The sequence below is a fragment of the Streptomyces sp. NPDC003036 genome, from assembly GCF_040611175.1.
GTDB lineage: Bacteria > Actinomycetota > Actinomycetes > Streptomycetales > Streptomycetaceae > Streptomyces.
In genome coordinates this window covers 1-55,450 of sequence record NZ_JBEXNO010000005.1, presented here as the reverse complement: position 1 = coordinate 55,450, position 55,450 = coordinate 1, and the positions used below count along the sequence as shown (strand labels likewise).

52 protein-coding genes, 1 tRNA gene and 7 pseudogenes are annotated in these 55,450 nt (G+C 72.7%); 28 read left to right on the top strand and 32 right to left on the bottom strand.

What is annotated here, in order from left to right; genetic code table 11:
- Positions 1-267: 267 nt before the first annotated feature.
- The 4 genes and pseudogenes from ABZX67_RS05420 to ABZX67_RS05405 all read right to left on the bottom strand — a co-directional run.
- Positions 268-825, bottom strand: coding sequence for a hypothetical protein (locus ABZX67_RS05420; RefSeq protein WP_355354898.1), 558 nt, complete (start codon positions 823-825; stop codon positions 268-270).
- A gap of 3 nt (positions 826-828) precedes the next feature.
- Entirely contained in the window at positions 829-1,200 is a 372-nt protein-coding gene (locus ABZX67_RS05415) for a hypothetical protein (RefSeq protein WP_355354895.1), read from the bottom strand.
- 236 nt (positions 1,201-1,436) lie between these two features.
- Positions 1,437-2,420, bottom strand: coding sequence for a transcriptional regulator (locus tag ABZX67_RS05410; protein WP_355354893.1), 984 nt, complete (start codon positions 2,418-2,420; stop codon positions 1,437-1,439).
- Positions 2,421-2,618: 198 nt separating this feature from the next.
- Positions 2,619-2,726, bottom strand: a pseudogene (locus ABZX67_RS05405) (XRE family transcriptional regulator); the annotation flags it as partial.
- Positions 2,727-2,810: 84 nt separating this feature from the next.
- Here ABZX67_RS05405 and ABZX67_RS05400 point away from each other — a divergent pair.
- The 4 genes and pseudogenes from ABZX67_RS05400 to ABZX67_RS05385 form a co-directional block, all read left to right on the top strand.
- Positions 2,811-3,023 (top strand): annotated as a pseudogene (locus tag ABZX67_RS05400) (ABC transporter); the annotation flags it as partial.
- A pseudogene (locus ABZX67_RS05395) lies at positions 3,016-3,760 on the top strand (ABC transporter permease). The pseudogenes ABZX67_RS05400 and ABZX67_RS05395, both read left to right, overlap by 8 nt.
- 186 nt (positions 3,761-3,946) lie before the next feature.
- Entirely contained in the window at positions 3,947-4,672 is a 726-nt protein-coding gene (locus ABZX67_RS05390) for a dienelactone hydrolase family protein (protein ID WP_355354890.1), read from the top strand.
- A gap of 70 nt (positions 4,673-4,742) precedes the next feature.
- Positions 4,743-5,108, top strand: a complete 366-nt coding sequence (locus tag ABZX67_RS05385) for a DUF488 family protein (protein WP_355354887.1) — start codon at positions 4,743-4,745, stop codon at positions 5,106-5,108.
- On the opposite strand, the gene ABZX67_RS05380 is transcribed toward ABZX67_RS05385, so the two are convergent.
- Positions 5,098-5,937 carry a hypothetical protein gene (locus tag ABZX67_RS05380; RefSeq protein WP_355354884.1) on the bottom strand — a complete coding sequence of 280 codons (840 nt, stop codon included), beginning with the start codon at positions 5,935-5,937 and terminating at the stop codon, positions 5,098-5,100. The genes ABZX67_RS05385 and ABZX67_RS05380 overlap by 11 nt on opposite strands.
- Positions 5,934-6,695 (bottom strand): phosphatase PAP2 family protein, encoded by a 762-nt coding sequence (locus ABZX67_RS05375; RefSeq protein ID WP_355354881.1) that lies wholly within the window; start codon positions 6,693-6,695, stop codon positions 5,934-5,936. The genes ABZX67_RS05380 and ABZX67_RS05375 overlap by 4 nt, the downstream gene beginning before the upstream one ends.
- Before the next feature lie 156 nt (positions 6,696-6,851).
- On the opposite strand from ABZX67_RS05375, the gene ABZX67_RS05370 reads away from it, so the two are divergent.
- Positions 6,852-7,460, top strand: a complete 609-nt coding sequence (locus tag ABZX67_RS05370) for a TetR/AcrR family transcriptional regulator (RefSeq protein ID WP_355354878.1) — start codon at positions 6,852-6,854, stop codon at positions 7,458-7,460.
- Positions 7,461-7,477: 17 nt separating this feature from the next.
- Here the strand turns inward: ABZX67_RS05370 and ABZX67_RS05365 are convergent, their stop codons facing one another.
- Positions 7,478-7,978 (bottom strand): DUF309 domain-containing protein, encoded by a 501-nt coding sequence (locus ABZX67_RS05365; RefSeq protein ID WP_355354875.1) that lies wholly within the window; start codon positions 7,976-7,978, stop codon positions 7,478-7,480.
- A 123-nt stretch (positions 7,979-8,101) separates the two neighbouring features.
- Between ABZX67_RS05365 and ABZX67_RS05360 the strand changes: the two genes are divergently transcribed.
- Entirely contained in the window at positions 8,102-10,765 is a 2,664-nt protein-coding gene (locus ABZX67_RS05360) for an AAA family ATPase (protein ID WP_355354872.1), read from the top strand.
- Between the two features lie 54 nt (positions 10,766-10,819).
- Positions 10,820-10,893, top strand: a tRNA-Pro gene (locus ABZX67_RS05355).
- Positions 10,894-10,991: 98 nt separating this feature from the next.
- Here the strand turns inward: ABZX67_RS05355 and ABZX67_RS05350 are convergent.
- The 4 genes and pseudogenes from ABZX67_RS05350 to ABZX67_RS05335 all read right to left on the bottom strand — a co-directional run.
- Positions 10,992-11,237 (bottom strand): annotated as a pseudogene (locus ABZX67_RS05350) (site-specific integrase); the annotation flags it as partial.
- A 19-nt stretch (positions 11,238-11,256) separates the two neighbouring features.
- The gene (locus tag ABZX67_RS05345) at positions 11,257-11,397 is read right to left on the bottom strand and encodes a hypothetical protein (RefSeq protein WP_355354869.1); all 141 of its coding nucleotides are present in this window, start codon (positions 11,395-11,397) and stop codon (positions 11,257-11,259) included.
- Positions 11,398-11,411: 14 nt separating this feature from the next.
- Positions 11,412-11,879, bottom strand: coding sequence for a DUF6003 family protein (locus tag ABZX67_RS05340; RefSeq protein ID WP_355354866.1), 468 nt, complete (start codon positions 11,877-11,879; stop codon positions 11,412-11,414).
- Between the two features lie 79 nt (positions 11,880-11,958).
- A pseudogene (locus tag ABZX67_RS05335) lies at positions 11,959-12,235 on the bottom strand (DUF393 domain-containing protein).
- A gap of 190 nt (positions 12,236-12,425) precedes the next feature.
- On the opposite strand from ABZX67_RS05335, the gene ABZX67_RS05330 reads away from it, so the two are divergent.
- The gene (locus tag ABZX67_RS05330) at positions 12,426-13,931 is read left to right on the top strand and encodes a serine/threonine-protein kinase (protein WP_355354863.1); all 1,506 of its coding nucleotides are present in this window, start codon (positions 12,426-12,428) and stop codon (positions 13,929-13,931) included.
- 120 nt (positions 13,932-14,051) lie between these two features.
- Complete coding sequence (locus tag ABZX67_RS05325; RefSeq protein WP_355354860.1) at positions 14,052-14,951, top strand: YihY/virulence factor BrkB family protein; 900 nt, start codon at positions 14,052-14,054, stop codon at positions 14,949-14,951.
- Positions 14,952-15,099: 148 nt separating this feature from the next.
- Here the strand turns inward: ABZX67_RS05325 and ABZX67_RS05320 are convergent.
- From ABZX67_RS05320 to ABZX67_RS05300, 5 genes and pseudogenes are all read right to left on the bottom strand, one after another.
- Positions 15,100-15,274, bottom strand: a pseudogene (locus ABZX67_RS05320) (dTDP-glucose 4,6-dehydratase); the annotation flags it as partial.
- Positions 15,275-15,433: 159 nt separating this feature from the next.
- Positions 15,434-16,315 (bottom strand): geranyl diphosphate 2-C-methyltransferase, encoded by an 882-nt coding sequence (locus ABZX67_RS05315; protein ID WP_355354857.1) that lies wholly within the window; start codon positions 16,313-16,315, stop codon positions 15,434-15,436.
- Between the two features lie 15 nt (positions 16,316-16,330).
- Positions 16,331-17,682: pseudogene (locus ABZX67_RS05310) on the bottom strand (family 2 encapsulin nanocompartment cargo protein terpene cyclase).
- Between the two features lie 103 nt (positions 17,683-17,785).
- Positions 17,786-19,204, bottom strand: coding sequence for a family 2B encapsulin nanocompartment shell protein (locus tag ABZX67_RS05305; protein ID WP_355354854.1), 1,419 nt, complete (start codon positions 19,202-19,204; stop codon positions 17,786-17,788).
- A 405-nt stretch (positions 19,205-19,609) separates the two neighbouring features.
- Positions 19,610-20,167: an XRE family transcriptional regulator gene (locus ABZX67_RS05300; protein WP_355354851.1), complete on the bottom strand. Its 558-nt coding sequence runs from the start codon at positions 20,165-20,167 to the stop codon at positions 19,610-19,612.
- 191 nt (positions 20,168-20,358) lie between these two features.
- On the opposite strand from ABZX67_RS05300, the gene ABZX67_RS05295 reads away from it, so the two are divergent.
- Positions 20,359-21,483, top strand: coding sequence for an aryl-sulfate sulfotransferase (locus ABZX67_RS05295; protein ID WP_355354848.1), 1,125 nt, complete (start codon positions 20,359-20,361; stop codon positions 21,481-21,483).
- An 83-nt stretch (positions 21,484-21,566) separates the two neighbouring features.
- Here ABZX67_RS05295 and ABZX67_RS05290 read toward each other — a convergent pair whose 3' ends face one another.
- Positions 21,567-22,298: a hypothetical protein gene (locus ABZX67_RS05290; RefSeq protein WP_355354845.1), complete on the bottom strand. Its 732-nt coding sequence runs from the start codon at positions 22,296-22,298 to the stop codon at positions 21,567-21,569.
- A gap of 150 nt (positions 22,299-22,448) precedes the next feature.
- On the opposite strand from ABZX67_RS05290, the gene ABZX67_RS05285 reads away from it, so the two are divergent.
- The gene (locus ABZX67_RS05285; protein WP_355354842.1) at positions 22,449-22,976 is read left to right on the top strand and encodes a DinB family protein; all 528 of its coding nucleotides are present in this window, start codon (positions 22,449-22,451) and stop codon (positions 22,974-22,976) included.
- A gap of 43 nt (positions 22,977-23,019) precedes the next feature.
- On the opposite strand, the gene ABZX67_RS05280 is transcribed toward ABZX67_RS05285, so the two are convergent.
- Positions 23,020-23,541 (bottom strand): ATP-binding protein, encoded by a 522-nt coding sequence (locus ABZX67_RS05280; protein WP_355354839.1) that lies wholly within the window; start codon positions 23,539-23,541, stop codon positions 23,020-23,022.
- 132 nt (positions 23,542-23,673) lie between these two features.
- On the opposite strand from ABZX67_RS05280, the gene ABZX67_RS05275 reads away from it, so the two are divergent.
- From ABZX67_RS05275 to ABZX67_RS05265, 3 genes are read left to right on the top strand one after another with little or no spacing between them, the layout of a single operon-like run.
- Entirely contained in the window at positions 23,674-24,036 is a 363-nt protein-coding gene (locus ABZX67_RS05275; RefSeq protein WP_355354836.1) for a hypothetical protein, read from the top strand.
- A 30-nt stretch (positions 24,037-24,066) separates the two neighbouring features.
- Positions 24,067-24,930 (top strand): hypothetical protein, encoded by an 864-nt coding sequence (locus ABZX67_RS05270; RefSeq protein WP_355354833.1) that lies wholly within the window; start codon positions 24,067-24,069, stop codon positions 24,928-24,930.
- Positions 24,927-25,544 carry a class F sortase gene (locus ABZX67_RS05265; protein ID WP_355354830.1) on the top strand — a complete coding sequence of 206 codons (618 nt, stop codon included), beginning with the start codon at positions 24,927-24,929 and terminating at the stop codon, positions 25,542-25,544. Before ABZX67_RS05270 ends, ABZX67_RS05265 begins: the two co-directional genes overlap by 4 nt.
- Before the next feature lie 74 nt (positions 25,545-25,618).
- On the opposite strand, the gene ABZX67_RS05260 is transcribed toward ABZX67_RS05265, so the two are convergent.
- The 3 genes from ABZX67_RS05260 to ABZX67_RS05250 all read right to left on the bottom strand — a co-directional run bounded on the left by ABZX67_RS05260 (position 25,619) and on the right by ABZX67_RS05250 (position 30,529).
- Positions 25,619-27,394, bottom strand: a complete 1,776-nt coding sequence (locus tag ABZX67_RS05260) for a transglycosylase domain-containing protein (RefSeq protein WP_355354827.1) — start codon at positions 27,392-27,394, stop codon at positions 25,619-25,621.
- Positions 27,395-27,459: 65 nt separating this feature from the next.
- Entirely contained in the window at positions 27,460-29,109 is a 1,650-nt protein-coding gene (locus tag ABZX67_RS05255; protein ID WP_355354824.1) for an amidohydrolase, read from the bottom strand.
- Positions 29,110-29,131: 22 nt separating this feature from the next.
- Entirely contained in the window at positions 29,132-30,529 is a 1,398-nt protein-coding gene (locus ABZX67_RS05250) for a cytosine permease (RefSeq protein WP_355354821.1), read from the bottom strand.
- A gap of 159 nt (positions 30,530-30,688) precedes the next feature.
- On the opposite strand from ABZX67_RS05250, the gene ABZX67_RS05245 reads away from it, so the two are divergent.
- The gene (locus tag ABZX67_RS05245; RefSeq protein WP_355354818.1) at positions 30,689-31,318 is read left to right on the top strand and encodes a TetR/AcrR family transcriptional regulator; all 630 of its coding nucleotides are present in this window, start codon (positions 30,689-30,691) and stop codon (positions 31,316-31,318) included.
- Between the two features lie 3 nt (positions 31,319-31,321).
- On the opposite strand, the gene ABZX67_RS05240 is transcribed toward ABZX67_RS05245, so the two are convergent.
- The gene (locus ABZX67_RS05240) at positions 31,322-31,774 is read right to left on the bottom strand and encodes a 4'-phosphopantetheinyl transferase superfamily protein (RefSeq protein WP_355354815.1); all 453 of its coding nucleotides are present in this window, start codon (positions 31,772-31,774) and stop codon (positions 31,322-31,324) included.
- Positions 31,775-32,404: 630 nt separating this feature from the next.
- Here ABZX67_RS05240 and ABZX67_RS05235 point away from each other — a divergent pair.
- Positions 32,405-32,950, top strand: a complete 546-nt coding sequence (locus ABZX67_RS05235) for a CAP domain-containing protein (protein WP_355354811.1) — start codon at positions 32,405-32,407, stop codon at positions 32,948-32,950.
- 37 nt (positions 32,951-32,987) lie between these two features.
- Here ABZX67_RS05235 and ABZX67_RS05230 read toward each other — a convergent pair whose 3' ends face one another.
- Entirely contained in the window at positions 32,988-33,761 is a 774-nt protein-coding gene (locus ABZX67_RS05230) for a peptidoglycan recognition protein (protein ID WP_355354808.1), read from the bottom strand.
- A 236-nt stretch (positions 33,762-33,997) separates the two neighbouring features.
- On the opposite strand from ABZX67_RS05230, the gene ABZX67_RS05225 reads away from it, so the two are divergent.
- Entirely contained in the window at positions 33,998-35,431 is a 1,434-nt protein-coding gene (locus tag ABZX67_RS05225; RefSeq protein WP_355354805.1) for a WGR domain-containing protein, read from the top strand.
- On the top strand, positions 35,428-35,907 hold the full coding sequence (locus ABZX67_RS05220; protein ID WP_355354802.1) for a hypothetical protein: 480 nt from the start codon (positions 35,428-35,430) through the stop codon (positions 35,905-35,907). Before ABZX67_RS05225 ends, ABZX67_RS05220 begins: the two co-directional genes overlap by 4 nt.
- A gap of 24 nt (positions 35,908-35,931) precedes the next feature.
- On the opposite strand, the gene ABZX67_RS05215 is transcribed toward ABZX67_RS05220, so the two are convergent.
- Positions 35,932-36,354, bottom strand: coding sequence for a DUF350 domain-containing protein (locus ABZX67_RS05215; RefSeq protein WP_355354799.1), 423 nt, complete (start codon positions 36,352-36,354; stop codon positions 35,932-35,934).
- 189 nt (positions 36,355-36,543) lie between these two features.
- Between ABZX67_RS05215 and ABZX67_RS05210 the strand changes: the two genes are divergently transcribed.
- On the top strand, positions 36,544-37,113 hold the full coding sequence (locus ABZX67_RS05210) for a DoxX family membrane protein (protein WP_355354796.1): 570 nt from the start codon (positions 36,544-36,546) through the stop codon (positions 37,111-37,113).
- An 11-nt stretch (positions 37,114-37,124) separates the two neighbouring features.
- Here ABZX67_RS05210 and ABZX67_RS05205 read toward each other — a convergent pair whose 3' ends face one another.
- Positions 37,125-38,009: a DUF5995 family protein gene (locus ABZX67_RS05205; protein WP_355354793.1), complete on the bottom strand. Its 885-nt coding sequence runs from the start codon at positions 38,007-38,009 to the stop codon at positions 37,125-37,127.
- A 549-nt stretch (positions 38,010-38,558) separates the two neighbouring features.
- Between ABZX67_RS05205 and ABZX67_RS05200 the strand changes: the two genes are divergently transcribed.
- Positions 38,559-39,140 carry a GNAT family N-acetyltransferase gene (locus ABZX67_RS05200; protein ID WP_355354790.1) on the top strand — a complete coding sequence of 194 codons (582 nt, stop codon included), beginning with the start codon at positions 38,559-38,561 and terminating at the stop codon, positions 39,138-39,140.
- A 68-nt stretch (positions 39,141-39,208) separates the two neighbouring features.
- On the opposite strand, the gene ABZX67_RS05195 is transcribed toward ABZX67_RS05200, so the two are convergent.
- Together ABZX67_RS05195 and ABZX67_RS05190 are read right to left on the bottom strand one after the other, a co-directional pair.
- Positions 39,209-39,481, bottom strand: a complete 273-nt coding sequence (locus ABZX67_RS05195) for a GlsB/YeaQ/YmgE family stress response membrane protein (protein ID WP_355354787.1) — start codon at positions 39,479-39,481, stop codon at positions 39,209-39,211.
- 113 nt (positions 39,482-39,594) lie between these two features.
- Entirely contained in the window at positions 39,595-39,822 is a 228-nt protein-coding gene (locus ABZX67_RS05190; RefSeq protein WP_355354784.1) for a DUF5133 domain-containing protein, read from the bottom strand.
- 202 nt (positions 39,823-40,024) lie between these two features.
- On the opposite strand from ABZX67_RS05190, the gene ABZX67_RS05185 reads away from it, so the two are divergent.
- Positions 40,025-41,194 (top strand): polysaccharide pyruvyl transferase family protein, encoded by a 1,170-nt coding sequence (locus ABZX67_RS05185; protein WP_355354781.1) that lies wholly within the window; start codon positions 40,025-40,027, stop codon positions 41,192-41,194.
- A 46-nt stretch (positions 41,195-41,240) separates the two neighbouring features.
- A complete protein-coding gene (locus ABZX67_RS05180; RefSeq protein ID WP_355355228.1) occupies positions 41,241-42,638 on the top strand; it encodes an FAD-dependent oxidoreductase in 1,398 nt (465 codons plus the stop codon).
- An 11-nt stretch (positions 42,639-42,649) separates the two neighbouring features.
- On the opposite strand, the gene ABZX67_RS05175 is transcribed toward ABZX67_RS05180, so the two are convergent.
- The 5 genes from ABZX67_RS05175 to ABZX67_RS05155 all read right to left on the bottom strand — a co-directional run bounded on the left by ABZX67_RS05175 (position 42,650) and on the right by ABZX67_RS05155 (position 50,565).
- Positions 42,650-43,075, bottom strand: coding sequence for a hypothetical protein (locus ABZX67_RS05175; RefSeq protein WP_355354778.1), 426 nt, complete (start codon positions 43,073-43,075; stop codon positions 42,650-42,652).
- A 36-nt stretch (positions 43,076-43,111) separates the two neighbouring features.
- Positions 43,112-47,185, bottom strand: coding sequence for a hypothetical protein (locus ABZX67_RS05170; RefSeq protein WP_355354775.1), 4,074 nt, complete (start codon positions 47,183-47,185; stop codon positions 43,112-43,114).
- A gap of 184 nt (positions 47,186-47,369) precedes the next feature.
- Positions 47,370-48,953 (bottom strand): AbfB domain-containing protein, encoded by a 1,584-nt coding sequence (locus ABZX67_RS05165; RefSeq protein ID WP_355354772.1) that lies wholly within the window; start codon positions 48,951-48,953, stop codon positions 47,370-47,372.
- Between the two features lie 75 nt (positions 48,954-49,028).
- A complete protein-coding gene (locus ABZX67_RS05160; protein ID WP_355354769.1) occupies positions 49,029-49,559 on the bottom strand; it encodes an RICIN domain-containing protein in 531 nt (176 codons plus the stop codon).
- 484 nt (positions 49,560-50,043) lie between these two features.
- Complete coding sequence (locus ABZX67_RS05155; protein ID WP_355354766.1) at positions 50,044-50,565, bottom strand: ATP-binding cassette domain-containing protein; 522 nt, start codon at positions 50,563-50,565, stop codon at positions 50,044-50,046.
- Positions 50,566-50,731: 166 nt separating this feature from the next.
- On the opposite strand from ABZX67_RS05155, the gene ABZX67_RS05150 reads away from it, so the two are divergent.
- From ABZX67_RS05150 to ABZX67_RS05125, 6 genes are all read left to right on the top strand, one after another.
- Positions 50,732-51,106, top strand: a complete 375-nt coding sequence (locus tag ABZX67_RS05150) for a hypothetical protein (RefSeq protein ID WP_355354763.1) — start codon at positions 50,732-50,734, stop codon at positions 51,104-51,106.
- Positions 51,107-51,117: 11 nt separating this feature from the next.
- Complete coding sequence (locus ABZX67_RS05145) at positions 51,118-52,701, top strand: peptidoglycan-binding protein (protein WP_355354760.1); 1,584 nt, start codon at positions 51,118-51,120, stop codon at positions 52,699-52,701.
- On the top strand, positions 52,682-53,188 hold the full coding sequence (locus ABZX67_RS05140) for a protease inhibitor I42 family protein (RefSeq protein ID WP_355354757.1): 507 nt from the start codon (positions 52,682-52,684) through the stop codon (positions 53,186-53,188). The genes ABZX67_RS05145 and ABZX67_RS05140 overlap by 20 nt, the downstream gene beginning before the upstream one ends.
- Before the next feature lie 23 nt (positions 53,189-53,211).
- A complete protein-coding gene (locus ABZX67_RS05135) occupies positions 53,212-53,622 on the top strand; it encodes a hypothetical protein (protein ID WP_355354754.1) in 411 nt (136 codons plus the stop codon).
- Positions 53,623-53,688: 66 nt separating this feature from the next.
- The gene (locus ABZX67_RS05130) at positions 53,689-55,080 is read left to right on the top strand and encodes a DEAD/DEAH box helicase (RefSeq protein ID WP_355354751.1); all 1,392 of its coding nucleotides are present in this window, start codon (positions 53,689-53,691) and stop codon (positions 55,078-55,080) included.
- A 65-nt stretch (positions 55,081-55,145) separates the two neighbouring features.
- Positions 55,146-55,388 carry a DUF5302 domain-containing protein gene (locus ABZX67_RS05125; protein ID WP_355354748.1) on the top strand — a complete coding sequence of 81 codons (243 nt, stop codon included), beginning with the start codon at positions 55,146-55,148 and terminating at the stop codon, positions 55,386-55,388.
- Positions 55,389-55,450 lie beyond the last annotated feature (62 nt).

The following is a 55,450-nucleotide window of genomic DNA, read 5'->3' as shown; positions in this document are numbered from 1 at the left end:
AGGCGGGCTCATCGGCAGCGTGGTGCGATCGCGAGAGCAACACCCGGGGCCGGGGCCAAGCGGCCGAGGCGGGTCGCCGGAATCCGTCGACTCGTGCTGGTGGTAACCGCGGTCGCCCAGCACGACGCCCGGGTCAGAAGCACGTCCGCGCCGAAAGCGGAATGCCAGAGCGCCATCGCGCTGTGATACTGCTTCGATGATCAAGATCCCTACCGCTGCGCTGGACTCGTTGTACGGGGTTGCCTTCGGTGACGCCTTCGGTGACCGTCAGAAGCGAAGTGGCACCTCGGCCGGCAGCGTGGGATAGACCTTCGCCCATTCTCCTGTCACGCAGTCGACGACTTTCGCCTCCTCCTTGGCCGCATCGGCGAAATCGGCGAGGTTCCGTTCCCTGGTCGTCAGCGTCACGCCCCGCCGTTGCAGGCAGTCACTGATTGCCGCCGTCAGCGGTTCGTCCATAACCTGGGAATTCGCCTCGACGAATGTGGGCTCGACAATGGACAGGTGGGCAAGATTGCAGGTCTGTACGGCCGCGTTGTAAACGTCCGGCTTGCCGCTGGGAGTGATGGTGTAGATCAACGTGAGGTTGTCCGCCGGGCTGAGCACGGGATCGCTGACGGGGTACCCGGCGTCCTCGACGCAGGCGACGAATCGACCCATCGCCGTACGGTATTCGGCGGCTGTGACCATTCCGTCCTTCAGAGCCCATTCCTGTCCGGGCAGAGGTATGTCGCCGGGGTTGTCCTGGCCACCGCTCGAGCCTGCCGGAGCGCAGCCCGAAACGGCGGCCAGAATCACCGCGACGATGATCGTCGCCCTACGCATGTGTCAGGAGTAGGTGACGTTGCAGGAGTCGCAGCCCCAGTGCAAGCCGTTCCTCGCGGAGCTGGTGGAGGTGTTGGTGGCGTACGCGGAGCTGCTGGAGCCGTACTTGCGCGTCGTCCAGTACCCGTCGCTCCGCACCAGGGCCGCACTGAGCCGGCCGGCGCAGTCCCCCGACGACTTCGTGGTCTGCGCCCAGCTGTAGCTTCCCGTGAAGCCGCTGGACACATAGTTGGTGCCGCAGCTGCGCGAGACCGAACGGTTGTTGCCCAGCGCCTGAGCGTCGGTCGCGGCGAGCACGGGCGCGATCGCCACCATCGCCGTCATGCCGGCCGCCACCGCGCTCTTCCGCAGGGACCACGCGAATGCCAATGTCATATCTCTCATTCTTCCTTCCGGTGTCGGAAATCCTCTTGAATCGATCCCGAACTAGCGCCGGCCGTCTGCCGGGAGGCGACTGCTGCCGACGCGAGCTTCAGACGCCCGCTGCCCTTCTCCGTATCCGGGGCCGGGGCGTCCTGGGAGAGACGCTACGTATTCCGGGCACGGGGCCGAACCCTTTACGCTCGGCTGCAAAAGGCTTGCGCCGCGCCGGCCGCCGGTTTCTCTCGTGGTCAGCCGCCGTGCACCAGCGCCGTCCCCAGGGCCGTACGCGTATGCACGACGGAGGAGCCCAGACGCTCGGTGGCCACCAGACCCGCTCGGCGTAGCACGGCGGCGTGACGACTGGCCGTGGCGATGGACGTACACAGGCTGGCCGCGAGTGTGGTGGTGCTGTGGCCGGTGTCGAGGAAACGCAGCGCGGCGGCGCGGGTCGAGCCGATCAGATCGTCAAGTCCTTGGCCGTTCGGTTCGCCATTCGCCGCCCGTGGAATCCAGAGCGGACTACGGGCGACGGGGTAGACGAGGACGGGTGGCAGTCCGGGATCCGCGAACGCGATCGGATGGTTGTGGCAGAAGAAGCTGGGAACCAACAGCAGACCACGCCCGTCGAGCTCGAGAGTCTGGTCCACCGGATAGACCACTTCCAGGACCGGCGGCCGCCAGCGCAAACCGGGCCCTAAGCCGCTCAACAGGGCTTCGCCGCCCTGCTCGAGGGTCCTCTGCGCATGGCGGGTCGCCTCGCGACCGGCGCGCTCCGCTCCTTCGGGGGCGTACGGGGCCAGGACGGTGGCGTGATAGCGGCGCAAGGCGCTACCGAGCCGGCGCAGGGCACGAGGGCGTCCGGCGCCGATGTCGTCAAGCCATGCCGGCGGACGCGAGTGCGAGCCCGCGAGTCTGTCGATCTCGGGGCGCAGGCGCCCCCTGCCGGTGGACAGCACCTCATCGACGGCGCCGTCAAAGTCGGTGCTGTGTCCCGGTGGCGTCAGGAAGTCGGGGAAGTAGGAGCTGATGGGGGCGAGCGTCGTCAGGAGGTGCACGTCCCGGCCCGCTCCCGTGTCCACCAGCGCCTTGCGGGCGAGACGGTTCCAGGGCGCGAAGAAGGGGTCCGGTAAGACGAGTTGGTGAAGACTCAGAACGGTCTCCCACATCACGTCCGGTTGCGCAGCCAGCCGAAGCCGTCCGAGATCGGCACCGCTGAAATGAATCCGGAGCACAGTCCCCCCTTGCCTGTGGTCACGTGCTGGTCGCCGACAGCGTGTGGGTCCACTCGATCAGACACGAGTGCCGTAAACATGTCCTTGACGTCTCGTTGGCGCCGCCCTCAGCCGGGCTTCAGGCGGCATGCTCGACAGGGGTGCGCCAGGGTGGGCGGGGCGTGCGCGGCGGCTTGAGGGTGACCGGGGCACGGGCTGCTACAACCCGGACTCCAGGTGCTCGATCTCCGTGAACCGGACCTCCTCCAGGGAGCCGGCGCGGCGGCCGCCGTCCTGGAAGTACACGTTTCGTGCGTCGTCGGCCGCGTACCGGGAGGCCGGCTCCCGCCTCGGGGTGGTGGCGGTGGCGACGCCAGAGGCACTGGTCTTGCTCGGCCGCGTCGGCGGCGTCTGCGCCTGGCGCCCCGAGCGGTGTACGGCGAGCCCGAGACCCGCACCCTGGGCTACGCCACCGACGGCGGCGCGCCCCAGGTGCGGGCGCTGCTCGACGCGTTGGACCCCGACGGCACGGCCATCGAACGGTTCTCGCTGCACACGGCCACCCTCGACGACGTCTTCCTGACCCTCACCAAGTCCGCGCACCAGGAGCCCCGCCATGTCTGACGCACTCATCATGGCCGGCCGCTCCATCCGGCTCAGCCGCCGCAACGTCGACGCCCTGACGATGGCGATGGCGCTGCCGGTGATGCTGCTCCTGATCTTCGTGTACTTCCTCGGTGGCGCCATCAACACCGTTACCGAGTACGTCACTTACGTCGTTCCTGGCGTGCTGCTGCTGTGCGCCGGCTTCGGCTCCGCCGGCCCCGTCGTGGCCGTCCCCGAGGACCTCAAGGGCGGCATCATCGACCGCTTCCGGTCCCTCGACATCCGGCGGCACCCCCGTCCTCGCGGGCCACGTCCTCGCCCCCACGGCCCGGAACCTGATCGCCACCGCCCTGGTCTTCGCCCTCGCCTTCGCGATCGGCTTCCGCCCCGCGGCCGGCCCCGGCGGCTGGCTCGGCGAGATCGGCCTCCTGGTCGCCTACATCGCGGCACTCTCGTGGCTGTCCGCCGCAGTGGGCCTGCTCGTCAAGTCCCCGGAGGCAGCCGGGGGTTTCACTTTCTTCGTGAGCTTCCTGCCCTACCCGAGCAGCGCCTTCGTGCCGACCGACACCATGCCGTCGTGGCTCCAGGGCTTCGCCGCCCACCAGCCCGTCACCCATGTCATCGAGGCGGTACGCGGACTGCTGCTCGGGCGGCCGGTGGGCTCGACCGGGTGGGTGGCGCTCGCGTGGTGCGCGGGCATCCTCGCCGCCTCGGTGGCCGCCTCGGGAGCGCTGTTCAAGCGGCGTACGGCGTAGGGCCATTCCCGACCAGCCGTCTCTCGCCTTGCCGCATCCCGGTGGGCTAGGCTCGCGGCCATGCATACCGGGACGGCCCTGCGCCACACACGGATTGGTGACCCGGTGCTCAGCTGAGCGCCGCACGGGCTCCGCCTCCGTCGTGTTGATCACAAGCTCGACACATCAACCACGACAGGAGACGTCATGCCCACCAAGACACTGCTGATCCCCACCACGGACGGCCAAGCCGACGCCTTCGCCGCCTTCCCCGACCACGGCGAGCGGCACCCGGCGGTACTGATGTACGCGGACGGCTTCGGCATCCGGCCCGTGCTGCGGGAGATGGCCCGCGAACTGGCCGGGCACGGGTACTACGTGCTCGTCCCCAACTCCTTCTACCGGCACGGCCCGGCACCGCTGATCGACCTTCCCGAGCACATCGGAGAAGAGGCCCGGCCCGCGCTCGTGGCCCGGCTGATGCCCTTGATCGAGGCGCACACCGCCGAACGCGTACTGAGCGACGCCGACGCCTACTTGAGGTTTCTCACCATCCAGCCCGAGGTCGCCGCCGGGCCGGTCGCGGTGACCGGCTACTGCATCGGCGGCCTCCTGGCGACACGCACCGCCGCGGCCCACCCCGGCCGGGTGGCCGCCCTCGCCGCCTTCCACGCCCCCGTGGGCGCCGCCGGGCCCGACACCCTCGCCAAGATCGCCGCCCGGCTCCACTTCGGCCACGCCGAAAGCGACCTGACCCCCGAGGCCCTGGGCGAACTCAACCGGTGCCTGGACGCCGCGAAGGTCGACTACACCTCCGAGATCTACCCCGGCACCGTCCACGGGTTCACCATGTCCGACACCGACGCCTTCGACCCCGCCGGACTGCGACGCCACTGGGACCGCCTCCTCCCCCTCCTCCGCCGCGCCCTGTGACCACTCGCCGGACCGCCGCATCGGAGTAACCAACCAACCGACCGGCAGGCGGCGAACCTAGCCTGGAAGCATGACCAAAGCCGCCCACCACCCCAAGCTCCGCCGGGTCTACGACACCCCGGAGCCCGGCGACGGTACGCGGGTCCTCGTCGACCGGCTGTGGCCGCGCGGCCTGGCCAAGGCGGACGCCCACGTCGACGAGTGGCCCAAGTCCGTCACCCCGTCGACCGAGCTGCGCCGCTGGTACCACGCCGGGGAGGGCACGTACGAGGAGTTCCGCGAGCGGTACGAGGCGGAGCTGGCCGCGCCGGAGGCCGCCGAGGCCCTCGGCCGGTTGCGGGAGCTCGCCCGGAAGGGGCCGCTCACCCTGCTGACCGCCTCCAAGGAGCCCGCGCGGAGCCACGCGGCCGTGCTCGCGGAGCTCCTCAGGCGGTGACCGGAGCGGCCACGCGCCCACCGGAGGTCAGCAGCAGTACGCCGCGCCCCGCGAGCGCCGCGGAGCCCGCGGCGACCAGCCACCCCACCGGCCCCGCGCGGAAGCCCTCCCCGAGCAGGGCGACACCGATGACGGCGGCCGCCGCCGGGTTCGACAGGTTCACCACCGCGAGCGGCGCGGCCAGCCCGCCCCGGTACGCGGCCTGCGACAGCAGCAGCCCGCCCGTGGCGAACACCGCCACCAGCACGGCGAGCAGCGCCGTCTGCCAGGCCGCCAAGGGGCCGCCCGGCAGCTCGCGCGCGAGTGAGGCGGTCACCGTCTGCGTCAGCGCGGACCCGACCGCTGACGCGACCCCCGACGCGGTGGCGAACCCGAGCCCGTACCCGTGGGCGGTCCGGCGGACCAGCGCGGCGATCAGCAGCGCCGTCACCGCGGCGACCGCCAGCCCCTCCGGCAGGGACAGCGCGTCGCCCGGCGCCGCCGGGCCCACCACCGCGACCAGTCCGACCAGACCGCCCAGCGTCCACAGCGCCCCGCGCCACTCCACCGCGCTCACCCGCCGCCGCTCGTAGCACGCCCCGACCGGCAGCGCGGCCACCAGCGTCAGCGCGCCGAGCGGCTGGACCAGGGTGAGCGGCCCGTAGTGCAGCGCCGCGACATGCGTGAGCGCGCCCGCCGCGTTGAGCCCGATCGCCCACCACCACAGCGGCCGGGCGGCCAGGGCCCGCAGGCCCCCCGCCGGGGCGAGCCGCGCCTGGACGACCGCGGCCAGCGCGTACCCGGCGGCCGACGCGAGCGACAGCACCACCGCGAACAGCGTCGCCCTCATCGCGCCGCCGCCCCGACGAGCACGGCCCCGCGCCCGCGCCGCACGGCTCCCGGCGCCCGTACGACGGCGAGGACACCGCCCAGCAGTGCGGCGGCCACCAGGGCGTCCAGCCAGTAGTGGTTGGCGGTGCCGACCACGACCAGCAGCGTCAGCAGCGGATGGAGCAGCCACAGCGGCCGCCAGCGGCCACGGGTGGCGGCCATCATCCCGATCGCGACCATCAGCGCCCAGCCGACGTGCAGCGACGGCATCGCCGCGAACTGGTTCGCCATCGTGTCCGTCTCGGGCGTCGCGCCGTACACGGACGGGCCGTACAGCCGTGCCGTGTCCACCAGGCCCGCCTCGGCGAGCATCCGCGGCGGCGCGAGCGGCACCAGCAGGTGGAGCGCGAGCGCGGCGCCGGTCAGCAGCGCCAGCGCCCGCCGGGACCACAGGTAGTGCGCCGGCCGGCGCCAGTACAGCCAGCCGAGGAAGGCCACGGTCGCCGGGAAGTGGACGACGGCGTAGTACGTGTTCGCCAGATGGACGGCCGTCCCGTCGTGCAGGAGCAGCCGCTGCACCCACCCCTCGCCCGGCAGGTGGGCGGCCCGCTCCAGCTCCCAGACCTGGGCGGCGTTCCCGAAGGCGCGGCCCTCGTGTCCGTTCGCGAGCAGCCGGCCCAGCTTGTAGACGAGGAACAGCGCTGTCACCAGCGCCAGCTCGCGTACCAGGGGCGGCCGCCGGGCGGCGGTCGTCTCCGGTGGTATCCCGGCAGCCATGGTCCGGCCCCTCTGATGGTTCGCTAAGGCAACAAAACGGGGCAAGCTTAGATCCCTCGCTATCGAGACGCAAACGTCTCGATACGTTTGCGTCTCGATAAAGCCCCGCCTACGCTCGTAGTCGCACCCAGGCATCCGTCAGCGGGGGAGAAAGCGATGTCCACGCAGGCCGCCACCACCGCCGCGCGCCGCAGCAAGATCACTCCCGAGCGGGAGCAGGAGCTGTACGCGGCCGTGCTGGACCTGCTGCGGGAGGGCGGCTACGACGCCGTCACGATGGAGGGCGTCGCCGCCCGCACGAAGTGCGGCAAGGCCACCCTCTACCGGCAGTGGAAGACCAAGCGGCAGCTCGTCACCGCCGCGCTCGCCAAGAGCCGCCGCTCCCTCTTCACCGACATCGACACCGGCTCCCTCGCGGGCGACCTGCGCGCCGCCGCCACGGCCGCCGCGACCCGCCGCGGCCACGACACCGAACTGATGGAGGCCGTCGGCCAGGCCTACCTGCTCCACTCCGACCTGCGCCACTCACTGCGGGAGACGGTCATCGACCCGGAGGTCGCCGCCCTCGACGCGATGCTCCAGCGCGGCATCGCGCGCGGCGAGCTCGACCCCGCCAACCCGGCGATCGCCTTCGTCGCCCCCTGCTTCCTCGGCGTCCTCCGCGTGGAGCGCCTCTTCGAAGACCGCTTCACGGACGAGGACGCCCTCCCCGCCCTCCTGGAGGCGGTGCTGCTCCCGGCGCTGGGCCTCGCGCCACCGGAGTAAGGCGCGGACCGCCCGCCCTACCCACGCAGCCGCGGCGCCTCCGCCGCCGGGTCCACCGCATCCTCCGGTCGGCCCCCCAGCCGCCCCGCCAGCCCCCGCGCCCACTCCACCAGTCCGCCGACATCGATCCCGTACACGGGTGAGAAGGCGCGGATCCGCTCCGCGCCGCGGACCAGCAACCGCGCCCCGCCCGCCGTGTTCCCGCGCGCCGCGTGCGTGAGGCCCACCGCCAGCTGCGCCAGCCCCCGCCACAGCTCGCGCTCCCCCTCCCGCTCCCCGGCGCACGACTTCCACGCGTCCTCGAACACCTCGTGCGCGTGGAACGGCAGCCCCGCGTCCAGCAGCCGCTGGGCCTCGCGGAGGGTCTCCCCGGGCGTACGCACCACCCCCTCCGGCTGGCGCTCCACGCCCGGCGCGCCGTACGGCAGCGGCCGCCCCAGCCCGTCGCGGGGGCGTGCGTTGCGTGCGCGCCCCTCGGGGTCACGGTCCCTGTCACGGTCCCTTCGCGTCCTGTTCACGCCTTGATTGTCACCCTTCCGGCGGGAGCGTTCCCAACCGTGTCCTTCGCCACCGGGGCGCGGCTACCCTCGGGTCCGGACACGCACACACATGCCCGGGCACTTCGTGGGGGAGGGAAGGCGATGCGGCCGTCCCAGCCGGAACACCGGCTTTCCGTACCGCTGTTGGAGCGCGAGCCCGAGCTCGCCGCGGCCGCCCGCGCCGTGGACGCGCTGTGCGGCAGCGGCGCCTCCGGCGGACTGCTGGTCTATCGGGGTGAGTCCGGCATCGGCAAGACGGCGTTACTCGACGCCGTGCGCCGGCTCGCCGCCGACCGCTGCACCGTCCACGCCGCACGCGGCGGCGAGACCGTCACGTCCGTCCCCTTCCACGTCGTACGGCAACTGCTGCAGCCCGCCCTCGCCGCGTACGACGGCGACGAGCTGCGGCGGCTGTTCGCCGACCGGTACGACATCACCGCCCCCGCCCTCGGCGTCACCGCCCCCAGCGCCCCGCTCGCCGACCCGCAGGGCGTACGGGACGGGCTGGACCGGCTCGTCGCGCGGCTCGCCGAACGCCACCGGCACCAGCTCCACCAACCCCTCGTGCTGCTCGTCGACGACGCGCACTGGGTGGACGCCGAATCACTGGGCTGGCTCGCGTCCTTCGCCGTCGGCCTGCCCGCCCTGCCGGTGCTGGTCGTCCTCGCCCACCGCCCGAGAGCCGGTACCGACCCGGCCACCGCTCTGCTGGACCGGCTCGGCGAGGCGGCGAGGCTCCGCGTCACCCTGCGCGCCCTCACCGCGGACGCCACCGCCGACATGGTCCGGGACGCCCTCGGCGACGAGACGGACGACGCGTTCTGCCGGGAGGTGTGGTCGCTCACCGGGGGAAACCCGTACGAGACGGTCGAGCTCCTCGCCAAGGCCCAGGACCGCATGCTCGCCCCGGTCGAGGCGTCGGCGGCGCTCCTGCGCGACCTGGCCGCCACCTCGCGCGGCAGCGGGCTCGTGGCCCGGCTCGAACGGCTCGGCACCGGCCCGACCCGGTTCGCGTGGGCGGCCGCCGTGCTCGGCACCGACATCTCGCAGTCCCTCGCCGCCGGCCTCGCCGGGATGACCGCGGCCGAGGCGGAGAGCTGCGCGCAGCGGCTGCGCGAGGCCCGCATCGTCACCGGGTCCGACCCCCTGGAATTCGTCCACCCGCTCATCGCCACCGCGATATACCGCTCCATCCCGCCCGCCCTCCGCACCGCCATGCACGGCCGGGCGGCCTGGGCCGTCACACGCGCGGGCCTCGGTGCCGCGGCCGCCTCCCGCCACCTGCTCGAAATCCACCCGGACGACGACGAGGAGGTCGTCGCCCAGCTGCGCGAGGCCGCCCGCGAGTACCTCGCACTCGGCGCCCCGGCGGCGGCCCGCCGCTGCCTGGAACGCGCCCTCCAGGAACCGCCGCCCCCGGAGGCGTACGCGCTGGTCCTGTACGAACTGGGCTGCGCCGCCCTGTTCACCTCGCCGTCCGCCGCCGTGCGCTACCTGCGCTCCGCCCTCGCCCTCCCGGGCCTCACCGGGCCGCGGCGCACCGACGCCACCTGCCGCCTCGCGCAGGCCCTCGCCCACGGCGACCAGCCGCGCGAGGCGGCCCGCTCCGTCGCCGCGGAGGCCGCCCGGACGCCCCCGGGCCCGGCCCGGACGCGGCTGGAGGCGGCGCGGTTCATGTACGAGGGGTTCCAGGCCGACGAGGAGGACGGCCCCGGCCGCTCCCGCCGCCTCGCGGACCTCGCCGACCACCTCCCGGGGGCCGGCAACGCCGAACGCGCCCTGCTGTCGCTGCGCGCCTTCGACGCGATGCTCCGCGGCGAGAACGCGGGCCACGTCCTCGACCTGTGCGCGCGCTCCCTGGCCGACGGCCGCCCAGCGCGCGGCCTGAGCTGGACGGACACCGAGTGGGGCTGCGAGACACCGGCCGTCGTCGGCGTCGCGTACGCCTTCACCGACCGGCCCGACCACGCCAGGGCCCTGTTCGAGGAGGCGGTGCGCGCCTTCGAGATCTCCGGCTGGAGCGGCGCCCACCTCGCCTTCGCCCACACCCTCCTCGGCCTGGCCCACCGCCGCCGCGGCGCCCTCGCGGAGGCCGAGAGCTTCCTGCGCGAGGCGCTCCGCCTCGCCGACCGCCTCGGCACCGGGCTTCCGCTCCAGTGGGACGCGGTCTGCCTGCTCATCGACACGCTGCTGGCCCGGGGCCGCACCGCGGAGGCCCGCGCCACCGCCGACCACTACCGCTTCGGACCGCCCTGGCCCGGCGCGATGGTCGTACCCGACGGACCCTGCGTCCACGGCAGGCTCCTGCTCGCCGAAGGCCGCACCGAGGAGGCCGTCACGGAACTGGAGTCGGCCGGCCGCGCCCTGGAGCGCCGCGGCCGCCTCAACCCCGTCTGGGCCCCCTGGGCCTGCGACCTCGCCCGCGCCCTCGCCCCCACCGACCCGCCCCGCGCCGCCCGCTACGCCGAGCAGGCCCGCGTCCACGCCGAGCGCTTCGGCACGGCCACCGCCCTCGGAGAAGCCCTGCGCTGCGCGGCCCTGTTCGCCCGCCCCGGCGAGGCCGTCCACCTCCTGGACCGGGCGGTCCGGCACCTGGAAGCCTCCCCCTCCGCGTACGAACACGCCCTGGCCCGGTACGACCTCGGCCTCGCCACCGGCTCCCCGGCGGAACTCACCCGCGCCGCCACCCTGGCCACCACCTGCGGCGCCGACACCCTCGCGACCCGCGCACTCCAGGCCCGGGATACGAACCCACCCCGGGAGTGAGGTAATCTTCTTCCTGCGCGCTCACCACGGCGACAAGCCGGGGGACACGCGCATCGGGACGTGGCGCAGCTTGGTAGCGCACTTGACTGGGGGTCAAGGGGTCGCAGGTTCAAATCCTGTCGTCCCGACTTTGCGAAGTCGCAGGTCAAGGGGCCGTTTCGGAGAAATCCGAAACGGCCCCTCGATCGTTTTTGGGGACCGGTTGGGGCCAGCGTGCTTGACCGTGTCAGCGCGCGATGACGATCGGGTTCGGCAGGGACCGAGGAGCGCGCAGCACGGTGAGGTGGGCAGTGAGCGCGGCGCCGGCGGCGGCGATCCGGCGGAGGACGTGCACGGGGACGCCGGCGTCTGCGAACCAGGTCAGCCCGGTGTGGCGGAGGTCGTGGCGTCGCAGGTGCTCGTAGCCGAGCTGGGTGAGGACTTCGTCCCCATGGGTGGCGTCGCGGAGAACCGCGTTGGAGATACGGCCGCCACTCCTCCGAGCCCGGCCCTCACGCCCCCTCGTCCTCGTCGTCCGCCGGGGTGGGCCGGGGGAGGGGGATGCGGGTCTGGCCCTCGATCGGCGCCGGGGTGCGCTCGCCGAGCCGGTCCTCCAACAGTCGAAGCCTGGTACGCGTCTCCTCGGTCGTCATGTTTCCCCTCCTCGTCACCGCTGTCGCGGACCGGGATCCGACGGACGGCCCTGCCCCTGCGCCGCGGCCGCCGATGCCACGGTCCGGGGGTCCTCGCCGGTGAGTTCGACGATGCGGTGCGGCGGAACCCCGGCGGCCGTGGCCCGCGCCAGCAGGGCGTCCCGCTCGCCCGCGCAGTCGCGGTAGGCCAGCAGCTCTTCCTCCACGCGGGCGAGGGCGCCCGGCGCCAGCGCGTGGCGCAGCCGGTTCAACTCCTCGTCGCTCAACGGAACGGGCAGCTTCTCCGTCCCGTCGGGGATGGCGCCCGTCTCCTCCGGCGGCAGCAGCCGGACTCCCGCGGAGGCGGTGGTCACACCGTGCGCGTCGAGCCATCCTCGAACGGCGGGCGTCTCCAGGCACGCCAGGTCTCCGACAGCGGTGACGGATGCGCCCAGCGGAGTCGCCGGGTCGTCCACGAGGAACAGGTAGGCGTCGTCGGTCATGCTCGTCTCCTTCGCAGACGCGATGGTCGTGTGCTGTTCTCACCTACCCCCTCCGACGGGAGCCACCGCCCGGCTCCGGTCACCTTCGCCCACGTGGCGCCGGTGCCGCGCACGCCGCCGTCCCGCCCGGCACCCGGTGCCGGTTGTCGGCCACTGGCCGCCGTGCACCCGGCCCGTCGGGGTCACGCGGAGCACGTCGTGGGCGGCCCGGTCCGGCCTCACGCCCAGCGCGGCCAGATCCGCGGACTGCCAGGGGACGGTCTCGCAGCCGGGCGGAGGCGGCGTTCGACGAACGACACGCACGACGTACAGAAGCCGCGGTCGCCGTCGAAGACGAGGACCGGTCGAGTCCGCATGACTCCATCATGCCGAGACGATGCCGAACCCTCCGTCCACGAGGTCGGGTGGCCGACGGGGGATGTCCGGCGGCTGAGGGGGCACACGTGCACACGGTGCTCGCACCCACGCGGCCGGGCATGCCATCGGCAGCACACACGTGGGCGGGCGGACGACGGTAGGTGACAACAGGACGCAGGGAGCGCAGTGATGAAAGTCCGCTCGTGGCCGATCCGACCGGACCACAGGCTCACCGCCCGCGTGGTGGCCGGACGCTACCGGCTCGACGACCTGCTGGGCCGCGGTGGCGCGGCCGACGTGTACGAGGGCGTGGACCTGCGCCTGCGGCGGCCGGTCGCGGTGAAGGTCTTCCGCCCGGACGGTGCCACCGACACGGAGGAGCAGTTCGACAGCGAGGGCCGGCTGCTGGCCCGGTTGCAGCACTCCGGCCTGATCACCGTGTACGACTGCGGCCGGGACGACGGAACACCCTATCTGGTGATGGAGCTGGTCAGGGGCACGACGCTGCGCCGGCGGATTGCCGCGGCCCCGCTGGCGCCCGCCGAGGCGTGCCGGATCGGGGCCGCGCTGGCCTCGGCACTGGCCCATGTGCACGAGGCCGGAGTCGTCCACCGCGACGTCAAGCCTGCGAACATCCTGCTGGACGAGGCGGGCGGCCCCCACCTGACGGACTTCGGCATCTCCAGGCTGCTCGGCACCACGGCCCAGACCGTCCCGGGCGCCTTGGTGGGGACCGCCGCCTACATGGCCCCGGAGCAGGTGCTGGGCCGGGGCGCCGGGCCGGCAGCGGACATCTACAGCCTGGGACTGGTGCTCATCGAGTCCATCAAAGGTGAACTGGAGTACGACGGGGCGCCGCTGGAGGCTGCGATCGCCCGCCTGCACCGGCCCCCCGTCATTCCGCCGGACATACCGGCGGCGCTCGTCGAACTGCTGGAAGCCATGACCGACGCGGACGAGAGCCGCCGGCCGGACGCCCGGGCCTGTGGGCGCGCCCTGGCCGCCTTGGCATCGGAGGACCTCGCGGCAGCGGCCGACGCGCCCGCGGGATCCTCCGTGCTCGGGGCTCCGCCCGTGAGCGGCGAGAACGGCGCCGGCGAGCGGAACCCGGACACGCTGACGTCGCACGGGGCGGGTGCCGCGCCGGGGATCGCAGGCGTCGAGGCCGCCGTCCCCGCACACGGCGGGCCGGTGCCCGCACGATCCTCTACCGGCCGGCCCGCCTCACGCCGGGCCGGCCGGATCCTGCTGACCGCCGGCGCGGCCCTGACCGTCTTCGGCGTCGGACTGGCCGGTTCGGTGGGCGGGCCGTCCGCCGAGGCGGAGAACGCCGCGTCCGGTCCGCCCCGCCCCGCCACGGCCGAGCCGGCCTCCCCGGACGCGAACCGGTCGAGGGCGTCCGCCTCCTCCTCCCCGTCCTCCCCGTCCTCGTCGGCCGCCCCGACCGCCTCGCCCGCTCCGCCGGCCGGAGCCGCCGTCTCCGCGTCCGCGCCGCGGTCCCCCTCGTACACCGGGAGCCGACAGGTCACCGGCGCCGAGGACGCGGCGGTGGACAGCGGCACGCCGTCGGCTCCCGGCGGCTGGGAGCGGCAGCGCGGCCGTGTGGCCGGTCCCGGAGCAGCCGGCCCGGCTCCTGAGAAGGCCGAGGCGCGGCAGGGGAAGCCGAAGTCGGCGAAGGGCAGGCACGCGCGGTGACACGGCGGGGCTCCCTGGCGTGACGCCGCCCTGACGGGGCACCAGACACGCAACTCGCCGGCAGTCGCCCGGGGCGGTGGCGGCCGGGGGACGGCAGGCCTCGAACGGAGCGGTGGTGTCATGACGATCGGTGTCCCCGCGAGCGGCTCGGCGCCCGGTCGGCGCGAGCACGGGGCGTACGCGCGCGCAATGGCCCGTACACCGGTCGCCGTCTGGGAGGACGACCTCACCGACTGGGCGGCGGCGCTGACGTACTACGCGGTGCTGGCCGTCTTCCCGGCCCTGCTGGTGATGGTCTTCTCCATCGCCCTGGTCGGCACGGACACCCCCCAGGAGGTCGTCGCGCAACTGGCCGCCTTCGTGCCGAAGGCGGCCCGTCCGGTCCTCGCCCAGGCCCTGAGCAGCCCGCAGGAGGACCCGTCGGTCCGCTGGCTCCTGCTCGTGGTCACCGCCGGCGCCGCGCTGTGGTCCGCCTCCAGCTACCTGGCCGTCTTCCGGCGGGCGCTGCACGCGATGTACGACGTTCCCGACTGCCGTCCGGCGTGGCGGACGTTCCCCGCCATCCTGCTCAGGGCGTTGACCGTGCTCGCACTGCTGGTCAGCGGGGTGCTGACGCTCACGGCCGCCGAGCGGGTCGCCCGGGCCATCGGCCGGGGCACGGGAACGGACCATCAGGCCGCCCTCGTTTGGGCGGGCTTGAAATGGCCGCTGCTGTTCACGGTGGTCGTCGCCCTGGTCCTGCTCCTCTTCTGGTCCGGGCCGCCGGAGACCCGCGGTGTGCGGCAGACGCTGCCCGGCGGAACACTGGCGGTGCTGCTCTGGCTGCTGGCGTCGGCGGGCTTCGCCTTCTACGCGTCGCACATCGCGACGTACAACCGTCTCTACGGCTCCCTGGCGGGTGTGGTGGCGTTCCTGGTGTGGCTGTGGGTCTCCCATGTCGTGCTGCTGGCGGGCGCGCAGTTCAACGCCGAACTGGCGCGGGACGGGCGACCGGAGCGGCCCGATCCCTGCTCCCCTTGATCGTGCCGGCGTCGCATCACGGTAACGCCGGCCACTGACACGGCGACGGAGCTGTCGCATTCGGCTCAGCGGCTGATGGCCCGAGACCGGCTGTGTGGCCGGGCGTTCTGGGGACCAGTTGGTACCACCGCCCGCCACGGGCACCGGGTCAGGTGGCCAGGTGACGTGCCAGCGGTTCCCACCAGGCCCGGTTGTCCCGGTACCAGGCGATCGTGCCGTCCAGCCCGTCCTCGAGCCGGTGCCGCGGGGGCCCACCCCATCTCGGCGCGGATCTCGCGCGAGTCCACCGAGTACCGCAGGTCGTGTCCCTTGCGGTCGGGGACCGCCCGCACCATGTGCGGGCGAGATAAGGGGCGGTCCCACCGGGTAGGGGTTGTAAGGCCGTTGGCCGCACGCACGTCAGAGGCCGTATCGGATCTTCCGATACGGCCTCGAGATCGCTTCCGGGGGTGGGACGCCGGCCCCGCAAGGAGCCCGGCGGGTCAGACGCGGTCGGCCGCGATCAGGACGTACTGGAAGGAGCCGTCCTTGTACGACTCGATGAACGCCTCCTCGATCCCGGTGACCAGCGAGGACGTGGCCCGCAGCTCCCAGTAGGGCAGCGTGTCCGGGGTCAGGTCGATGACGGCCTGCGGCACCAGACGGTTGTCGGCCATCGCGCGGAGGTACTCGCGGCGCGAGTGGATGTTGCACTCGAAGTGGGCGTTGATCTGCGAGACCCACTTCGACGGCTGGCCGTAGCGCGGATTCCAGCAGCCGGTGATCGTCACGTAACGGCCACCGACCTTGAGGAAGCGGGAGTGCTCGGCGAAGAGGTCGTCCAGGTCGACGTACATGCTCGACTCGTTGTTCCAGGAGGCGGCGATGCTGCCCTTCTCGAACGGGGTGTCGAGCATGTTGCAGACGCGGGCGCGGACGTGGTCCTCGATGCCGAGCTCCTTCGCGCGCCGGTTGCCGAACTCGGCCTGCGCGGAGGAGAGGGTGACGCCCTCCACCCTGCAGCCGAAGCGCTGGTGGGCCATCACCATGGAGCCGCCGCGCCCGCAGCCGGCGTCGACGAGGGTGTCCTCGCGTCCGATGGTTCCGAGGTGGTCGAGGAGGACCTCGGCCTGGGCCGATTCGAGCCGGTGCAGCTCGGCGATCAGCCTCTCCTCGTACGCGCCGTCCTCGGGGTCGCCGAGGGCGGCGTGGTCGACGGCGCCGATGCCGTAATGGTGGTGGTAGAGCCCGTCCACATCACCGAGGCGCAGGTTCACGGGCCTGGCTTCGCTGTTCCAGTAGCGGGCGATGTCCCCCTGGTAGGGCGTCGCGGGACCCGGGATGGTCGCGGCGTCGGCGTCGGAGGAGGTGAGCTCGGTGGTCACAGAGGAATCCATTTCTTACCAGAAATCGGGCAGGCTGTAGCGGTAGGTGTTGGTCTGGTGCCAGTAGTGGTTGCCGTCCACCCAGGCGGCCACGCCCTTGAGGAAGCGGAGCACGGTGGGGGCCGGGCAGGCGGCGGCCAGATCGGCGGCGGCGGCCTCGAAGGCGTGCATGAGGTCGTTGTGGACCTCGACGGCCTTCAGGTACGCGTCACGCTCGGAGAGCTCCTCGCGCTCGGCGAGCACGACCGGCAGGTTGAGGTGCCGGCCGGGGCTGGCGAGCTCCTTCGTGTACGAGTACAGGTCGTTGACGATGGTGGTCGCGTTCCCGGCGAGCGCGATGACCCGCTGCATGTCGGGCCGGGCGTGCAGGTCGGCCGGCAGTTCGTAGCCGCCGACGCTGTCGGTGATGGTCGGGCAGGGGCGGAAGTTGTTGAACTGGCGCATCGCCAGGTACTCCCACACCTCCGGCACGTAGTCGGTCTCGGCCCAGGCGGCCTCGGCCAGGTAGCCCATGTGCAGGCGGGCCATGTCGTGCCGGTAGCGGTCGGCCTGGGAGGGAGTGGAGGCCCGGACGAAGTAGTCCATGGCGCTCCGGTACGCGCGCCGTGGCGCGTCCGAGCCGAGCGACTCCTCCCACGCCGGGGCGTACTCCGGGGTGGTGTGGAGGTGGTCGAGGGCGGTGTGCGCGAGCAGGAGGCGGCCGCCGAGGCCGACGGGCGAACCGCCGTGGTCCTCGCAGTAGCAGTCGTCGACCGCGTTCTCCGCGACCATCAGCCGCGTGGCGAGCATCAGGTGGTCGATCGTCGGGGCGTCGGGGTGGCAGGCCACCATGTAGCGCCCGACGGAGAAGCCGTCGAACTCGCCCTCCCACTCCTCGGGGTAGAGCTGGACCTCGTCCAGGGCCCAGGCCTTGATCCGGCGGCTGACCTCGTCCACGCGGACGGGGTCGGGATCGGGGACGGGGTGGAAGTAGAGACCGGGGATGGGTCGTCCCTCGGACTTCTCTTCCGCCGGCTCCGCGGCCGCGGCCGGACCGCCGTTGCGTGGGGCGAGGGCGAGGCCGGCCGTCCCGAGCCCGCTGGGTCCGCGCAGGATCCGCTCGAGCGCGGGCGCCGCCGGCGTGGCGGGGGAGGCGAGGCCGGCCGGGGCGCCCTGAGCGGTCACCGCCGTCTCCGCCGCCTCGACCGCCTTGGGCGCTGCGGCGACCAGCGGCTGACCGCCCGTCGGCAGGGTGAACGGCGCCTCGTCGGGGGTGCCCGCGTCGGCCGCCGCTCCGTCGACGTGGAGGCGGATCCGGGTGATGACGTCGGCCCCGAAGCGGGCCGCAGCGGCGGGGAGGCTCGACTGCAGAGGGGAGAGCCCAGGATCGGGCATCCGTGCTCCTTGGTGGTGGATGGGGTTCCGGGTCCAGGGGCGAGCGCGTCCCGCAGAAGCGGGGCCCCGGACCGTCGGGGCCGCCAGGCGGTTCCGCTAGTCGCGCCTGCGAGCGATCTGCACGTTCTCCATCACGCCGAGCGCGTCGGGTACGAGGACGGCGGCGGAGTAGTACGTGGTGACCAGGTACGACATGATCGCCTGCTCGCTGATGCCCATGAAGCGGACCGACAGGCCCGGCTCGTACTCCTCCGGCAGACCGGTCTGGCGCAGACCGATGACGCCCTGGTTCCCCTCGCCGGTGCGCATGGCGATGATGGAGCTGGTCTGCTCCTTGCTGATCGGAATCTTGTTGCAGGGAAGGATGGGGACCCCTCGCCACGCCGGGACGGACTGGCCGCCGAGGTCGACATGGTCCGGGTAGAGGCCGCGGGCGTTGAACTCGCGCCCGATCGCGGCGATCGTACGCGGGTGGGCGAGGAAGAGCCTGGTGCCACGCCGACGGCAGAGCAGCTCGTCCATGTCGTCCGGGGTGGGCGGGCCCGAGTGGGTCTGGATCCGCTGCTTGAAGTCGGCGTTGTGCAGGAGGCCGAACTCGCGGTTGTTGACGAGCTCGTACTCCTGGCGCTCGCGCAGCGCCTCGATGGTGAGCCGGAGCTGCTCCTCCGTCTGGTTCATCGGCCCGTTGTAGAGGTCGGCGACCCGGGTGTGGACTTTCAGCACGGTCTGCGCCACGGAGAGCTCGTACTCGCGTGGGTTGAGCTCGTAGTCGACGAAGGCGCCGGGCAGCACGGCCTCGCCCACATGGCCCGCCGACATGGCGATCTCGGCCTCGCCGTGCCGGTTCTGCGCCTGCCGCGGGAGCGAGGTGAACCGGGCGATGTGCTCCTGGAGGCTGGGCGCGGTGGCCATGATGGCGGCGAAGTCGGCCCGGGAGAGGGTGAGCAGGGTGCCGGACGTCTCGGCGGTCGCGGTGTAGTCGTACCGCGAGTCCTCGTCGAGGAGGGCGTTCTCGCCGAAGTGGGATCCGTCCGCGAGCACGGCGACGTTGAGCTCGTCCCCGTACGGGCCGACCGAGGTCTGACCGATGCGACCGTGGGCGATCAGGTGGATCCGGTCCGACGGGGTGTCGCGCTGGACGAGGACCTCGCCCGCCGAGAAGTCGCGCTGGACGCAGCGGTCGGCGATCGCGGAGAGGACCTCCACGTCGTCGTAGCCGCGCAGCAGGGCCAGTTCGCCGAGCTCGCGCGGGATGACGCGGACGCTGGCGCCGTCCTGCACGAACTCGATTCGCCCGTCGCCGACGGTGTAGCTGAGCCGGCGGTTGACCCTGTAGGTACCGCCCTTCGTCTCGACCCAGGGGAGCATCCGGAGCAGCCAGCGGGAGGTGATCTCCTGCATCTGCGGCGCGGACTTCGTCGTACTGGCGAGCTTGCGGGCGGCCGCGGTGCTGAGGGACTGCTGAGGGAGTGCCACCTGGGTGTCCGGCTGTGCTTCCGGACTGTCGACGGTCATCGGTACGCGTTCTCCTTACGAGGGGTGGCGGACGGCGCACGGCGGTGCCGACCGGTCAAGGAGGGGTAAAGGAGGCAAAGGAGTGAATCTCTGACCATCCATCAAGATTTCGGGGAACCCTAACGGTTCCTCAGCCCGCCTCGCGCAGTCGATCCGAGGCATTACCTCGATGCGGTGATCTTGCTCGAGGCCTGGTTTGACCTGCCGACCGTCGACATTCCGCCACCCCTGGTGGAGCCCTTGTGGGCGACGGGCCGGTCGCGCCCCCAGGACGGCGCCGCCCCCCGGTCGAACGGCGCGGGATCCGGCCAGGTTCGCGCCGTTCACCTACCCGCTCCGCCGTGGCGCCGGTCGCCCGTTCGGGTGACCTTGACGTGGTGGCGGTCCGCCGCGTCGCAAACCCCTTCAGGACTCCAGGATCTTCACGTGGTCGCCGATCGCGACCACCAGGATCCGCGAGGCCGGATCGGTCGTACGCCAGCGGTGGCGGACGCCCCCGGACAGGAGCAGCGTGTCCCCTCGCCCCAGCCGGTGCGTCCGGCCGTCGGCCTCCACTTCCACCGAGCCGTCCGCCACGTACATCAGCTCGTCGTTGGGGTGCCGGAACTCCCGGTCCGTCTCGTGCCCGCCCGTGAACTCCAGCGCGTGCAGCTGATGGCGGCCGCGCACCACCGGCCGGACGCGCGCCTCCCGGTCGAGGCCGCTGTCGTCGCCGACGCGCACCACGTCGACGGTGCGGGTCTCGTCCGAGGCCGCGAGCAGTCGTACCGCCGTGGTGCCGAGGGCGTCCGCGATCCGCTGCAGCGAACGCATGCTGGGGCGCGCCCGGTCGTTCTCGATCTGGCTGAGGAACGGGGAGGAGAGCCCACTGCGCCGCGCCACCTCGGCGAGCGTCAGGTCGAGTGCCCGGCGCCGGCGGCGTACGGCAGCGCCGACCCGCGGTGTGTTCACGGCCTCCTCCATGGATGGTCCCGTCCTTCCCTGCCCCTGTGGCGCCGTTCTCCCTGGTCGACGGCGTCTGACGGCACCTTATGCGGCGCACGGCAGACAGCCGGAGACGGTTTCGTACTCCCGACACACGCCCGTCACACAACGCCCCTAACGTCAAAGTCGGTTGTTCTCATCAAAGAAAGTTTGACGCGAGGAGTTCCGACATGCCCTTGATCGACCAGAACTCACGCCGTCGGCGTCCCACCGGCCTCATCGCCCTCGACGAGACCGCCGCGTCCGACGGCTACACCCTCTACGCACCGCTCACCGGCACCGGGGAGGTCTACCTCATCGATCTCCACGGCCGGACCGTCCACCAGTGGAACCTCCCCTACCGCCCCGGCCGCCACGCCCGGCTCCTCGCCGACGGAACCCTCGCCTACAACGGCGTGCTTCCGGGCGAGAAGGCCCTCTTCCCGATGTGGCACAAGTACCGGGGCGGCGTCATGCTGCACGCCGCCCCCGACGGAACCGTGCTCCGGGAGCACCGCGACCCCCTCCAGCACCACGACGCCCACCACCTCGACGACGGCCGCATCCTCTACACCGCCCTCGAACCCCTGGCCGGGGCCGACGCCGCGGCGGTACGGGGCGGAGTGCCCGGCTCCGAGGCCGAGGGCGGCGTCGTCTGGGCCGACACCATCAGGGAGGTCGGCCCGGACGGTGAACTCCTGTGGTCCTGGCGGGCCGCGGACCACCTCGACCGGGAGTCCTTCGCGTTGCACGAGGCGTACGCCCGCGAGCACTGGCCCCTGATCAACAGCGTCACGCCCCTGCGGGACGGCAACGTCCTCGCCAGCCTGCGGAGCGTCTCGGCCGTCGTCGTCATCAGCCGTGACACCGGCGGGATCCTCTGGCGCAGCCGCCCCGGAACGGTCAGTCAGCAGCACGCGCCCACCGAACTGGACGACGGCCGACTGCTGGTCTTCGACAACGGCGTCTTCCGGCCCGGCCGCGACGTGCCGTACTCCCGCGTCATCGAGATCGACCGGGCGGGCGGAGACGTCGTGTGGGAGTACCACGACCCGGCACGAGAGTTCTTCTTCGCACCCTTCATGGGCTCCGCGCAGCGCCTGCCGAACGGCAACACGCTGGTCACCGACTCGCCGTCGGGCCGGCTCTTCGAAGTGACGCGCGACGGCTACCTGTGCTGGGAGTACGTCGTCCCCCACTTCGGCGGCTACGGCGAGAGCGAGGTCCGGGGCCTCTTCCCGTCCGAGCCCAACGCCGTCTTCCGCGCCTACCGTTACACCGCGGCCGACATCCCGTGGCTGGAGGCGTCGGCATGACGGCCGCCCCTGTCTCCACCGACTTCCCCGTCGCCGGCACCCAGGCGGCCGTCCTCCTCGCCGCGACGCCCCGGCGGCTCGGGTCAGGCCGGCGGGCCCCAGGCCGTCGTGAGGCCCTCCAGCCATGCGGGCGGCAGTTCGGCGGCGTCCCACTCCTCCCGCAGTTCCGACGGCGCCGTGGCGAGCCGTTCCAGTACGGCGATGCTGGTAGGGGAGTGGATGAGGGAGTACCGGCCGTGGATCGCGATGGTGCTGCCCGGCCCGTACTCGGCGTACAGCCGCTCCAGACGTACGCGGTGGACCGAGGCGAACTCCGCCAGCTGTCCCGCGTACCCGGCCCGCTGCCGGGAGTCCATGGTGCCGAGGACCGCGGTGAGCACCTGCTCGGAGACCTCGGGGTCGAGGTCGGAGACGTCGGTGAAGGAGAGGTAGAGGGGCGTGACCGCCACCTTCGCCCGTTCCACCTGCATCTTCCTGACGGGAGGGCGGTCGTCCGGAGCGGAGGCCGACGGGCCGGAGGCGACCGCCTGGCGCAGCGCCCGTTCGGCGAGGTCGCCGAGGCCGTCCGTGACGGCCTGGGCGCCGTCGAGCCAGCCTGATGCGTAGAGCTCCCCCTTCTCTCCGGGAGCGCTCCGGCCGATCCCGCCGACCTCCCGGTACGCGACGGCGAGGGCACCGGCCTCGACGAGTCCGATCAGCTCCTCGGCGTCGCCGGAGAAGACCCCCGCCCGGCCGAGCAGCTGGAAGAGCGTCTGCTTCGCGTTGTGGACGCTCGCCGCGTCCAACTGCTGCCGTCCTTCTTCGGCGGTGTCCATGAAGTCCTCCTCGTCCTCCTCATCACCTGAGTGGTGCGGCACTCCGACCCCATCCTCTCAAGCCCACCCCGGTCGCCCGGCGCTCCTTGACGCTCGGCGTCGACGGAGTCGCGGACACCTGCCGACCTACATGCCTCCTACGGTCGGCTCATGACCACTTTTCCGCAGAGTTCTGCTTCCCCTCTCCCCGGCGAGCGCGGTGAGCTGCTGCGCGCCCTCGCCGAGCAGCGCGAGCTGCTGCTCATCACGGTGCGCGGCATCACCGACGCGCAGGCCGGGCAGCGCACCACCGTCAGCGAGCTCACGCTGGGCGGGATCGTCAAGCACATGGCCCGCGGCGAACAGGTGTGGACGCGGATCATGGCGAAGGGCGACGGGGAGCTCCCGGACGGCATGCTCGACACCGGGCAGTACCGCATGACCGAGGAGGACACGCTCCCGGCGCTGCTCGAGGCGTACAAGGCCGCGGCGCGGGCGCTCGAGGAGGCGGTGGGCGCCCTGCCCGACCTGGACAAGAGCGTCCCCCTTCCCCGGACGCCCTGGTCCCCGCCGGAGACAGTCCACTGGTCGGCGCGCCGGATCCTGCTGCACCTGATCCGCGAGACGGCCCACCACTCCGGCCACGCCGACATCATCCGGGAAGCGCTGGACGGGGCCGGCACCACCGACCAGCGGTAAGCGCCCCTCGGCTCCGGCCGGGGTCCGCCTCGTCGGCCGCGCCTCAGGGCCGCGCCGGCGGTTCCGGCCGCTCCGGTCGTACCGGTGGCCCCGGTCGTACCGGCCGCACCTCGAAGCCGCCGCGGCCGTCGAACCGCACTTCCCGTACGGCGTCGAACCCGTCCGACGGCGACGGCCTGCGCAGCCGCTTCAGCGTGGCCAGGACGCCGACCTCCGGGACGCGGTCGCGGCCCTCGCGGGCGGCGTTGCGCCGCAGCGAGCTCGCCACGTCCGGCGGGAACCAGTACGCCGTCACCGTCGCCCCCGCGGCGTGGGCCAGCTCCACGAGTGGCTGCCAATCCTGCGGCGACGGATTGGTGTTGTCCACCGCCACCGGCCGCCCGGCGGCCAGGTGCTCCCGCACCAGCAGCATCTGCCGCTCCTGCTTGCGACGGGCCTTCCGCGGCATCAGGTCCTTGCTCACGAGCGCGTACCGGTCCGACAGGCAGCGCTCGTAGAAGGTGGACTTCCCCGACGCCTGCAACCCGATCAGTACGGCGACGTCCTTGCCTGATGGCGAACCCATACGGCCACGATCGCATGCCCGCGCCCCGCCGTGAACATGACGCCCGCGCACTGCGTACTACCGGCTACCTGCGCCCTGCCAGGTGCGGCGACACGTCTCTGCCTCGACGACAGGCTCGACGACAGGAGCGACATGACCGATCGCAGTGAACCGATGATGCAAGGGCTCCCGGGCGGCGGCGCCGAGCTCTCCGTGGTGCTCAGCCTCGGCTGGGACGACGTCGCGGCCCTCGGCCGCGAGGCGAGCCGGCTGGCCGAGCAGCGCGGCGGGCCCGTGACCCTCGACGAGGCCGCCAGCCACCGCCTGCGCACCTGGTCCTCGGTGGCGAACGGACCCGACGACCGGCACAGGGCCGCACCGCCCCCGCCTTCCGAGACGGCGGCGGTCGACCGGGCCCGCCCGCAGGTGACGCGGCTGAGCGAGACGGCGCAGGTCGCCACGCTCCCGCCGCACGCCCCCACCCCACAGCACGCCCAGGTCCGCCGCACCGGCTGACGGGCGAACCGGAAAGGTAACGAACGCATCGTGATAGTCAAGCGCACCACCCGCCGTACGGCCCGCCTCACCGCGCTCATCGCCCTGCCCGCCGCCCTCGCGCTCGCGGCGGCCGTCTCGCCCTCCGCCACGGCCGACGACCACGGCGGCGGCCAGGCCGCAGGGCAGTCCGCAGGGCAGTCCGGCGAAGGGACGGCGTTCCAGATCGACCTGGATCCGCTGAACGACTCCGGCGCGAACGGCACGGTGATGCTCAGTCTCGACGGCACCCGGCTCACCGTGAAGATCGAGTCCGAGGGGCTCACGCCGGGACAGCCCCACGCGCAGCACATCCACGGCTCCACCGACGGCCACGACTTCCGCTGCCCGGACGCGAGCGCCGACAAGGACGGCGACGGGATCGTCACCACCAGCGAGGGCGTGCCCATCTACGGCGACATCAACATCTCGCTCACCACGGAGGGCGACACCTCGCCCGACAGCGGGCTCGCCGTGGACCGCATGCCGGTCGCCGACAAGGACGGCAAGCTGTCCTACGAGCGGACCATCAACGTCTCCCAGGACGTCGCCGACCACATCAAGGACCTGCACGTCGTGCAGCACGGCATCGATCCGAACGGCAACAAGGAGTACGACTTCGGCGTCGGCAAGAGCGACCTCGACCCCAAGCTCCCGCAGGAGGCCACCGCCCCCGCCGTCTGCGGCCTGGTGGAAGGCGCGGCCGTCGGGTCCATCCCGGTGGGTGGCGTCGAGACCGGCGGAGGCACCGTGGCCGGTCCGCGGACGCCCGCGGCGCTGCTCGGCGCCGGGGCGGCGGGCATGGCGGCGGTGGCCGGCGCGCTCGTACGGTCCCGGGGGCGCGGGCGTGCCCGGTACGGCAGGAGCGGCGCGTGAGGGGCCGCGCCGCAGCGGCGGGCGTCGTGGCGGCGGCCTTCTTGCTCGCCGGATGCGCGGGCGGTGAGCAGGCACCGCAGCCGGCCTCCGTACAGCAGCCCGCACAGCGGCCACCGGGTCAGGAACCGGGGCAGCAGGCGCAACAGCAGCCCGCGGGGAGCGAGAAGCCCGCTCCCCGCAGCCTGTCCATCCCGTCCATCGGCGTCTCCTCCAGCCTGGAACGGCTCGGGCAGAAGAAGGACGGGACCATGGAGACCCCCCAGGACCCCGCCAAGGCGGGGTGGTACGTCCCCGGCCCCACGCCCGGGGACGAGGGACCGGCCGTGATCGCGGGCCATGTCACCTGGAACGGCGCGCCCTCCGTCTTCCACCGGCTCACCTCGCTCAAGGCCGGTGACCCCATCAAGGTCGAGCGCGAGGACGGCAAGACGGCGACGTTCAAGGTGGAGCGCGTCGCGCAGTACCCGAAGAACCGGTTCCCCACGGTCGAGGTCTACAAGAACATCGACCACGCGGGACTGCGCCTGATCACCTGTGGCGGTCAGTACGACGAGTCGCAGCGGTACTACTCCGACAACGTGGTGGTCTTCGCGCGGCTCAGCGGAACCGCCTAGCCAAGCCCGCCCACGCGAAGAGGCCGGCGTCCGTCCCCCGGACGCCGGCCTCTTCGCCGTACCCGTATCCGTGCCTACTGGATCGTGGTCATGTAGGACGACCACACCCCCAGGGGCAGGTCCTCGCCGCCCGTCAGCGGCAGCAGACCGTCCTTGCCCGGCTCCGCGCGGAACACGGTCACGGCCGTCGACATCTCCTCCGTCGCACCCACGAACCAGGCGGCGGGCAGCCCGTCCCCGGCGTCGGTGCGGCCCGCGGCGACCGGGCCGACGGTGCGCAGGGCGCCCGGGTCCAGCGCGTTCACGGCCACGTCCCGCATCTGCTCCACGACCTCGTCGGCCACCTCGCCGTCCAGCACCTGCCGTTCGCCCGGCCGCTCCAGGCCCTCCAGGGGCTTGCCCTGGTGGCTGATCGCCGTGACCGCGTACAGGTCGGTGTGCCGGCCGCCGTTGGCGAACGTGGCGTACGCGTCCGCCATCCGTACGGCGCTGGGAGTCGACGTGCCGGAGGTGAAGGACCGGTCCAGGGGCGCCATGCTCTGCGGCAGCAGACCCGCGCCGACCGCCACGTCCCGGACCGCGCCCGGCTCCACGTCCCGCGCGTCCCCGTCCTCCACGTCCTCCGGGTCGCCGCCGTCGCGCACCGCGGCCGCCAGCACGAACGGCCGGAACGCGGACCCCACCGGCACACCGGACGTGTCGGCGTTGTTGGCGAAGTGCTCGGTCGCGTCGGGGCCGCCGTACACGGCCAGGACGGCTCCGTCGTCCGGGCGTACGGACGCGGCGCCGACCTGGAGGTCCTCGCCGGCTTCGGGGGAGCGCGCGGTGACGTCCTCCACGGTCCGTTCGAGCTGTTCCACCAGGGCCCGGTCGAAGGTCGTACGGACGCGGTAGCCGCCGCGGCCCAGGTCCTCGGCGGTCAGCCCGGTGCGCCGCTCGATGTACTTGTTGGCGACGTCCACCAGGTAACCGATCTGGCCGGACAGGCTGGTGGACAGGGACGCCGACCGCGGGCGCGGCTCCGGGAAGACGGTGTACTTCGCCCGCTCCTGCGGCGACATGAACCCCAGCTCCACCTGCCGGTCCAGCACGTACCGCCAGCGCGCCACCGCGCGCCGGTGGTGGGCCTCGCTCACGGAGGGGTCGTACAGATCCCCGCCCTTGAGCAGCGCGGCCAGCAGGGCGCCGCGGGCCGGGTCGAGCTCCTTGGCGTCGATGCCGTAGTACGCGACCGCCGCCGCCTGCACCCCGTAGGCGTTGCGCCCGAACCAGCTGGTGTTGAAGTAGCCCTGGAGGATGTCCTGCTTCGACAGGTTCCTGGACAGCTTCACCGCCAGGCACAGCTCCCGGAGCTTGCGGTCGAGGGTCTGCTCCTGCGTCAGGTATGTGTTCTTCACATACTGCTGCGTGATGGTGGAGCCGCCCTGGATCTCCTCGCCCTGCGCCATGTTGGACACCGCCCGGGCGAGCCCGCGGACCGAGAAGCCGGGGTCGGTGTAGAAGCCGGCGTTCTCGGTCGCGATCACGGCGTTCTGGAGGGAGACCGGGATGTCGGACAGGGGCACGTTCTGCCGGTTGACCGCCCCGACGCTGACCATCTGGCTGCCGTCCGCCCAGTAGTAGACGGTGGCCTCCGTGCGGGCGGTGGCGTTGACGTCCGTGATCCGCACGGTGGAGTAGACGTAACCGACCAGCGCGGCGAGCGCGCCGCAGCAGAGCAGCGCCAGGCCCAGCACCTGACGCCAGGACGGCAGGAACCGCCGCACCCCGCCGCGGCCCCGGCGCGGGTAGTCGACCCGGAGCCGCGCAGCCCTCGCCCTCGCCTTCGCCCGGAGCATGCGAGGAATCACGGATGATCGCCCCCTTTTCGTACGGTCGTCTTCGTCCCGTACTACGCGGGGTGCGCACGGCGCGTTCAGGCCGTGTGGACCACCTCGCCGCCGACCACGACCGTCTCCGCCACGGTCCCGGGGATGTCCCGGGGATCGCAGCGCAGGATGTCGCGCGAGAGCACGACGAAGTCGGCGAGCTTGCCCACGGTCAGCGAACCGAGGTCGTCCTCCAGGAAGTTGGCGTACGCGGAGCCCATCGTGTAGCCGTGCACGGCGGTCTCGATGTCCACCGTCTCGTGAGGCATCCACGGTTCGCCGCCACCGCCGAGCGGCAGGCGGGTGACCGCCGTGTACAGGCCCACCATGGGGTCCATCTCCGCGACGTTCCAGTCGCTGGAGAAGGCCAGCACCGCCCCGGCGTCGCGCAGGCTGCGCATGGGCCACGCCTTGTGCCAGCGGTCCGCGCCGATGTTCTCCGCCCAGTCCTGGCCCGGACCGGCGATCTCGGGCGCGCAGTGGCGCGGCTGCATGCACGCCACCACCCCCAGCTCGGCGAAGCGCGGCACGTCCGCCGGGTCCAGGCACTCCACGTGCACCACCTGGTGGCGGGCGTCGCGCGGGCCGTTGACCGCCCGGGCGTGCGCGACCGCGTCGAGGACCGTACGGATGCCCCGGTCGCCGGTGGCGTGCACGAAGCACTGGAAGCCCCGCGCGTCGAGCCGGGCCAGCAGCTCCGCGAACTCCTCCGGCGGGTAGAAGGTGTCGCCGCGGTGCTGCCCGCAGCCCGCGTACGGTTCGAGGAGGGCGGCGGTGCGCGGCTCGACCACGTCGTCGATGTACAGCTTCAGCGGCCCCACGCGCAGCCGGTCGTCGTCGAAGCGGCGCGCGGCCGCCGCGAATGCGTCCAGGTCGGCGTCGCCGGTGCCGCGCGGGTGGAACAGGGCGGCGACGAGACGGCTGCGCAGCCGCCCCTCGGCGCGGGCGCGCACGAAGAGGGCGACGTCGTCGAGGGAGTTCTGCGGCTCGACGACGGTGGTGATGCCGAACCGGACCGCGTCGTCGAGGCTCTTGGCGAGGCGCCCGTACTGCCGGTCGGGCGATGCCCACGGTACGCCCAGCTCGCGCAGCGCCCGGTGGCCGTCCCGGGACAGGCCCTTGATGGCGAAGTTCTTGATGAATCCGGTGGGTTCGCCGGTGAGGGGATCGGTCTCGGCGTCGCCGAAGGGCAGGTCCGTACGGTGCCGGTCGATGCCCAGCCTGCGCAGGGCCGCCGTGTTGAGCCAGGCGGTGTGCACGTCGTAGCTGAGGACGAAGGCGGGGCGGTCGCCGGTGACCGGGTCGAGGTCGCGGGCGTGCGGCATGCGGCCGCCCGGGATGGCCGAGTAGTCGAACGCCTCCGCCTCGATCCACTCGGCGTCCGGGTGGGCCTCGGCCCAGGCCCGTATGCGCGCGTGGATGCCGTCGAGCGTGGAGACGCCCGCGAGCTGGACGCAGGCCTCGTCGGAACCGAGGCGTACGTGGTTGTGCGCGTCGACGAAGCCGGGCAGGACGAGCCGTCCGGCGGCGTCGATCACGCGGGTGCCGGGCCCGGTCCAGGCGGCGGCGTCCGCGTCGGCGCCGAGCCAGACGATCCGCCCGTCCCGTACGGCGAGCGCCTCGGCGTGCGGCAGGCGCGGGTCGACGGTGTGGACGCGGGCGCCGCGCAGGACCAGGTCGGCGGGGGAGGGTGACATGCGGGGGTGCTCCTGAGAAGTGTCAGACGGCGGGGGTGAGGAGGCGGGTGCGGCGGCTCAGCGCCCAGTAGGTGAGGCCCGCGACGACCGAGCCCAGCAGGGTGAGGTCGGCGCCGCCGAGGGGCGCGACGAGGGGGCCGGTCCACAGCTCCGAGTCGCAGGTGAGCAGGGCGAACACGAGCCCGCTGAGCAGCGCCGCCATGCCGGCCGGGCTGAAGCCCGCGCGGTACCAGTAGGCGCCGCCGCGGCCGGCGTGCAGCGCGTGGGCGTCGTACCGGCAGCGGCGCAGCAGCATGTCGGCGAGGAACACGCCGCTCCACGGCGCGAACACGATGATCAGCAGCGACAGGAAGGAGAGGAGGGACGAGGTGAAGTCGGTGTGGAACAGCGCGGCGAGCGAGCCTGCGGCGGTGACGGCCGCGCTGATGACGATGGTCTTGGCGCGGTTCCAGGGGATGCCGAGGACCTGGAGGTTCAGGCTGGAGGAGTAGAGCGTGATGATCGAGTTGGTGACGGAGCCGCCGAGCACCAGGACGAGGAAGAGGGGCTGGAACCAACCGGGGAGCAGGGACTCGGCCCCCGCCACCGCGTCCGTCATGTCCGTCGCCGTCGCGGCGGCCACCCCGCCGACGCCGAGCGCCACGGAGGACAGGAAGCCGCCGAGCGCCCCGCTCCAGGTGATGGCGCGCAGCGAGGTGTCCTTGGGGAGGTAGCGCGTGTAGTCGGCGGGCATCGGCAGGTACGAGAACGGGCTGGAGAGCGCGACGACCAGCGCCCAGCTCCACGCGGACAGGGCGGGGACGGCCGCGGCGGCCGGGGCGCCGAAGTCGGCCTGCGGGATCGTGAAGACGAGGAACGCGCCGAAGCCGGCGGCGAGGACGTAGGCGAGCCACTGCTCGGCCACCTGCACCGTGGCGTGGCCCCACATGGCCACCACGAAGGTGAGGGCCAGGGTGACCAGGAGCGCGAGGGCGCGGCCGGCGTCGCCGGGCGAACCCCAGCCGAGGTCGGCGAGGAAGGCTTCGAGGGCGAGGGTGCCCACCACCGTGTTGACGACGGTGTAGCCGATGCTGACCACCCAGTTGAGGACTCCGGCGGGCAGGTTGCCGCGGTGGCCGAAGGCGGCGCGCGAGATGACGAGCGTCGCGGTGCCGGTGCGGATGCCGCTGAGGCCCGCGGCGCTGACGACGAAGAAGGCCAGGCCGCCGATGACGACGACGGCCGTCGCCTGCCAGAAGGAGAGCCCGAACGCGACGGCGAGGGCGCCGTTGATGACGTACGTGAAGGTGAGGTTGGAGCCGAACCAGAGCCAGAAGAGGTCCTTGGGGCTGCCGTGGCGGTCCTCGTCGGGGATGGTGTCGATGCCGTGGGTCTCGACCCGGAAGACCTCGTCGCTCTCCACACCGGTGGCGTGTCTCATCCGGACCTCTCTCGGAAAGTTTGAATGACGTTCTAGAACTTAGAACGGCATTCAAGATGTGGCATGCTTCCGCACACGTCAAGACCCGGAACCGGATCCGCGGGATAAGGTCACGACGGACAGCACGACAAGGTGGCGGCCGACTGGAGGAATGGGCGCGTGGCGGCAACGGCGCGGCGGCGGGACGGACGCATCGCGCAGGAGCGGATGCTCGAAGAGGCCATGACGGTCATCGCCGAGGACGGCCTGGCCTCCCTCACCATGGCGTCCCTCGCCGAACGCCTCGGCACCAGCGGCGGCCACATTTTGTACTACTTCGGCAGCAAGGACCGGCTGCTGCTGGAGGCCCTGCGCTGGAGCGAGACCGCGCTCGGCGAAGAGCGGCGGGCCCTCCTCACGCGCCGTACCACCGCCGAGCGCAAGCTGGACCTGTTCCTCGGGATGTACCTGCCGCGCGGACCCCGCGACCCGCGCTGGACGCTGTGGATCGAGCTCTGGGCCCGCACGACGGGGGAGGGCCCGCTGCGGGACGCGCAGGAGGAGCTGGACCGCGCCTGGCAGACCGACCTGGAGGCGCTCCTCGCCAAGGGCGTCGCCCAGGGGCGCTTCGGGATCACCCCCGAGCAGATCCCGGACCGGGCCGACCTGCTGCTCGCGCTCCTCGACGGCCTCAGCACCCGCGTCGTCCTCAGCCAGCGCGGTACCGATCGCGAAGCGGCGCTGACCGCGGCGCGGGCTGCCGCGGAACACCTGGTCGTCACCGGCGACGCCGCGCCGCCGGGCACCTGATCCTCAGGGGCTCCGCCGCACCGCCACCGCGGCCGTGAAGTCCTCCGGCACCACCACGTCGGAGACCCTCCACCCCGGCGGGCCGTCCGCCGGATCCGGGCCCGTACCCACGTAGTCCAGCGACGGCGAGCGGCCCAGGCCCGTTCCGATGCCCTTCAGGTACGCCTCCTTGCGCACCCACGCCCGGGCGAAGGCCGCCGGGCGCTCCGCTTCCGGCAGCGCGGCCAGCTCCCGCGCCTCCGCCGGTTGCAGAGCGGAACGGACCCCTCTGCACGTCCACGCCGACCGGTACGGCGGCGAACGCGAGCAGCACCAGATCGTCGCTGTGCGAGAGGGAGAAGTGCACGCCCCCGTCGTCCTCGGCCGCCGGCCGCCCGCTGCCGTTCCGCCGCGTCCAGCACGGCGGGGGCGAGCCGTACGCCCCGCTCGCCCTGCCGCCCCGCGTCCACCATCCACAGGGCGGGTCCGTCGCCGGACGTGGGCCGGGCCACGCGCGCTGGGGGTGCTCGCCCAGCACGAACTCCGCCGGAACGTACGGCCGGCTCCGCCCGCAGCCGCGCTCCGTCCGAGCACGGCGGGGTCTTCACCTCGACCTGGCACTGGGTGTACTCACCGGAGACCGGATCGCCCAGGACCCGCGCGGCGCGGGCGACGACGCGGGGGCCCGCCGACTCGACGGCCCGGCTGCCGGGATGGACGAGGAAGTGCTCCTCCTCGACGCCCATGGTCGGTGCCCTGCCGTCGTCGGCCGCGAGGTGATCGACCTGACCCTGAATGCTCACGTCGACATAATCATCTATATGTCCACCCTTGTCGCGTTGCTGTCGGCCGGTGCACCGGCCCGCGGTGACCACGTGACGGGCCACTCCGGGGCGAGGCCCCTCCGGGCTCGGTAGGCCGAGTGGGGTACGCCCCCGAGGAGATCGGGAGATACACGTGCACAAGCAACGCCCTCACCACCCGCACCACGACCATCACCACGACCACGACCACGACCATGGCCGCGCCCGGCTACGGGGGCGAAGAGCGGAACGGGCGCGAATACGCGGCGGCGGACCGGCCCTTGGCACGGTGCTCAGCGGCACGGTGGCGGCAGCGACTGCCACCGTCGTCGCCGTGATCGTCGGGACCGCCCGTACGGACGGCGACGCGCAAGCCGTCAGGGCCGGTGTGGGCGGCCGGCCCGCGCACCCGCAGGAGGCCGCGGACATGCCCCGCTCCGGCGTGGAGAGAGCCGTCGGCACGGCGGCCTCGTACGCCGAGCAGATCGTCGCCCTCGCCAACACCGAGCGCAGGAAAGCCGGCTGCTCCGCCCTGCGCACCAACAGCCGGCTGAAGGCCGCCGCCCAGGGACACGCCGACGACATGGCCGCCCGCGGCTACTACCGCCACGACACGCCCGAAGGCCGTGACGCCGGCGAGCGGATGGAGGCCGCCGGCTACAGCTGGAGGACCTGGGGCGAGAACATCCACCGCGGGCCGCGGAGCCCGGCGCGGGCCATGCGCGACTGGATGAGCAGTCCCGAGCACCGCAAGAACGTCCTCAACTGCGCCTTCAAGGACATCGGCGTCGGCGTGAACCTCCGCTCCAACGGCCCATGGTGGGTGCAGGACTTCGGCCTCCCGGACTGACGTCCCAGTACCCCCGGCGGCGTTCCCGGCGGCGCTCTCAACGGTGCTGGATACGGGCCGCCCTGGCCGCGATGTCCGGCAGCCTCGCGTACAGAGCGGCACCCGGACAGCGGGTCGGATAGCCGTCCGCGTGCCCGCCGACCACCGGCAGCAGGGCCTTCGCACCCTTCGGGTACCGGGCCTCGTCGTTGGTGGAGACCAGCGCCACGCTGCCGCGCGGGTCCGGTCCGAGGGGGTCGAGTTTCCAGGCGACCAGCCGGGCGATGGCGGCGAGCATCGGCTCCGGGACGGTCTCGCCGCCGTCGAAGGTGCCGATCGCCGCGATGCCGACCGTCCCCTCGTTGAACCCGCGGGTGTGCGCGCCCACGACGGCCCGGTCGACGCCGCCCGCCCGGCCCTCGTAGATGGTGCCGCAGGCGTCGACGAGGAAGTTGTAGCCGATGTCGTCCCAGTGCCGTCCGTGCGCGTGCCCGGCGTACAGACCGCGCAGCGTGCTCGGTACGCTCGCGCAGTCGTAACCGTTCGGCGTGCTCGTGTGGTGGATGACGGCGGCCCTCACGGCGGGCGCGTACCGGACGCCCGCCGGGGCCGTGTCCACGCTCTCGGCCCGCCACGCCGCCCGGAGCACGATGGCGGGCCGGGGCCCCTGATGGCGGCCGCTCCCGGAGGGCGCGCGCCCCTGCGCGACGTCCGCACCGGGCGGCGGGGCCGCGGACGGCGTGAGCCACGGCGAGGCGGCGGCGAACACCGCGAGCACGGTGACGGAGACGGCGGTCCGCGACCGGCGCCTCCTCGGCTCACCCAGGCTCACGCATGCTCCTCGCTACCGGCTCCTTGCTCCTGGCTTTTGGCCGTTGGCCCCCTGCTCCCGGCTCCTCGCTGGTCCGATCGGTTCCCGGCCCGTCCATCGTCACCGCCCGGGCCCCCGTCCCGCCCGCCGGACTGCTCCGACCGGGAGCCGGGCCGATTGTCAGTGGCGGCTTCTACTGTTCAGGCAGTGGGACCCGGGGAACACGCCGCCGGGCCTGACCTGGGGAGAGGTCTGCCATGTCGAAGACGTATCTGGAGCTGTCGCAGGACGGTGGCGGCGCGCACAAGTTCTACGAAGTGACGGTGGAGGGGCAGGTCGTGACCGTTCGGTACGGCCGGATCGGAGCCGCCGGGCAGACGCAGACGTCGACGTTCCCCACGACCGAGAAGGCCCAGGCCGCGGCGGCCAAGAAGATAGGGGAGAAGGTCCGCAAGGGGTACGCCCCGGCCGTGCAGGGGCAGCGCGCCCCCCGCTCGGTGACGCGCCGCCAGGTGACGTCGGCGCCCTCCACCGCCCGCCGGGTCGCGCCGGTGCTGTGGCGGTTCCGCACCGGCTCCGCGGCGTTCGGCATCCACATCGACGACGAGCGCTGCTGGGTGGGCAACCAGGCCGGTGACGTCTACACCCTCGCGCACGGCGGCGAGGTCCTCGCCCGCTACCAGCTGCCGGACGGCGTCAAGTGCCTGGTCGCCGACGACTTCTGGATCTACGCCGGCTGCGACGACGGCCGCGTGTACGACCTGTCGTCGAAGCTGCCGTTCGCGGCGTACGACATCGCCGCCGACGTCGACATCTTCTGGCTCGACATCCACCAGGGCGTGCTCAACGTCGCGGACCGCGCCGGACGGCTCACCGTCATCGACCACGAGGACGAGCACCAGTGGGCGCGCGGCGGCCGCGGCGAACACGCCTGGATGGTGCGCGCCGACGACCGGGCCGTCTACCACGGGCACACCCACGGCGTGACGGCGCACACCCCGGACGGCGGATCCGAGCTGTGGCACACGCCCACGCGCGGCGCGGTGCTCTTCGGCTGGCAGGAGGACGACGCCGTGTACGCGGGCACGGGGCATCGCGTCGTCCAGCGGCTGTCGAAGGCCACCGGCGCCATCGAGGCGACGTACGGCTGCGACAGCGCGGTGTACTCGTGCGCCACCTCGCCCGGCGGCCGCTTCGTCTTCGCCGGGGACGGCGCGTCGTCGGTGTACTGCTTCGACCGGGACGGCACGCGGCTGTGGAAGCTCGGCACGGGCAGCGGCTCGGCCCTCTCCATGCAGTACCGCGACGAGCGGCTGTACCTGGTCACCACGGACGGCTCGCTGGTGTGCGTGGACGCGAGCGAGGCGGCGATCGCGGCCGCCCAGCAGGGCACGGTCCCGGTCGCCCGCGACGTGAAGCTCGCCGCCGCCCTGCCCACCTACGCCCCGGCCACCGCCGCCGCCTCGGTGACGACGGTGACCACGGCCCCCGCGGGCTCCGTGGTCGTCGAGTGCGTGCAGGAAGGCGGCCGGACGCGCGTCCACGTCGTGTCGGACGGCTACGACCGGTCGTGGAACGTCCAGTTCCCGCGCGCGATACGCGAGCCGGGCGCGCGGTACGTCGTCGACGCGCTGCACGCCGCGTCGGGCGGCTTCTACCGGGTGCGCGGTGACATCCGGAGGCTCCGGTGACCGGCGCGGGCTTCGAGGCCGCCACGGGCGACGGCCCGGCCCCGGCGGACGGGGCCTCGGCGGAGCGCCGCGCCGCAGAGGTGCGGGTCGCGTTCGAAGGGATGCTCCAGATCAGGCGGCTGACCGGCACCCGGGGCGGCGACCCCGGGGCCCTGCCCGCCGCCTGGGAGCTGAACCAGCCCGTCCGGGCCGTGGCGCTGGCCCTGGAGGCCGCCGGCATCACGCCCTCGGCCGTCGACGCGGACGGCCGGCGCGTCGCGACCGGGTACCGCGTCACGGCGGGGGAGCGGCCCGGGACGGTACGGGTGGAATGGCTCGGCCCGCCCGGCGGCGGAGCCGCCCAGGAGGAGGAGACCGCCCTGTCCGCGTGCGCCCGGGCCCTCACCCCGCTGGGCTGGGAGGCGCTGCTCTACCGAGGCCCGCGCAAACGGCGCTTCCTGGAGGTGGAGCCGCTCCACGGCCACGGCCCGGCCTGATCGGCCCCATCGGCCGAACAGGGCCTAGGCGATGGACGCCGAGATGATGGCCGACACCGCGAGGTTGCACGACACCGTCACCCACACCGCCGGGTGCGGCTCCGGCTCGACCAGCGTGGCACCCAGCCGGCCCGGCGTGATCAGGTCGACCACCCAGAAGGCCACGGCCATCATCACCAGGCCCAGCAGGCCGAACGCCGCGGTGGACACCAGCCCCTTGCCGAAGTCCGTGTACGTCGTCCAGATGGAGGTGAAGACGATGCCGCCGATACCGAGCAGGGCCGAGCTCAGCAGCAGGGCCGCGTTGCGGTTGCGCTGCTCCCAGATCTGCCGGCCGAGCTTTCCGGGCGTCAGCACGTCCACCAGGACGATGCCGAGAATCAGCAGGACCACGCCGAGGGCTCCGTAGGCGCTGGCCCGGCCAAGTCCATTGACGATGTCGCTCATTGAGATGCCGGCTCCGTATCGATGAAAAGATCATGGTGATCGCGGTCAAGCGCGCAAAATGTAGCGCACCAGTTCGGTGCCGTGATGCGGCGGCCATGACCCGGACGGCCCAGCAACGGGCCGACTCGGGGCCGTACGGCGGCCAGAGTGGAGGCGTACGCCCCCACCCGCATGCCCCGGGAGACCTCCATGGACCGCACCACCCGACGCGACCTCGGCCTGTTCCTCCTGCGGGTCGGCACCGGATCGGTACTCGCCGCGCACGGCACCCAGAAGCTGTTCGGCTGGTTCGGCGGCGGAGGCATCGCGGGGACCTCCAAGGCCATGGAGGCCATGGGTTTCCGCCCCGGTCGGCAGAGCGCCATCGCCGCCGGGCTCGGCGAGGCGGGCGGCGGCACGCTCCTCGCCCTCGGACTCGCCACGCCCGCCGCCGGGGCCATCGCGGCCGGTGCCATGGCCGGGGCCGTCTCCGTGCACGCCCCGGCCGGGTTCTTCAACCAGTCCGGCGGCTTCGAGTACCCCGCCTTCCTCGGCTTCACCGCCGCCGCCCTCGGCATGGCGGGCGCGGGCCGGTTCTCCCTCGACCACGCCACCGGCCACCGCTTCGACCAGCCCTGGACCCTGGCCGCCGCCTTCGTCGGCAGCGCGCTCGCCGCGGCCGCCGTCATCGGCAAGCGGGTCATGGACCAGGTGAGCGAGAACGGCAGCGAGAACGGCACCGCGGAAGCCGGCCCGGACGGCACCACCGGGAACGGATGACCAGCCGTCCGTTACGGAGCGGCCGCGACCTCACCGGCCGTCACACCCTCCCGCTGGGCCTGGCAGTACGTGTCGCGCAGCGTGCGGTAGCCCGGGACCTCCACCACGGCCAGCAGGGTCGCCCACTGCGCCGCGTTCGCCTCGATGGCGTCGACCACGCGGGCACGGGCCGCCGGGCCCCCGGCAGCCTCGGCCTCGGCGAGCTGCTCGGCGTAGGACCAGGCCCGCTGGCGCCACAGGCTGAACAGCCCGTGCGCCGTGTACCCGGCAATCGGGTTCCACCGGTCGTCGGCGAGTGAGACCAACGGGTCGTAGCGCCGGGCGACTTCCCGTACGGCCGGACCGTACGCGCGGTCCACCACCGCCTGGAAGCGGTCGTAGTCGCGCTTGCGGCTGGTGCCGTCGGCGCGGGTGAGGCCCAGCGCGGCGAGGACGTACGGCATGTCCCGCTGGATGTGGGCGTTGGCGCCCAGCAGGACGTCCTGACCGGCGTTCACATCACCGGTGCGGGCCGCGTCGAAGGCGATCCGCCAGGCCCTCGGAACCGGCCGCCCGGCGTCGTCGGCGCGGTAGGCGTCCAGGTACAGGTTGAGGAAACCGGTGTTCAGGCTCCCCGCGAGCCACTGCGGTTCGTCGAAGGAGCCCGGCCGCCGGACCGTGTCCTCCAGCGACTGCTGCAGGTGCGTGTAGATGGACGGGAACGGGGCCCGGTGGTCGCACCCGAGACCGTCGCGGAGCCGCGCCAGTACGCGCTTCGCGTCGCGTACGCAGTCGAGCGCGGGGCCGTCGCACGTCAGGCTCCGCTGCCTCGCGGGCACGGAGGAGGGCGCGGGTGCGGCCCCGGCGGGCGCCACCACCGTCGCGCAGAGCACGCCCGAGAGGGTGAGCGCGCCCAACGCCCTTGCGATCCTGTTCTTCCACACCCTGCGGCCTCCCGTCACACGGTGCTGCCGGCCGGCAGCACCGGGACAACGAAGCCCGCGCACAGGGGGTAACGAGGCGGATCAGCGCGTGAAGGTCGCTCCCGGCGCCGCCGGGGGAGGTGGAGGCGACGGGTGACGACAGGGCCGCCAGACGGTCCATCAGGCCCATGCGGGAGGAGATGCCGAGCTCGGCGTGGATGTTGCTGAGGTGGTACCCGACCGTCTTGACGCTGAGATCAGCTCGCCCGCGATCTGCCCGGTTGGTGAAGCCCGTGGTGGCCGGCCGGGCGACGGTGAACTCCAGGGCGGTGAGCGGGACCGTCCTCGGCGAGGGAGGCCCTGGAACACCGAACAGGCAGGGGCTGTGCCACGAAGCCAGGGCGCGGGCGGCGCGGACGGCGGCCATGGCCGGCCCGGGGCATTCCCCGGTCCGGCGGGGCCCCGTGGCACCCTGGCCGTACCCGGGGCGCACCGGACACCCTGGCCGCGACACCCGCCCGGGCCTCGTGACATCGTGGTGCCATGACCATCGAGGTGCGTCCGGCTTCCGTCTTCGAGGACGTCCGCACCGTGCTCGGCCCGAGGTCACCCGGGGCGAACGTCTGCTGGTGCCTGAGCTACCGGATCCCGTCCAAGCTGAACAACGAGCTCCGCGGGCCGGCCCGGGGCGAGTACGTCGCCGAGCTGTGCCGTAACGATCCGCCTCCGGGGGTGCTCGCGTACGACGACGGCGAGCCGGTCGGCTGGGCGGCCGTGGCCCCGCGCGCGGACACCTCCTTCGCTCGCAACCGCAAGATCCCGCACGTCGACGACCTGCCGGTCTGGTCGCTGTGGTGCGTCCGCGTACGCCCCGGACACCGCAAGAGAGGGATCTCGCACGCCCTCATCGCCGGCGCGGTCGAGTTCGCCCGCGCCCACGGCGCACCGGCCGTCGAGGCCTATCCGATCGACAACGGCGACGCCGGCGACGCCAGGGTCGACCTGACGATGGCGTACGCCGGGATCCGGAAGAACTTCGAGCGCGCCGGGTTCGTCCACGCCGCCGACACCACCTCGGTGCTGGCCGGCTGCCCCCGGGTGCTGATGCGGCTCGACCTGCGCTGACGCCGGCCGGCGGGACGGCAGGCGAAAGCCCCGTCAGCCGGTGGCCGACGGGGCTGTGGTGCCGGGGGTCAGGCGTGGGTTCGGGTGCGTCGTCGGGCCCACATGGGGCTGACGAGGCCGATGAGGAGGGCTGCGATACCCACCTGGAAGATGTGCCGGATCCAGTCGATGCCACCGGTCTCCCGCACTCCGAAAGCGGAGGCCAGCGCGTTTCCCACCACGGCGCCGACGATACCGAGGAGGACCGTCAGCCACAGGGGGATGGGCTGGCGTCCCGGGAGGACCAGCTTGGCTACGAGGCCGATGATCAGTCCCGCGATGATGGCCCAGAGAAAAGACACAGCATCTCCTTCCGTTCACTGCCCGACCTTCGGGTACCACTCCGCGTGCCCGCCGTCCGCCGCCCTATGCGTGCGCTGTCGGCCCGGCCTCGCGGCTGCCGGTGCGCCCCCCTTCATCCGGCGAGGAGGGACTCTTCGTCCGACGCCGTACGGAGCAGCTGCCGGCGTGCGGCACGCAGGGCGGCCTCGCCGTCCTGCGTGCCGGTGGAAACGCACAGCGTGTAGGTGACGTCCTCGAGACGTTGTTGCACCGCCGGGCCGCCGGCCTCCGCGTGGAGGGCCTTGAGGGTCTCGTACTCCTCGATCAGCTGGGACAGGACGGCCGGGTGAGCCATCAGCACAACAGTTCTCCTCTCGTCTCCCGGCAGGCGCCGTACGCCTCGGGTGAGAGCGCTCGTTCCCCCCGCGCCCCGGTCCATGCGGGCCCCCCGGGGACGATGGCCGGAAACCACCGGAGCCGCGTCTCCGCCTCCCGAGATGCGTAAATCTCGCCATGCGGTGAACTGGTGTAGGAGTACACGACGGGCGGCGAGGGGGTCGACCATGGACGACCGAAGCACCGTGACCGTAGGAGTCCTCGGTTCCTACGGCGGACGGAACGTGGGCGATGAGGCGATCCTCACCGCCATGCTGGACCGCATCAGGGCCGGGCGCCCCGACGCCCACCTCGTGGTCTTCTCCCGCAATCCCGACGAGAGCCGCCTCCTCCACCCCGACGTGGAGGTGGTCGGCTGGGAAGGTGTGAACAGGGAGCGGATCTCCGAGCACCTGCGCCGGCTGGACGTGCTCGTGCTCGGCGGCGGCGGCATCCTCTACAACACCGAGGCGCGCCGTTACCTGCGGCTGGCCGGCACCGCACAGGAGTACGGCGTCCCCGTCTTCACGTACGCCGTCGGCGCCGGGCCCCTCAGCGACGAGGCCGACTGCGCCTGGGTCCGTACGGCGCTCTCCGGCGCGGCCGAGGTGACGGTCCGCGACGAGGAGTCGAAGCTGGTCCTGGAGGAGGCCGGGCTGAACCGGCCGGTGACGGTTACCGCCGACCCGGCGCTGCTCCTCGAACCCGGCGACGGCGGCGGTGAGCTCCTCCGGGCGGAGGCCGTACCCAGCGCGGTGCGGCTGGTGGGCATGAGCGTGCGGGAGCCCGGCCGTGCGGCCGAGCACCTCGACGAGGACGGCTACCACCAACTCCTCGCCAGTGTCGGCGACTTCCTCGTCCACCGGCTGGACGCCCACGTCGTCTTCGTGCCGATGGAACGCGACGACATCCGGCACGCGCACGCCGTGGTCGCCCACATGATCGAGGCCCAGCGCTGCCGGGTGCTGCACGGCAGCTACCGCCCGCAGCAGGTCCTCGACATCGTCAAGCAGCTGGACCTGGCCATCGGCATGAGGCTGCACTTCCTGATCTTCGCCGCGCTCGCGGGGGTCCCGCTGCTGCCCCTGCCCTACGCGGGGAAGGTCTTCGACTTCGCGCAGGAGATCGGCGCACCGGCCCTGCGCGGCGTGGTCAGGGAGGCCGCGGGCCCCCTCCTGGCCGAGGTGGACCGCCTGTGGGACGAGCGGTCGGCACGCGCGGCGCACACGGCCGCCCGGACGGCGGCGATGAAGGTGAGGGCCGCGGAGACCACCGACCGGCTCCTCGCCTACCTGGACCGCATCGCCCCCCGCGCGCTCGTCCACGGCGACGCGCCGGCCCCGGCCCCGGTCGGCTGACCCGGACGAACCACCGGCTCCCCAGGGAGGAACCGTGACCCACCTGATGCCGCCCCGCGTCCCCCGGAGCGTGCAACTGCCCCCACGCCAGGCGCTGCACGCCGGCTCCACGCAGGTGCTGGTGATCGGGGGCGGGCCGGCCGGGATCGGGGCGGCCATCGGAGCGGCGAACGCGGGCGCCGAGGTGGTCCTCGTCGAGCGGTACGGATTCCTCGGCGGCAACGCCACCGCGGCGCTGGTCATGCCGCTGATGAGCTTCCACAACGAGGTCAAGCAGGCCGTCGTCGGCGATCCCTCCCGGCTCCTGCCGCCCGACCACGGCGAGGGCGAGCCCGTCGTCGGCGGTGTGCTGCGGACGCTGCTCGACCGGCTGGTCAGCGCCGGGGCGGCGATCCGCCCCTCACTGGAGACCGGCTACACGGTCCCCTTCGACCCGGAGCTGTTCAAGCTCGTGCTGTACGAGCTGCTGGAGGTCCACGAGGTGCGCACACTGCTGCACGCCTTCGCCTCCGGCGTCGTCGACCTGCCCGATCGCGCGAGGGCCGTGTTCGAGACCAAGTCCGGGCCCCTGGTCATGGACGCGGACGTGATCGTCGACTGCACCGGCGACGGGGACATCGCCGCCGCGGCCGGCGCCTCGTACGAGATCGGCCGGCCGGAGGACGGCTGGACGCAGCCCATGACGCTGATGTTCCGGATGGCCCGCTTCGACCAGGAGCGGTTCGCCGCGTACGCCCGCGCCAACCCGGACCAGTGGAAGGGCGTGCACGGGCTGTGGGACCTGGTCCGCGCCGCCACCGACGCCGGGGAGCTCGACCTGCCGCGCGAGGACGTGCTCTTCTTCGCCACCCCCAACACCGGCGAGGTCGCGGTCAACTCCACCCGCGTCACCGAGGTGCTCGGCACCAGCGTCTGGGACCTCACCCGCGCGGAGTTCACCGCCCACCGCCAGATGGCGCAGATCGCCCGCTTCCTGAAGGCCCGGGTGCCCGGGTTCGCCGACTCGTACGTCGTGCAGAGCGGCGTCCAGATCGGGGTCCGCGAGACACGCCGGATCACGGGCGAGTACCAGCTGACGGGCGAGGACGTGCTGACCGCCCGGACGTTCGACGACGCCATCGCCCGCGGCGCGTACCCCGTCGACATCCACAACCCGAGCGGCCGCGGCACCACACTCAAACGGCTCCCGCGCGGCCGGTCCTACGACATCCCGCTGCGCTGCCTCTTTCCCCGTGACGTGGACCGGATCCTGGTCGCCGGCCGCTGCATCTCCGGCGACCACGTCGCCCACTCCTCCTACCGCGTCATGCCGATCGCCATGGCCACCGGACAGGCGGCGGGCGTCTGCGCCGCCCTCGCCGCGACCCAGGGCAAACGCCCGCAGGACGTCCCTGCGGGCGTTGTCCAGCGCGAGCTGCGCGCGCAGGGCGCGAGCCTTCACTGAGGAAGACGGGGCTACTCGGCAGGGTCCACCAAGACCCTGAGGTACTCCTCACCGGAGGCCGAGTTCATGTGCTCCGTCACCTGCCAGCCCCCCGCGCCGAGAATGGTGCGCAGTGCCGTGTGCATGGCTTCCTGTGCGGCGGAACCCAGGGCCACGGCCTGTGGGTCCGGCCCCTCCGGTCGGATGATCTGCTGCACGAGTGCCGGACTGGACATCCAGTAGACGTACACCCCTGCGGCTTCGTCGCTGTACGGCGCGTGGAAGACGACGGCCCCGGAGAGGCCTGGGCTCAGGCCGTCGTAGGAAGCACCGGCGTAGACCGCCGGGATTCCCGCGTGACGCAGGGTGTCGGTCACCGCCAGAGCGATGCGCACGAGCCGCATTTCCACATCAGGAGCGCACCTTTGGGGGGCTCCGCCGGAATCGCCGTCACTCATGCCCTGCTCCATGTGATGTCGTGCTTCCATCAGCCGCTACCATCCCGACCGCATCGGCGGGAGCCCTCGCCGCCCACGCGCCTGGTTGATCCAGTTGCCGAGCGTCTCCGTCCACACCTTGTTCATGAACTTGCCGTCAGGAGTCGACGGGTCAGCATAGGGCATGGAAAAGGAGATGTTCGCGCCCTTCGCCCGGGGGTCGGACGCCAGAGCGGGGGTGCATCGACTGGGGCACGGCTCACGCTCCGTGTACAGGTCCGTGATCGAGTCCTTCGCGCCGAGCTGGCTGAGGATGTGCTCCTCGGCATGGCGGTCGTTGTTGCTGAAACCGCGCACGATACGCGTCTTGCCGTCAGGCCCCTTGACCTTCGCCACGGCGACATTGTGGTTCGCTCCCCAGAAACCGGAGTCCAAGCGTGCCTGGAACGCTTCCGTCGCGAGATCACCGCTGTCGTACTCGAGCTTGCAGAGCTTCGACAGCGACGGCTTGTCCGCAGCCAGGGCGAACCGCGCGGTCGCCTGGACCCACGTGCCGTTGCCGGTCCGGAGCCACCGGTCGGACGCGACGGTGCCGGCGGCCGCCTGCTGCGGCCTGCCGGGGACCCAGACGCTCGACTTCGCAACCTTGTTCGGCGCGCTGCCCGTGAGGCAGGAGGAAGCCGCCGTGATCTTCTCCAGTGCTTCCTCGTACTTCTTCAGCTGCTTCCGCGCTTCCGCGGTCTTGTCGAGGAAGTCGTTGATGCCTGCGATGGCCTTCGCGATCTTCGGCAGCTTGCTGGCGATCTTCAGTGCCTTGACGGGGCCGAGGTTCTGGACGATGGCCCACAGGCAGATCCCGATGTCGGGGTCGTCGATGCACGCCTTGATGTCCTCGGCGGCGAGCTCGACGAGGATCTCGGCGCCGTTCTCCATCAGGTAGTCGAGGAGGTTCTGGCCCGCCAGGTCCAGCGCTTCCTGATACCCCTCGGGTGAAAGTCCCGCCTCCTTGAGCGCCTTCTTCATCCGGTCGTCCAGCGCGGGATCGGACAGCCGTTCCTTGGCGGCTTCCTCGCGTGCCTTGCGCTCCTGCTCGCGCTGGTACTCCTCGGCCTTCTTGGCCGCCTCGTCGGCTTGCTTCGCGTAGGTGCCGGCGTTCTTGGCGGCCGTTTCGGCGGAGGTGGCGTGCTCTTCGGCGGAGGTGGCGAGTCTGGCGGCGTCGGCGGCGTCCTTCTCGGCCTGGGTGGCCGCGGCTTGGGCGGTGCTCGCTTCCTTCTCGGCCAGTGCGGCGGCGCCGGCGGCGGCCGCTGCCTGATTCTCCGCGTCGGTGGCGGCGCCGCGGGCGCGTTCGGCTTCGGCTTCGGCCTGGGTGGCGGCGTTACGGGCCGCGGCGGCGTCGGCGAAGGCCTGGTGGGCGGCCTGGCGGGCGAGTTTCGCATCGGCCTGGGCCTGGGCGTCGGCTTCGTTGGCCCGGGCCGCGGCGGCCCGGGCCTTGGCGCCGTCCTCGGCCGCCTGGGCCGCGGACTTCATCGCCGCGGCGGAGGAGCGTGCGGCGCTCGCCGCGGAACGCGCTGCCGCCGCGGCCGCCTTGAAGGCAGGGGCGACTTGGGCGTTGGCGCGAGCGGCGGCCGCCTCGGCCGCTTCGGCGGCCTTGACCGCTTCCGCCGCCCGGGCCTCGGCCTTGGTGACCTCGGCCTGGCCGAGGGCGAGGGCGGCCTGGGCGACTTCGGTGGCGAAGTCGGCGTTGACGTCGCTGCCGGTGAACGGCGTGGTGAGGAGGATGGCGGTGTTGGCCGGATCGGCGATACCGGCCGCGGTGGTCCTGGCCGAGGTGGCGGCCTGGACGGCGGTGGTGGCCTGCAGCCGGGCCATCGCCGCTTCCCGGGTGGCGCCTTCGGCCTCCTGGCGGGTGCGGTTGGCGGCCTGGAGGGCCTGGTTGGCCTGCAGGGCGGCCAGACCGGCCAGTCGGCCCGCCTCGTGGGCGGCGATCCCGGCCCTGGCTTCCTGCGCGGTGGCCTCGGCGGCCTTGGCGCCCGCCCGCTGAGCCGCGGCGCGGGTGGCGGCGGCCTGGGACTCGGCCTTGCCGGCCGCGGCGTCGGCCGCGAAGGCGGCGGCTTCGGCCTTGCCCGCGGCGGCGTCGGCCCGCGCGGCGTGCGCGGTGGCCTCACTGGCCGCCGCCCGTGCCCGCGCGGCCGCACCGGCCGCCTCGATGGCCGCCGAACGCGAACGCACCGCCGCCCCGGATGCCTCATCGGCCGCGCCACGCGCCGAACCGGCCGCCACCCCGGCCGCGTTGGCGGCCGAGCGGGCCTCGCCGGCCGCAGCCCGCGCGGTTTCGGCGTGCTCGGTGCCCTGCGCCTTGGCGGCCAGAGCCTCGGTGGCCCGGGCCCGCGCCTCCTCGGCCTTGTGGAGGCGTTCGGCTTCCACCGCCTTGTCGCGGGCGGAACGGGCTTTGGTCTCCTCACCACGGGCGAGCTCGTCGGCCCGGGCCGCGATGCCCTCCTGGGTCTGTGCGGTGGCGCGCTTGTCCGCCGCCACGGCCGCGGCGGCCTGCGCCTCGGCCCGCTTGGCCGACGCCGTGCGCGCCTCGGCCTCGGCCACCCCACGCGCCCTGGCGGCGCTGTCCCGCTCCCGCTCCGCCCGCGCCCGCGCGGCTGCCGCCGCCTCACGTTCCCGCTCTGCGATCACCCGCTGCTCGGCCGCGACCTTGGCCTGGTACTGCGCCTCGATCCGCGCCTCGCGGGTCTTCTTGGCGTGCTCCCACGCCTGCTTCTCGGCCTGCTCGGCCTCGATCCTGGCCTTGCGGGACGCGGCCGCCGCATCCGCCGCGATCTTCGCCTGCCCGGCTGCCGCATCGGCCAGCTGGGCCGCCGCCTTCGCGTGCTGCTCGGCGTTGGCCCGCCACTTCACCGCCTGCTGCGCGTGCAACTCGGCCTGGTTCTTGGCGTTCAGCCCCGCCGCGTCGGCGGCCGTCGCGTCCACCGCGTGCCGGGCGGTCGCCGCCGCCGTGGCCGCCGCCTGTGCCGAAGCCGCGATCCCCGAGGCGACCTGCGACCACTGAACACCGTGCGTCAGACCGGTCTCGACCAGCACACCGGCCTGCACCGCGGCCTGTCCGGCCGCCACCTGCGCCTGCTTCGCCGCCGTGTCGGCGATCTCGACCTGCCGGACGATCTCCGCCTTCACCGGCCCGTAGTCGGAGACCCGCTTGCCCGCCCGGTCGGCGGCGAGCATGCGGTCGGCCTCACGGGACTGCGCGGCTGCCGCGTTCATCGCGTTCGACGCGCCCTTCAGCGCCTTCACCGCGTCACCGTGCGCCGCGATCAGCTTCGTCCGGGCCTCGGCGGCCCGCGCCGCGTTCTCCGCCAGCTTCCGCAGCCGCTCGGCCGCCTCCAACGCCTCCTTCTGCGCCTTCTCGTGCGCCGCCCGGTCCTCCGCGTCCTTCCGCGCGGCGATCAGGTATCCCTTGTCCAAGAACGCGGCGATCGCCGTGTCGTCGCCCGTGGCCAAAGCGGCCTGCGCGGCCCGCTTCACCTCCGGACCACCGACCGCGACCAGCATCTCGACCCGCTTGCGGTTCTCCGCCGCCCGTTCCTTCTCGTTCTGCGCCGTTGCCGCATCCCGCTGCCGCGCGATGTCGGCCCCGAACGCCAGGAAGTCGGCCCGCTCCCGCGCGGTGCCCTTCAGGACCCGCTCGACCTCGGCGTTGAAGAACGCGCCACCGGTTCCGCGCAGCGCCTCGATGCGCTGCCGGTTGGCGACATCCGTCGCCTCCCTCTTGTCCTTCGCGCGCTGCCGCGCCGCGGCCTCCCCACGCTCCAGGAACTCCCGGATCGCGTTCGGGTCGGCGCTCTCCAACGCCTTCCTGGCGGCCTCGCGGACTTCCTCCTCCTCGTCGAACTCCGCGAAGTCCTCCACCAACTGCCGGTCGCGCTCCGCGCTGATCGCATCCAGTGCGGAAGGCGCCGCAGGCGGCGGGACGGATGCGGCCTGCGGCACACCGGCCATCAGGCGCGTCAGCGCGACCGCCTCACCCGGCCTCGCCGGCGCCACAGCCCCGGCCTCCCCCACCACACCACCGAGGATGGCCACGGCCATGACGGCCGACACGGCCCTGCCCACAACACCGGGCACACGGCCCCGGACTCGTATCCTTCCGGCGCCCGGCCGGAATCTTCCCCTCACGGGAAACCCCTTCAACTCGATCGAACCGCAAAACAAAACGGAAAAAGAAACCCCTGCCGTCGACGCGACGGGCAGGGGAGACAGGCCCGGGGCCGCACCCGCGAACAGAGCGGCACCGGGGGCACCGGCCGACTCAGGGCGCGAGCGGGGGAGCGACCTTCCAACTGGACGCCTGGCGGGCGTCGTCGGTGGTGTAGTGCTGCGCCACGTACAGGTCGCCGGCCATGTGGCGCAGCGAGCGCTGCTCGGGTCCGACGGCCCATGTGAACGACGTGCCGGAGCCGTTCTGGCCCTTGGTCGCGCACCAGGTCGCGCTCTGCCTGAAGGCCGCGCTGCGGTCGTCCGCGGCGATCCGCACCCGCAGCGACGGCAGGTCGCCCTTGAGGTAATGGCCGGGCTTGCGGACGGACTCGAAGGAGTAACACCCGGGCAGGCCGGCGAGGGAGGGCACGACGACCCAGGTGGCGTCCTCGCGGTCGGTCTGCCTGCTCTTGGCGTCCAGGGGCCCGAGGAAGCCCTCGCCGCCGTCCTGGCTGGACTGACGGGCGAACCAGCCCGCCAGCTTCTTGTCCCCCGACTGCAGGGACTGGCGCTTGAGCCGGTACTGCGTGTCCTCCTTGAGGAACTCCGCGACGGCGTCGTCGGTACCGGCCAGTGCCTTCTGCGCGGCGGCGGCCAGGTGGGGGTTCACGCCGCTGTTCTGGGCGGCGGCCTGGATCTGCAGGGCGAGCTTGCGGTTCGCCTCCGCGAGCTTCTTGCGCCGGTTCTCGTCGTCGCGCTTGTACGCGGCGTCGGCACCGCTGTGGATGAACGCCTTCCAGTCCGCGGCGTTCCCGCTCGCCACCGCCCGCTGCGCGGCCGCGAGCAGCTCGGAGCCCTTGAGATCGGCGGGAGCCAGGCGCAGCAGCTCGCGGATGAAGTTGTCGTCGCCGAGGGCGAGCATGGCCTCGGAAGGAGCGACGCGGAACAGGGCGGCCGCACTCTTGCGGGCGGCCAGCTCCTTGCGGCGCTCGGCCTCCTTGCGGTCCTGCTCGGCCAGGTCCTCCAGTTCCCTGGCCACGTCACGGCTGTGGGCCTCGCGCGCACCGTTGACGATGAACTCCCGCCAGTCGGCCGGCTCCCCGGCCAGCGCCTTCAGCGCCGCGGCCCGCACCTCCGGACCGGATGCCGTGTGCCGCGCGACGGCCCGGATGAAGTTGTCGTCGCTCAGCGCCAGCAGTTCGGGAGTGCCGGCGATGCCGATGGCCACCAGCACCTGGGACTTGGCATGCCGGGCCGCCCGCTCGGCCGCGGCCTTCTCCAGCTCGCGCTGCTGATCGAGCCGGTACGCCGCGTGGATGCCGGTGACGATGAACCGCGTGTGCTCCTCGGCCGCCGTGCCGGCCATCGCCTGCTCGGCCGCCGTCCGCACGGCGTCCAGCCGCTCGCCGGCGTCCCGGGCCTTCTGCCACAGCGCGTGCACGAAGTCGTAGTCGCTGAGCAGGAGCACGTCCGCCGTCGGATCCAGGCGGACCACGGCCGCCGCCTCCACCCGCTGCGTTTCGGTGGTACCGATCCCGGCCGCGCGCGCCACGGCGTCCGCCGCCTCCGGCTTGCCGTCGGCCACGGCCGTGCCCGGCAGCACCGCACCGGTCACCGCTGCCAGCGTGGTCGCGGTCACCAGTCCGCGCGAGACGATCCGCCGCATCCACGGGGAAGCGATGTGCTTGGTGTTCATACTGATGTGAAAACCCCTCCGTCGCCTGTCATCAGACGACATGGCAGTTCAAGAGCCACGAGCAACCAGGTGTCGTCAGTTGACGAAGGCGAGACGCCACTCCTGGCTGGGCATGTTGTCGAAGCACTCCACGACGTACGCCGCCGGTTCCTCCCCCGGGGAGGTCCCGCCCAGGGTCACGCACTCCTTCGGGGCGTCGACCGGGCGCAGCTGCAGCCGGTTCTTCTCGCCGCCCTCGAGGAACTCGTACGACCAGCGCTGGGCGGTCGAACCGTTGCACCACTCCTGCACGACCGCGGCGCTCTGCGACGGGCGGTACGCGAGGCACCGACCGCTGTGCGCGGCGGCCAGCTCCCAGCCCGGCTTGTCATCGGCTCTCATCCGGAAGACCTGGTGGAGTACGGCGCTGTCGCAGTCGCCCTCGATCGCGTGGGCCCCGTTGCGCAGGCTGCCGTTGGCGATCGTGAGGCACTTGCCGCGGTACTTGACCTGGAGCTGCAACTGCGTCCCCTCGGCGGCGGACGCGGGCGCCGTTGCGGCGGTGGCGAGCAGGGTGAGCAGTCCGGCGCCGACGGCCAGGGCTGAGCGGAGTCGGTGGAATGTCATGGGATCCGTTCTGTTCTTGCGGAAAGGGTTCGACGGGGGCGCGGCACGGCCCACCGCCGTACGCGAGTGACTGCGGAGAGTCACCGGGCGTGCGCAGCGCTGGACGCCACGGCGCGGTGATGTGCCGGAATCCGGCGAGGAGATGTCTCAGGCGTCGCCTACGACATGGGGGGCCGGGCTCGGGCCTCAGCCGGTGAAGAAGCTCGCCTTCGTGGCGGCGGTGCGGCCTCGCCGCCCGCCGGGCGACGCGACAACGGAAACGGCCGTCCTCAAGCCTGCGCACACAAGCCTACGGCTCACGGTTCTCCCCCGGTTCACGAACGCCGGAGTGCACACGGCTCGGCGAGGTGCGGTCAACACCTCGCCGGTCCCCTCCGGTGCGTACCCCGGTCAAGCTGGTCGTCCACGACGCTATCCGGCACATGATCAACAGTGCAAGGATCACTTCTTGCCATTGAAGTGATCTTTTAAAGCCACATAGGGGTCATGCTGTGTCATCCACGGGCAGTTCCAGGCGGCGTCCCTGGAAGCGTCCGCGGAGGAGCCGGTCGTGGGTGACGACGACCAGCGTGCCCGTGCAGGGGGTCAGGGCCGCCTCGCTCTCTTCCACCAGGCCGGGGGCCAGGTGGTTCGTGGGCTCGTCCAGCAGCAGCAGGTCGAGGGCACCGGCCGTCACGAGCCGGGCCGGTTCGAGCTTGCGGCGCTGTCCGACGGACAGCTCGCGCAGGGGGACGGTGAGGTCGGCGGTGTGGAACAGGCCGAGCGCGAGCAGTTCGTCGGCGTGCTCGTCGGGGTGTCCCGCCCTGTCGGCCGCGAGGGCCGCCGGCGGGGTGCGCGCGTCGAAGGCGGCATCGGGGGCGCTCCGCTGACAGAGGAATCCGACCCGCGGCGGCCGGCGCACGACACCCTCCTCCGACGTCAGTTCACCGGCCGGCAACTGGAGGAGGGTGCTCTTGCCGACGCCGTTGGGACCGGTGACGAGGAGTCGTTCGGCCGGGGCGAGCACCAGGGACGGAACGTGAGGCGCACCACGGCCGTCAACGGGGTGTGCGCATCCCGTGTGCGCGCTTGATGTGGAGGAGGTGTGCGTGGCCGATGACCATGATCGTTCGTGTGTACGGTGCGTGTTAGCCTGCCCGCGGTCGTGATCGGATGCGTACGGGGGAGGCACGGTGGGCCAGGACGGCTACCAGATCAAGGCGGGGATGACGGGCCAGGCCCAGCAACTCGACAACGCCGGCACGGACATGGACGGCGTCAGCTCGGCCGTCAAGGCCCGCACGACGTACTCGTACAGCAATGTCGGCGGCGATGACGCCGCGTCCGCGCTGAACGCGTTCGTCAAGGCCTGGGAAGCGGAGGCCAAGACGCTGGCGTCGGCGTTGCACGAGCTCGGTGCCAAGGTGCAGCTGGCCAAGAAGGACTACCGCGGCTCCGACGGCCTGGTGCGGACGCAGGTGGACAGCGTCCCCGCCGGCGGCAAGAGCGGTCTCGCCGACACATCGACGCAGGCGGAGCGGCGCAGCTCGGCCCTGTCGAGCTACTGAGGAACGGTCCGGTGTCCTTCTTCTCCTCTCCTTTCGACTCCCCTTCCTTCCGTCTCGCGTGGCTCGCCGGGCTGTCCAAGAAGATGCTCGCTGCCGGGAGCAAGAACGAGCTCCTCGACCTGATCGACAACGCCCTCTCCGTGCCCGCGCCCGGCGGCGACCAGGGCGTGCTGGAGAACGCGGCAAGGCTCTACCGCAGCCAGGTCGACCAGGTCGGCAGCGTCTTCGACCAGGTCGACCGGGTGGGCCGCAAGGGCCTTCCGGAGGTATGGGTCGGCGACACGAGCGTCCTCGCCTCCGACGCGGTGAACGCCGTCGGCCGGTCCGTGACCCAGATGAGCGAGGCGTTCAACGGTGGCGCGACGACGCTGCTGACGCTGGCCGACGCCATCGCCGCCGCGCAGCGCAAGGACGAGCAGGGCCGCGGACAGCTGCTGGAGCAGAAGAAGATCCTCGGCGGCAAGGACGGCTTCTTCGACGACATGCACGAGAACGACGAGGAGGAGTGGGACCGCCTGAACGCCTGCCACTTCGGCTCCTACGCGGTCGACATGATGCACGCCGCCGTCTCCGAGGCGCAGGAGGCCAGCCGCGTCGCGGCCCGGGACCTGAACAAGTGGGCCGCCGAGGCACGGGCCGGGAAGATGGGGACCAGCGAACTCACCGCCGTCGACAAGGTGATGCTCGCCGACACCGGTGTCGCGGGCGCCCACACCGAGCTGAACGAGATCCTCACGCCCGCCGACCTGGCGCGCGCGTCGACCCGTATGGACCGGCTGAGCCTGGACGACGCGACGGCCATGGAGCGGATGCTGGCGAAGTCGAACAGTCCGGAGGAGCGGGCCTACCTGATGAAGGCCCTGGCCGCCGGTCACAGCGTCACAGAGATCGGGAAGTTCCAGGACAAGATTCACGACAAGGACCCCGACTGGCTGCGCCGGCACCTCTCTCCGGTGGTCACCGGCGCGGACAGCATGAAGGACAAGGGCCTGGAGCAGGACGGCTCGAACAAGAACAAGGACCACGTGACCTTCAACGGCCAGCTGTGGATCCAGGGCGGCGACGGCTCCGAGGGCACCTGCGTGGCCTCGTCCACCGTCACCTCCCGCGCCATGGTCGACCCCGTGTACGCGCTCCAGCTCACCGGCGGCCCCGACGGTCAGCAGGACGACCCCGTGGCCTTCAGGCAGCGCCTGGTGGCCGAACAGCACCGGCTGCACACCGAAGGCGAAGGCGGTGAGAAGTGGACCGGCATGGGACCCGAGGGGCAGGAGCGGATCAACGACACCCACGTCGGCAGTGCCACCGGCACCGACTACCAGCGCCAGGACCTGAACACCGCCGCCGACCGCAGGGCGATCCTCACCGAGGTCGAGAAGTCGGTGGCGCAGGGCCGGCCGGTGCCGGTCGACGTCTCGGGCGAGAAGGGCGCCCACGCCATGACCATCATCGCCCAGGAGGGTGACATGCTTCAGGTGTACAACCCCTGGGGCACGACCACCTGGGTCAGCGAGGACGACTTCATCAACGGCCGCATGGGCAAGGCTTCCAGCAGTGAACTCCCCAACGCGTACAGTGTCTACCTTCCGCGGTAGCAGGGGCGGTGCCGCGATCGCGGCGGCCGCGCTCCTCGCTCTCACCACGGGCTGCGGCCCGGGCACCGACGAACCGGCCGGCGGCGCGCGGACCGTCGACCACCCGGTGAAGGACACCACCATCGACGCCAAGCCGGGCGAGCGCTTCGCGCTCACCGTCGACCAGAACGTCTCCACCCGCGAGCACTGGTACCTGGTCGACCCCAAGCCCGACAGCTCCGTGCTGGTCAGCCGCGGCCAGGAGTACGCGTCGGACTCCGGCGACGAGCCGGTGGCCGGCGCCGGCGGGCGACTCACCTTCACCTTCGAGGCGAAGGGCAAGGGCACCACCCGCTTCACGCTGCTGCACTGCACGTTCACCACCTGCCAGGGCCACACCTCCACCCGGCCCCCCGCGACGACCGGCCCCTCCGCCACCCCGACCGCGGGGTCGGCCACCCCCTCCCCGGCACCCGAGCGCATCACCTACACCGTCACCGTCGACTGAGCCGAGACACCCGAGGCCCCACCATGAACGACGCCCCGTACCCGCCGGAGCGCACGGACGACGAGCTGGCCCAGCTCGACATCACCGTCCTGCTGCGCTACGGCCTCACCGCCGGGCCCGGCACCCGGCGCACCGCCCTCTTCGGCGACGGCGCCGCGGCCGCGGCCGTCATCCTCGACCGCCTCGGCACCGAGCCGCGCTCGGTCTCCTTCCTCGCCGACACCGTGCGCGCCGGCGGACTCGCCCACGCCGCGGAACTGCCCGAGCCCCTGCCGCGCCCGGAGGCGGCCGTCCTCGTACGGGAGTGGCTTCGGGCCGGCACCGAGATCGTGGGCGGGCCCGCCGCCGACGACACCGCGGCCACCTGGCTGCGCGCCGTCGCGACCCTCATCGAAATGAAGCAGCTGAACCGGGCGCGGGACGGGAGCACGTGATCCGACCTGTAAAGTAGTGCAGTCCTGCCGGGCCTTCCTCGGTACGTTCCCTGCGGAAGGCTCTTCATGAAGCACCCCGACGACTCCGGCACCGCCCACGGCGGTCCGGCGCTGCCCCCGGCCGTCTCCTTCGCCGATCTGGAACTGCCGGCGGAGGTCCTGAGCACGCTGAGCGGACTCGGGGTGCGTGAACCCTTCCCGATCCAGGCGGCCACGCTGCCCGACGCCCTGGCGGGACGCGACGTCCTGGGGCGCGGGCGCACCGGATCCGGCAAGACGCTCGCCTTCGGCCTGCCGCTGCTGACCCGCACGGCCGGGCGGCGCGCCGAACCCAAGCAGCCCCTCGCCCTGGTCCTCGTCCCCACCCGTGAGCTGGCCCAGCAGGTCACCCAGGCGCTGACGCCGTACGCCGAGGCCTTGCGGCTGCGGATGGCCACGGTCGTCGGCGGCATGTCGATCGGCCGGCAGGTCGCCGCGCTGCGCGAGGGCGCCGAGGTGGTCGTCGCCACCCCCGGACGCCTGCACGACCTGATCGAGCGCAACGCCTGCCGCCTGGGACGCGTGAGGATCACCGTGCTGGACGAGGCCGACCAGATGTGCGACATGGGATTCCTGCCGCAGGTGGTCGAGGCGCTCGACCAGGTACACCCCGACGGTCAGCGGATGCTGTTCTCGGCCACCCTGGACCGCGACGTCGATCAGCTGGTCCGCCGCTATCTCCACGACCCCGTCGTCCACTCGGTCGACCCGTCCGCGGGCACCGTCTCGACGATGGCGCACCACGTCCTGGTCGTCCACGGCCCCGACCGCTACGCCGTCACCACGGAGATCGCCGCCCGTGACGGCCGCGTCCTGCTCTTCCTCGACACCAAGCACGCCGTCGACCAGCTCACCCGGCACCTGCGGGCCGGCGGGGTGCACGCCGGGGCCCTGCACAGCGGCAAGTCCCAGCCGCAGCGCACCCGGACCCTGGCGCAGTTCAAGAACGGCCAGATCACCGTTCTGGTGGCCACCAATGTCGCGGCCCGCGGCCTGCACGTCGACGACCTCGATCTCGTGGTCAACGTCGACCCGCCCACCGACCCCAAGGACTACGTGCACCGCGCCGGCCGCACCGCCCGCGCCGGCGAGTCCGGCAGCGTGGTCACGCTCGTGCTGTCGGGCCAGCGCCGCGAGACGAGCCGCATGATGGCCGAGGCCGGCATCGAGCCGACCGTCACCAAGGTGCGCTCGGGCGAGGCGGAGCTGAGCCGCATCACCGGCGCCAAGGCCCCCTCCGGCACCCCGCTCGACGGCGGGCCGGCCGCCCCCCGGCCCAAGAACACCAACGCTCCCTTCCGCGGCCTCGGCACCAGCAAGGGCACCTCCCGCGGTGCCGGCGGCACGTCCCGCAAGGCCGGTGAGGCCCGCAAGCTCGCCGAGGCCCGCAAGGCCGCCCTCGTGCGCCGCAACGGCTGAGAGCACGCGCACTGCCCCCGGCATGACAAGCTGTGCCGGTCCCTTCCCGAATCCAGGAGGTCACCATGACCGCAGAGCCCGTACCTACGGAGGGTTCGGAGCCGGCCGTCCCCGAGACGCCCCCTCTGGCGCCGGACAACGACGGCACCTACGACCTCAAGCGCAAGTTCCGTGAAGCCCTGGCGCGCAAGCGGGGCGCACAGGCGGACGCGGCGGACGTCGCCGCCAACCCGGACGCGTCGAAGGTGCGCGCGGCGCACGGCCCGGCCGCGAGCCAGCGGTCGTTCAGGCGCAAGAGCGGCGGCTGAGCCGATCAGTCCCCCGGTCCGCGCCTGCGGCAGGCGCGGACCGTTAGCCGATCAGGGCGAGG

Coding starts and splice junctions, on each gene's coding strand:
- ABZX67_RS05160 (WP_355354769.1), bottom strand. CDS start 49,559: ATGACATTCCACCGACTCCGCTCAGCCCTGGCCGTCGGCGCCGGACTG.
- ABZX67_RS05370 (WP_355354878.1), top strand. CDS start 6,852: ATGTCCACGCAGGCCGCCACCACCGCCGCGCGCCGCAGCAAGATCACT.
- ABZX67_RS05135 (WP_355354754.1), top strand. CDS start 53,212: ATGAACGACGCCCCGTACCCGCCGGAGCGCACGGACGACGAGCTGGCC.
- ABZX67_RS05200 (WP_355354790.1), top strand. CDS start 38,559: ATGACCATCGAGGTGCGTCCGGCTTCCGTCTTCGAGGACGTCCGCACC.
- ABZX67_RS05180 (WP_355355228.1), top strand. CDS start 41,241: ATGCCGCCCCGCGTCCCCCGGAGCGTGCAACTGCCCCCACGCCAGGCG.
- ABZX67_RS05165 (WP_355354772.1), bottom strand. CDS start 48,953: ATGAACACCAAGCACATCGCTTCCCCGTGGATGCGGCGGATCGTCTCG.
- ABZX67_RS05345 (WP_355354869.1), bottom strand. CDS start 11,397: ATGACGACCGAGGAGACGCGTACCAGGCTTCGACTGTTGGAGGACCGG.
- ABZX67_RS05125 (WP_355354748.1), top strand. CDS start 55,146: ATGACCGCAGAGCCCGTACCTACGGAGGGTTCGGAGCCGGCCGTCCCC.
- ABZX67_RS05305 (WP_355354854.1), bottom strand. CDS start 19,204: ATGACCGTCGACAGTCCGGAAGCACAGCCGGACACCCAGGTGGCACTC.
- ABZX67_RS05130 (WP_355354751.1), top strand. CDS start 53,689: ATGAAGCACCCCGACGACTCCGGCACCGCCCACGGCGGTCCGGCGCTG.
- ABZX67_RS05250 (WP_355354821.1), bottom strand. CDS start 30,529: ATGAGACACGCCACCGGTGTGGAGAGCGACGAGGTCTTCCGGGTCGAG.
- ABZX67_RS05380 (WP_355354884.1), bottom strand. CDS start 5,937: ATGAGGGCGACGCTGTTCGCGGTGGTGCTGTCGCTCGCGTCGGCCGCC.
- ABZX67_RS05295 (WP_355354848.1), top strand. CDS start 20,359: ATGCCCTTGATCGACCAGAACTCACGCCGTCGGCGTCCCACCGGCCTC.
- ABZX67_RS05415 (WP_355354895.1), bottom strand. CDS start 1,200: ATGACATTGGCATTCGCGTGGTCCCTGCGGAAGAGCGCGGTGGCGGCC.
- ABZX67_RS05290 (WP_355354845.1), bottom strand. CDS start 22,298: ATGGACACCGCCGAAGAAGGACGGCAGCAGTTGGACGCGGCGAGCGTC.
- ABZX67_RS05325 (WP_355354860.1), top strand. CDS start 14,052: ATGACGATCGGTGTCCCCGCGAGCGGCTCGGCGCCCGGTCGGCGCGAG.
- ABZX67_RS05175 (WP_355354778.1), bottom strand. CDS start 43,075: ATGAGTGACGGCGATTCCGGCGGAGCCCCCCAAAGGTGCGCTCCTGAT.
- ABZX67_RS05300 (WP_355354851.1), bottom strand. CDS start 20,167: ATGGAGGAGGCCGTGAACACACCGCGGGTCGGCGCTGCCGTACGCCGC.
- ABZX67_RS05280 (WP_355354839.1), bottom strand. CDS start 23,541: ATGGGTTCGCCATCAGGCAAGGACGTCGCCGTACTGATCGGGTTGCAG.
- ABZX67_RS05420 (WP_355354898.1), bottom strand. CDS start 825: ATGCGTAGGGCGACGATCATCGTCGCGGTGATTCTGGCCGCCGTTTCG.
- ABZX67_RS05390 (WP_355354890.1), top strand. CDS start 3,947: ATGCCCACCAAGACACTGCTGATCCCCACCACGGACGGCCAAGCCGAC.
- ABZX67_RS05185 (WP_355354781.1), top strand. CDS start 40,025: ATGGACGACCGAAGCACCGTGACCGTAGGAGTCCTCGGTTCCTACGGC.
- ABZX67_RS05275 (WP_355354836.1), top strand. CDS start 23,674: ATGACCGATCGCAGTGAACCGATGATGCAAGGGCTCCCGGGCGGCGGC.
- ABZX67_RS05360 (WP_355354872.1), top strand. CDS start 8,102: ATGCGGCCGTCCCAGCCGGAACACCGGCTTTCCGTACCGCTGTTGGAG.
- ABZX67_RS05215 (WP_355354799.1), bottom strand. CDS start 36,354: ATGAGCGACATCGTCAATGGACTTGGCCGGGCCAGCGCCTACGGAGCC.
- ABZX67_RS05285 (WP_355354842.1), top strand. CDS start 22,449: ATGACCACTTTTCCGCAGAGTTCTGCTTCCCCTCTCCCCGGCGAGCGC.
- ABZX67_RS05225 (WP_355354805.1), top strand. CDS start 33,998: ATGTCGAAGACGTATCTGGAGCTGTCGCAGGACGGTGGCGGCGCGCAC.
- ABZX67_RS05385 (WP_355354887.1), top strand. CDS start 4,743: ATGACCAAAGCCGCCCACCACCCCAAGCTCCGCCGGGTCTACGACACC.
- ABZX67_RS05330 (WP_355354863.1), top strand. CDS start 12,426: ATGAAAGTCCGCTCGTGGCCGATCCGACCGGACCACAGGCTCACCGCC.
- ABZX67_RS05340 (WP_355354866.1), bottom strand. CDS start 11,879: ATGACCGACGACGCCTACCTGTTCCTCGTGGACGACCCGGCGACTCCG.
- ABZX67_RS05210 (WP_355354796.1), top strand. CDS start 36,544: ATGGACCGCACCACCCGACGCGACCTCGGCCTGTTCCTCCTGCGGGTC.
- ABZX67_RS05375 (WP_355354881.1), bottom strand. CDS start 6,695: ATGGCTGCCGGGATACCACCGGAGACGACCGCCGCCCGGCGGCCGCCC.
- ABZX67_RS05255 (WP_355354824.1), bottom strand. CDS start 29,109: ATGTCACCCTCCCCCGCCGACCTGGTCCTGCGCGGCGCCCGCGTCCAC.